This is a genomic window from Streptomyces longisporus (assembly GCF_039532765.1).
GTDB lineage: Bacteria > Actinomycetota > Actinomycetes > Streptomycetales > Streptomycetaceae > Streptomyces > Streptomyces longisporus.
Genome location: NZ_BAAASG010000027.1, coordinates 56,172 through 104,120 on the forward strand (window position 1 = coordinate 56,172; position 47,949 = coordinate 104,120).

The 47,949-nt window shown below is 70.2% G+C and carries 51 protein-coding genes and 1 pseudogene (1 of these 52 cut by a window edge); 23 read left to right on the plus strand and 29 right to left on the minus strand.

Features of this window, described 5'->3' with window-relative positions:
* Together ABD355_RS40680 and ABD355_RS40685 are read right to left on the minus strand one after the other, a co-directional pair.
* Positions 1-1,097: the 5' portion of a hypothetical protein gene (locus ABD355_RS40680; protein WP_344406242.1), read on the minus strand. The gene continues 268 nt to the left of window position 1, outside the view; 1,097 of the gene's 1,365 nt are visible here — the first part of the coding sequence; it begins with the start codon at positions 1,095-1,097; its stop codon lies beyond the left edge, outside the window.
* Positions 1,098-1,232: 135 nt separating this feature from the next.
* Positions 1,233-2,360, minus strand: a complete 1,128-nt coding sequence (locus ABD355_RS40685; protein WP_344406244.1) for an alpha/beta hydrolase — start codon at positions 2,358-2,360, stop codon at positions 1,233-1,235.
* Positions 2,361-2,584: 224 nt separating this feature from the next.
* Here ABD355_RS40685 and ABD355_RS40690 point away from each other — a divergent pair, with 224 nt between their 5' ends.
* The 6 genes from ABD355_RS40690 (at position 2,585) to ABD355_RS40715 (ending at position 7,673) form a co-directional block, all read left to right on the plus strand.
* Entirely contained in the window at positions 2,585-4,396 is a 1,812-nt protein-coding gene (locus ABD355_RS40690; RefSeq protein ID WP_344406245.1) for a phosphatidylglycerol lysyltransferase domain-containing protein, read from the plus strand.
* 129 nt (positions 4,397-4,525) lie between these two features.
* Entirely contained in the window at positions 4,526-5,404 is an 879-nt protein-coding gene (gene folP / locus ABD355_RS40695; protein WP_344406246.1) for a dihydropteroate synthase, read from the plus strand.
* Positions 5,401-5,904, plus strand: coding sequence for a nuclear transport factor 2 family protein (locus tag ABD355_RS40700; protein ID WP_344406247.1), 504 nt, complete (start codon positions 5,401-5,403; stop codon positions 5,902-5,904). Before folP ends, ABD355_RS40700 begins: the two co-directional genes overlap by 4 nt.
* A gap of 248 nt (positions 5,905-6,152) precedes the next feature.
* Positions 6,153-6,512 (plus strand): dihydroneopterin aldolase, encoded by a 360-nt coding sequence (gene folB / locus ABD355_RS40705; protein WP_030942601.1) that lies wholly within the window; start codon positions 6,153-6,155, stop codon positions 6,510-6,512.
* Positions 6,509-7,120: a 2-amino-4-hydroxy-6-hydroxymethyldihydropteridine diphosphokinase gene (folK, locus tag ABD355_RS40710; RefSeq protein WP_344406248.1), complete on the plus strand. Its 612-nt coding sequence runs from the start codon at positions 6,509-6,511 to the stop codon at positions 7,118-7,120. The genes folB and folK overlap by 4 nt, the downstream gene beginning before the upstream one ends.
* A 67-nt stretch (positions 7,121-7,187) precedes the next feature.
* A complete protein-coding gene (locus ABD355_RS40715) occupies positions 7,188-7,673 on the plus strand; it encodes a DUF3180 domain-containing protein (RefSeq protein ID WP_344406249.1) in 486 nt (161 codons plus the stop codon).
* A 699-nt stretch (positions 7,674-8,372) separates the two neighbouring features.
* Here the strand turns inward: ABD355_RS40715 and ABD355_RS40720 are convergent.
* The 7 genes from ABD355_RS40720 to dacB form a co-directional block, all read right to left on the minus strand.
* The gene (locus ABD355_RS40720) at positions 8,373-8,708 is read right to left on the minus strand and encodes a hypothetical protein (RefSeq protein ID WP_344406251.1); all 336 of its coding nucleotides are present in this window, start codon (positions 8,706-8,708) and stop codon (positions 8,373-8,375) included.
* Positions 8,709-8,745: 37 nt separating this feature from the next.
* Positions 8,746-9,351, minus strand: a complete 606-nt coding sequence (gene folE / locus ABD355_RS40725; RefSeq protein WP_344406252.1) for a GTP cyclohydrolase I FolE — start codon at positions 9,349-9,351, stop codon at positions 8,746-8,748.
* 142 nt (positions 9,352-9,493) lie between these two features.
* Entirely contained in the window at positions 9,494-11,533 is a 2,040-nt protein-coding gene (gene ftsH, locus ABD355_RS40730) for an ATP-dependent zinc metalloprotease FtsH (RefSeq protein WP_344406254.1), read from the minus strand.
* A gap of 183 nt (positions 11,534-11,716) precedes the next feature.
* Positions 11,717-12,277 (minus strand): hypoxanthine phosphoribosyltransferase, encoded by a 561-nt coding sequence (gene hpt, locus ABD355_RS40735; protein ID WP_030942590.1) that lies wholly within the window; start codon positions 12,275-12,277, stop codon positions 11,717-11,719.
* Positions 12,278-12,330: 53 nt separating this feature from the next.
* The gene (tilS, locus tag ABD355_RS40740; RefSeq protein WP_344406255.1) at positions 12,331-13,374 is read right to left on the minus strand and encodes a tRNA lysidine(34) synthetase TilS; all 1,044 of its coding nucleotides are present in this window, start codon (positions 13,372-13,374) and stop codon (positions 12,331-12,333) included.
* A 192-nt stretch (positions 13,375-13,566) separates the two neighbouring features.
* Positions 13,567-14,691, minus strand: coding sequence for a zinc-dependent metalloprotease (locus tag ABD355_RS40745; protein WP_344406256.1), 1,125 nt, complete (start codon positions 14,689-14,691; stop codon positions 13,567-13,569).
* Positions 14,692-14,769: 78 nt separating this feature from the next.
* Positions 14,770-16,389 carry a D-alanyl-D-alanine carboxypeptidase/D-alanyl-D-alanine endopeptidase gene (gene dacB, locus ABD355_RS40750; RefSeq protein ID WP_344406258.1) on the minus strand — a complete coding sequence of 540 codons (1,620 nt, stop codon included), beginning with the start codon at positions 16,387-16,389 and terminating at the stop codon, positions 14,770-14,772.
* A gap of 79 nt (positions 16,390-16,468) precedes the next feature.
* On the opposite strand from dacB, the gene ABD355_RS40755 reads away from it, so the two are divergent.
* Positions 16,469-16,960 carry an inorganic diphosphatase gene (locus ABD355_RS40755; protein ID WP_217556031.1) on the plus strand — a complete coding sequence of 164 codons (492 nt, stop codon included), beginning with the start codon at positions 16,469-16,471 and terminating at the stop codon, positions 16,958-16,960.
* A gap of 104 nt (positions 16,961-17,064) precedes the next feature.
* Positions 17,065-18,735: a threonine/serine exporter family protein gene (locus tag ABD355_RS40760; RefSeq protein WP_344406260.1), complete on the plus strand. Its 1,671-nt coding sequence runs from the start codon at positions 17,065-17,067 to the stop codon at positions 18,733-18,735.
* Positions 18,736-18,746: 11 nt separating this feature from the next.
* Here ABD355_RS40760 and ABD355_RS40765 read toward each other — a convergent pair whose 3' ends face one another.
* Both ABD355_RS40765 and ABD355_RS40770 read right to left on the minus strand, forming a co-directional pair.
* The gene (locus ABD355_RS40765) at positions 18,747-19,646 is read right to left on the minus strand and encodes a DedA family protein (protein ID WP_344406261.1); all 900 of its coding nucleotides are present in this window, start codon (positions 19,644-19,646) and stop codon (positions 18,747-18,749) included.
* 178 nt (positions 19,647-19,824) lie between these two features.
* On the minus strand, positions 19,825-20,607 hold the full coding sequence (locus ABD355_RS40770; RefSeq protein ID WP_344406262.1) for a MerR family transcriptional regulator: 783 nt from the start codon (positions 20,605-20,607) through the stop codon (positions 19,825-19,827).
* A gap of 278 nt (positions 20,608-20,885) precedes the next feature.
* Between ABD355_RS40770 and gad the strand changes: the two genes are divergently transcribed.
* Entirely contained in the window at positions 20,886-22,286 is a 1,401-nt protein-coding gene (gene gad, locus ABD355_RS40775) for a glutamate decarboxylase (RefSeq protein WP_344406264.1), read from the plus strand.
* A gap of 4 nt (positions 22,287-22,290) precedes the next feature.
* On the opposite strand, the gene ABD355_RS40780 is transcribed toward gad, so the two are convergent.
* The 4 genes from ABD355_RS40780 to ABD355_RS40795 form a co-directional block, all read right to left on the minus strand.
* A complete protein-coding gene (locus ABD355_RS40780) occupies positions 22,291-23,052 on the minus strand; it encodes an ABC transporter permease (protein ID WP_344406265.1) in 762 nt (253 codons plus the stop codon).
* The gene (locus ABD355_RS40785; RefSeq protein ID WP_344406266.1) at positions 23,049-24,017 is read right to left on the minus strand and encodes an ATP-binding cassette domain-containing protein; all 969 of its coding nucleotides are present in this window, start codon (positions 24,015-24,017) and stop codon (positions 23,049-23,051) included. Before ABD355_RS40785 ends, ABD355_RS40780 begins: the two co-directional genes overlap by 4 nt.
* Positions 24,018-24,089: 72 nt before the next feature.
* A complete protein-coding gene (locus ABD355_RS40790; protein ID WP_344406267.1) occupies positions 24,090-24,731 on the minus strand; it encodes a PadR family transcriptional regulator in 642 nt (213 codons plus the stop codon).
* A 24-nt stretch (positions 24,732-24,755) separates the two neighbouring features.
* Positions 24,756-25,295, minus strand: coding sequence for a DinB family protein (locus ABD355_RS40795; protein WP_344406268.1), 540 nt, complete (start codon positions 25,293-25,295; stop codon positions 24,756-24,758).
* A 269-nt stretch (positions 25,296-25,564) separates the two neighbouring features.
* Between ABD355_RS40795 and ABD355_RS40800 the strand changes: the two genes are divergently transcribed.
* Positions 25,565-26,047, plus strand: coding sequence for a hypothetical protein (locus ABD355_RS40800; protein ID WP_344406270.1), 483 nt, complete (start codon positions 25,565-25,567; stop codon positions 26,045-26,047).
* A gap of 42 nt (positions 26,048-26,089) precedes the next feature.
* Here the strand turns inward: ABD355_RS40800 and ABD355_RS40805 are convergent, their stop codons facing one another.
* Positions 26,090-27,550, minus strand: coding sequence for an aldehyde dehydrogenase family protein (locus tag ABD355_RS40805; RefSeq protein WP_344406271.1), 1,461 nt, complete (start codon positions 27,548-27,550; stop codon positions 26,090-26,092).
* A 112-nt stretch (positions 27,551-27,662) separates the two neighbouring features.
* Positions 27,663-28,487 (minus strand): helix-turn-helix domain-containing protein, encoded by an 825-nt coding sequence (locus ABD355_RS40810; RefSeq protein WP_344406298.1) that lies wholly within the window; start codon positions 28,485-28,487, stop codon positions 27,663-27,665.
* Positions 28,488-28,847: 360 nt separating this feature from the next.
* Between ABD355_RS40810 and ABD355_RS40815 the strand changes: the two genes are divergently transcribed.
* A complete protein-coding gene (locus tag ABD355_RS40815; RefSeq protein ID WP_344406272.1) occupies positions 28,848-29,342 on the plus strand; it encodes an ATP-binding protein in 495 nt (164 codons plus the stop codon).
* A gap of 93 nt (positions 29,343-29,435) precedes the next feature.
* On the opposite strand, the gene ABD355_RS40820 is transcribed toward ABD355_RS40815, so the two are convergent.
* The 5 genes from ABD355_RS40820 to rpmG form a co-directional block, all read right to left on the minus strand.
* Complete coding sequence (locus ABD355_RS40820) at positions 29,436-29,654, minus strand: DUF397 domain-containing protein (RefSeq protein WP_115913352.1); 219 nt, start codon at positions 29,652-29,654, stop codon at positions 29,436-29,438.
* 306 nt (positions 29,655-29,960) lie between these two features.
* The gene (gene rpsR / locus ABD355_RS40825; RefSeq protein WP_344406273.1) at positions 29,961-30,194 is read right to left on the minus strand and encodes a 30S ribosomal protein S18; all 234 of its coding nucleotides are present in this window, start codon (positions 30,192-30,194) and stop codon (positions 29,961-29,963) included.
* A 5-nt stretch (positions 30,195-30,199) separates the two neighbouring features.
* Entirely contained in the window at positions 30,200-31,327 is a 1,128-nt protein-coding gene (locus ABD355_RS40830) for a CobW family GTP-binding protein (protein WP_344406274.1), read from the minus strand.
* Positions 31,324-31,578: a type B 50S ribosomal protein L31 gene (locus tag ABD355_RS40835; RefSeq protein WP_344406275.1), complete on the minus strand. Its 255-nt coding sequence runs from the start codon at positions 31,576-31,578 to the stop codon at positions 31,324-31,326. Before ABD355_RS40835 ends, ABD355_RS40830 begins: the two co-directional genes overlap by 4 nt.
* Positions 31,579-31,587: 9 nt before the next feature.
* Positions 31,588-31,752, minus strand: coding sequence for a 50S ribosomal protein L33 (gene rpmG / locus ABD355_RS40840; RefSeq protein ID WP_015658813.1), 165 nt, complete (start codon positions 31,750-31,752; stop codon positions 31,588-31,590).
* Positions 31,753-31,826: 74 nt separating this feature from the next.
* On the opposite strand from rpmG, the gene rpmB reads away from it, so the two are divergent.
* The 4 genes from rpmB (at position 31,827) to ABD355_RS40860 (ending at position 33,714) form a co-directional block, all read left to right on the plus strand.
* Entirely contained in the window at positions 31,827-32,063 is a 237-nt protein-coding gene (gene rpmB, locus ABD355_RS40845) for a 50S ribosomal protein L28 (RefSeq protein WP_344406276.1), read from the plus strand.
* Positions 32,063-32,368, plus strand: coding sequence for a 30S ribosomal protein S14 (gene rpsN / locus ABD355_RS40850; protein ID WP_344406277.1), 306 nt, complete (start codon positions 32,063-32,065; stop codon positions 32,366-32,368). The genes rpmB and rpsN overlap by 1 nt, the downstream gene beginning before the upstream one ends.
* A gap of 174 nt (positions 32,369-32,542) precedes the next feature.
* Positions 32,543-33,085 carry a hypothetical protein gene (locus ABD355_RS40855; RefSeq protein ID WP_344406278.1) on the plus strand — a complete coding sequence of 181 codons (543 nt, stop codon included), beginning with the start codon at positions 32,543-32,545 and terminating at the stop codon, positions 33,083-33,085.
* A 104-nt stretch (positions 33,086-33,189) separates the two neighbouring features.
* Complete coding sequence (locus ABD355_RS40860) at positions 33,190-33,714, plus strand: DUF4232 domain-containing protein (protein ID WP_344406279.1); 525 nt, start codon at positions 33,190-33,192, stop codon at positions 33,712-33,714.
* A gap of 67 nt (positions 33,715-33,781) precedes the next feature.
* Here ABD355_RS40860 and ABD355_RS40865 read toward each other — a convergent pair whose 3' ends face one another.
* A complete protein-coding gene (locus ABD355_RS40865; protein WP_344406280.1) occupies positions 33,782-34,927 on the minus strand; it encodes a DUF2786 domain-containing protein in 1,146 nt (381 codons plus the stop codon).
* Positions 34,928-34,961: 34 nt separating this feature from the next.
* Positions 34,962-35,906 carry a S41 family peptidase gene (locus ABD355_RS40870; RefSeq protein WP_344406282.1) on the minus strand — a complete coding sequence of 315 codons (945 nt, stop codon included), beginning with the start codon at positions 35,904-35,906 and terminating at the stop codon, positions 34,962-34,964.
* A gap of 123 nt (positions 35,907-36,029) precedes the next feature.
* On the opposite strand from ABD355_RS40870, the gene ABD355_RS40875 reads away from it, so the two are divergent.
* Together ABD355_RS40875 and ABD355_RS40880 are read left to right on the plus strand one after the other, a co-directional pair.
* Positions 36,030-36,764: a Clp protease N-terminal domain-containing protein gene (locus ABD355_RS40875; protein ID WP_344406283.1), complete on the plus strand. Its 735-nt coding sequence runs from the start codon at positions 36,030-36,032 to the stop codon at positions 36,762-36,764.
* Between the two features lie 47 nt (positions 36,765-36,811).
* Positions 36,812-38,503 (plus strand): bifunctional 3'-5' exonuclease/DNA polymerase, encoded by a 1,692-nt coding sequence (locus ABD355_RS40880; RefSeq protein WP_344406285.1) that lies wholly within the window; start codon positions 36,812-36,814, stop codon positions 38,501-38,503.
* A gap of 64 nt (positions 38,504-38,567) precedes the next feature.
* On the opposite strand, the gene ABD355_RS40885 is transcribed toward ABD355_RS40880, so the two are convergent.
* The 4 genes from ABD355_RS40885 to ABD355_RS40900 all read right to left on the minus strand — a co-directional run bounded on the left by ABD355_RS40885 (position 38,568) and on the right by ABD355_RS40900 (position 43,656).
* Positions 38,568-41,594 (minus strand): AfsR/SARP family transcriptional regulator, encoded by a 3,027-nt coding sequence (locus ABD355_RS40885; protein WP_344406286.1) that lies wholly within the window; start codon positions 41,592-41,594, stop codon positions 38,568-38,570.
* Positions 41,595-41,949: 355 nt separating this feature from the next.
* Complete coding sequence (locus ABD355_RS40890) at positions 41,950-42,852, minus strand: glycosyltransferase family 2 protein (RefSeq protein ID WP_425585848.1); 903 nt, start codon at positions 42,850-42,852, stop codon at positions 41,950-41,952.
* Positions 42,853-42,940: 88 nt separating this feature from the next.
* Positions 42,941-43,378 (minus strand): DUF3052 domain-containing protein, encoded by a 438-nt coding sequence (locus tag ABD355_RS40895; protein ID WP_344406287.1) that lies wholly within the window; start codon positions 43,376-43,378, stop codon positions 42,941-42,943.
* A 59-nt stretch (positions 43,379-43,437) separates the two neighbouring features.
* A complete protein-coding gene (locus ABD355_RS40900; protein WP_344406288.1) occupies positions 43,438-43,656 on the minus strand; it encodes a hypothetical protein in 219 nt (72 codons plus the stop codon).
* A 167-nt stretch (positions 43,657-43,823) separates the two neighbouring features.
* Here ABD355_RS40900 and ABD355_RS40905 point away from each other — a divergent pair, with 167 nt between their 5' ends.
* The 5 genes and pseudogenes from ABD355_RS40905 (at position 43,824) to ABD355_RS40915 (ending at position 45,752) form a co-directional block, all read left to right on the plus strand.
* Positions 43,824-44,420: a hypothetical protein gene (locus ABD355_RS40905; RefSeq protein ID WP_344406290.1), complete on the plus strand. Its 597-nt coding sequence runs from the start codon at positions 43,824-43,826 to the stop codon at positions 44,418-44,420.
* A 61-nt stretch (positions 44,421-44,481) separates the two neighbouring features.
* Positions 44,482-44,757, plus strand: coding sequence for an SUKH-4 family immunity protein (locus tag ABD355_RS44805; protein ID WP_425585849.1), 276 nt, complete (start codon positions 44,482-44,484; stop codon positions 44,755-44,757).
* Positions 44,660-45,046, plus strand: a complete 387-nt coding sequence (locus ABD355_RS40910) for an SUKH-4 family immunity protein (protein ID WP_344406291.1) — start codon at positions 44,660-44,662, stop codon at positions 45,044-45,046. Before ABD355_RS44805 ends, ABD355_RS40910 begins: the two co-directional genes overlap by 98 nt.
* Before the next feature lie 99 nt (positions 45,047-45,145).
* Positions 45,146-45,388 (plus strand): annotated as a pseudogene (locus ABD355_RS44810) (SUKH-4 family immunity protein); the annotation flags it as partial.
* Between the two features lie 85 nt (positions 45,389-45,473).
* Entirely contained in the window at positions 45,474-45,752 is a 279-nt protein-coding gene (locus ABD355_RS40915) for a nucleic acid/nucleotide deaminase domain-containing protein (protein ID WP_344406293.1), read from the plus strand.
* A gap of 977 nt (positions 45,753-46,729) precedes the next feature.
* Here the strand turns inward: ABD355_RS40915 and ABD355_RS40920 are convergent.
* Entirely contained in the window at positions 46,730-47,296 is a 567-nt protein-coding gene (locus ABD355_RS40920; RefSeq protein ID WP_344406294.1) for a Rossmann-fold NAD(P)-binding domain-containing protein, read from the minus strand.
* Between the two features lie 267 nt (positions 47,297-47,563).
* On the opposite strand from ABD355_RS40920, the gene ABD355_RS40925 reads away from it, so the two are divergent.
* Positions 47,564-47,949 (plus strand): WXG100 family type VII secretion target (locus ABD355_RS40925; protein ID WP_344406295.1); only part of this gene is annotated, 386 nt, incomplete at its 3' end.

Consider the following 47,949-nt stretch of genomic DNA (forward strand, 5'->3'; position numbering starts at 1 on the left):
GCGGCCGGTACGACGGCCACCGCGGTCGGCGCGACGAAGTGACCGGCGGGCTGCTGCACGGGCTGAGCGGCCGGGATGTGCCTGGCCGGAGTGGTGGCGGCCGCGCGCTCGTGCTCGTCGACCGCCTGGGACTGCCCCTGCGACTCATCCTCCTGCGCCGCGGCCTCGGCCTCACCGGTGGCGGCGGGCTCGGCGGCGACGGCCTCGGTCGCGGCCGTCTGAGCCGCCGCGGAGTCCGAACCGGCCTTCACCGTCACCGGCTCGCCCTTCAGGGAGACGTCCTTCGAAGGCTCGTCACCCTTGGGGAAGCCGCCGCCCTTCGGGGAATCGTCGTCCTCGGGGTCGGTGCCGTCCTCGGTCTCGGCGCTCGCGGCCTCCTGCGCGTCCGCCGCACCGTCCGCGCCGCCGTCGTCCTTCGGAGAACCGTCACCGTCCTCGTCGAACTTCTTCAGTGCCGCCTTCGCCCGCAAGAACAGCTTGGAACCCTCCGGCGAGAAGATCGCCGGCGCCGCCGGTTCGCCGGCAGCGCCCTCGGAGGCGTCCGCCGAGGCAGCCACAGCCTCGGTTTCCTCCGCCACGGGCGCCGTCTTCGCAGGCTCCGTGCCGGCCGCCGGCACGGGCGGCAGCGCGCGGGCCGGGGCCCCCGTCTCTATCTCGAGCAGGCGGCGGCCCTCCAGAGCGCTCGCACGCTCGGTCTCGGCGGTGGCGTACCGCCGCAGCAGCGCCGCGTGTTCGTTGCGCAGTCCCGCCAGTTCGGCGCGCTTGGCCCGCAGCCGCTGCTCCAGCTTGGCGCGCAGCTCACGCGACTCCTCGAGGTCGGTCTCCAGCTCGGCGACCCGCTCCTCGTGCCGCCACTCGTCGCTCGCACGCGCGCGCGTGAGGTCCGCGACCTGCTTGCCGGCCTGGGTGTCCCAACGGCGCATGACGGCCGCACCGACGACCGCCGTCGCCGCGGCGCCCGCGGCTATGACACGGAGCACGGCCTGTTGTGAGAACACCCACGGCCCGAAGGCGCAGACGAGAGAGACGCCTGCGATCGCCGACGGTGGCAGCAGTCTGTGCAAGGGCGGGGAATGGCGGTGACGTCCACGTGGCATGGCCAGAAACTTACCGCGCGTAGGGGAGTGTTGGTGCCCCGCCCCGCAAAAACACAGCCATACCGAAACGTTCACAGGGCATCAGGAATAGGCCTTTGCCGAATTCAGCAAGATCATCACCTGTGGGAACCCTGGTCACCCCTCGCTCAGCCGTCCGCTGATCCACTGCAGAGTCGCGGGAATCTCCCGCCGCCAGGTGTTGAAGTTGTGGCCACCGCTGTCAAGGATGATCGACGAGATCCGCGTCCGGTTCGTGGCCTGCACAGCCGCTATGAACTTCTGCGTCGACTTGTAGTTGGATTCCCCGATCTTGCTGCTGGTGACGAGCAGTGAAGTGTCCGGACCGGGCAGGTGCTTGAGGCACCACCACAGGCTGGACCGATTGCGCAGCGCCTTGTCGCCGTGGAAGAGATCGCCCGTGGTGGGGTCGGTCGGCGCCTTGTAGTACGGCGACAGGCCCGCCGCCGCGGCATACACCCCGGGGTGGTGGATGGCGAGCTTCAGCGCACAGTAGCCACCCGTGGAATCGCCGATGATGCCCCAGCTGCCCGGCTTTTTACCCACCCTGTAGTGCGCGAGTACGGCATCGGGCAGGTCCTTGGCGAAGAACGTCTCCGTCTGCGGGCCGCCCGGGATGTCCACGCATTCCGTGTCCCTCGGCGGCGCCACCGTCGGCCGCAGCATCACCAGGATCATCGGCTGCATACGGCCGTTCTTCGCGAGGCCCTGTGCCGTACTCGGATAGTGCAGCTTGTCCACGAGCGCCTGGGCGGTGCCCGGATATCCGGTGAGGACGACCGCAGCGGGGAAGGTACGCGTGCGGTACTGCGGCTGGAAGTACTCCGGCGGCAGATACACATACGCGGGTGTGTCGATGTTCGTCGTACGGCCGACGATGTCGACCTTCTGGATCTGGCCGCCCTTCTGTGGCTCGGGACCGCCGACTCCATGCACGTGTGCCGTGTCGATCACCTGCAGCGGGCCGCCGGCGGCGCCGGACGCCGAGTGGTTCACGACCACCCCCTGGGCCTTCTCCTGGCCGAAGAGGTCCGCCCAGCTGGCGTAGAACCCGAAGGCCTGGTTCGCGGCGAGGCCCACCGACAGGAAGAGGGCGAGCTGGGTGCCGAACAGCAGCCCGACGCGTCCGCTCACGGCGCGCCAGTTGCGCCGTGCCAGTCGCGGCCACACCCACACCGTGCCCACGAACAGCAGTACGGCGAACATCACTGCCAGCAGCAGCACTTTGTTGCTCGTAAGACCCATGACCTGCTTCCTGCCTGCGGTTTCCACCCGGATCCCGCGCACCTTCGCGAGAGCTTGTCCGGAACTTTCCTCGGCCTTTGGACCGGCTTTGAGGAGAGATTGGAACCTCGCTCCCCGAGACACCGTCCTAGAGGGCGCAATGTCGCCGGATGCCCGAATCGGGCCCGGATCCAAGGTCTCTCGCAGAACTACGGGATGCGATGTCTGTCAGGACAGATGAGGAAATGTCGGGTGGGGTTCCCACCCCAGCACGCAGCGCGCGGCGCGTATTCCGTGGTCCGCGCCCCGAGGCGGTCCCCGTCCTCGTCGCCAGAGCATGCACCCTCGTGGGCGTTCTGGACATCGCCGCGGGCGTCTTCCCGCGCTTCAGGCACAGCCGTATGCACTCGATCGCCGAGGTGCTGCCCGGGTCGTTCGGCCCGTTCGCGGCCGCGCTCTCACTCAGCGCCGGCATTCTGCTGCTGCTGCTCGCACACGGTCTGAGGCGCGGCAAACGCCGGGCGTGGCGCGCCGCGGTGGCGCTGCTGCCGGCAGGCGCTGTGGCACAGTTCACATACCGCCACTCCCTCCTCGGCGTGATCATCTCGCTGGCGCTGCTCGCACCGCTGCTGCGCCACCGCGACCAGTTCGCGGCGCTGCCCGACCCGCGCAGCAGGTGGCGGGCCCTCGCCAACTTCGTCCTCATGGGCGCAGGATCCCTCGCCCTCGGACTGGTCATCGTCAGCGTCCACACGAACCGGATGATCGGCGACCCGAGCCTGGCCGACCGCATCACGCACGTCCTGTACGGCCTGTTCGGCTTCGAGGGCCCGGTCGACTACCAGGGCGACACCTCCTGGACCGTCGGCTTCTCACTGGGCGCCCTCGGCCTGCTGACGGCGGTCACGACGATCTACCTGGCCTTCCGGCCCGAGCACCCGGCCGCCCGCCTCACGGAGGAGGACGAGGCCCGTCTGCGCGTCCTGCTGGAGAAGCACGGCCGCCGCGACTCCCTCGGCCACTTCGCGCTGCGCCGCGACAAGGCGGTCGTCTTCTCGCCCAGCGGGAAGGCGGCGGTCACGTACCGGGTCGTGTCCGGCGTGATGCTCGCCAGTGGTGACCCCATCGGCGACGTCGAGGCCTGGCCGGGCGCCATCGAGCGGTTCATGGACGAGGCCAGGGCCCACTCCTGGACGCCTGCCGTCATGGGCTGCTCGGAGACGGGCGGTGAGGTGTGGACCCGCGAGACCGGACTCGACGCCCTGGAACTGGGCGACGAGGCGGTGGTGGACGTAGCGGATTTCTCCCTCGCCGGCCGAGCGATGCGCAACGTGCGTCAGATGGTCAAGCGCATCGAGCGCGCCGGTTACGAAACCCGGGTACGACGTGTACGTGACCTCGGCGAGGCCGAGCTGGAGCGGATCCGCAACGCCGCCGAGGACTGGCGCGGCACCGACACCGAGCGCGGGTTCTCCATGGCGCTGGGCCGCGTCGGCGACGCCGCCGACGGCGACTGCCTGATCGCCACCGCGCACAAGGCGGACGACCAGCCCGGTGAGTACGGCGACCTGAAGGCGATCCTGCACTTCGTCCCGTGGGGCCCCGACGGCGCCTCCCTGGACCTGATGCGCCGCGACCGTTCGGCCGACCCCGGCATGAACGAACTCCTCATCGTCGCGGCCCTCCAGGCGGCACCGAAATTCGGCATCACGCGCATGTCGCTCAACTTCGCGATGTTCCGCTCGGCACTCGCGCGTGGCGAGAAGATCGGCGCGGGCCCGGTGCTGCGCGCCTGGCGCGGCCTGCTGGTCTTCCTCTCCCGCTGGTTCCAGATCGAGTCCCTGTACAAGTTCAACGCGAAGTTCCAGCCGCGCTGGGAGCCCCGCTTCGTCGTCTACCGCGCATCGGCCGACCTGCCGCGCATCGGCTTCGCCGCCATGCAGGCGGAGGGCTTCGTCAACTTCGCCCTGCCGCTGCCGCGCTTCCTGCGCCGCCGCAGGACCGCCCCGCGCGTGTGCACGCACGCCGTCGCGGAGCGCGACGTACGCGCGGCATGACCGCCTGACCGACACACCGGACGCCGGACACTGTGCAGAACGGGCCCGGACGGAAACCCCCCTCCAACCGGAGGGCTTCCGTCCGGGCCGTGGCGTCTTGCGGCCGCGGCCGGGGCCTACGCTGAACGTATGAGCAAGCAGAGCGGACGCGGGCGCGTCGCGGGCCTTCCGGAGTGGGACCGCTGCGCGGTCATGGGAGTGGTGAACGTCACGCCCGATTCCTTCTCCGACGGCGGCCGCTTCTTCGACACGACGAACGCCGTCAAACACGGCCTGGACCTGGTCGCCGAGGGCGCGGACCTCGTCGACGTCGGCGGCGAGTCCACCCGGCCGGGCGCCACCCGCGTCGACGAGGCCGAGGAGCTCAAGCGGGTCATCCCCGTCGTCCGCGGCCTCGCCTCGGAGGGCGTCAGCGTCTCCGTCGACACCATGCGCGCCTCCGTCGCCGAACGGGCCCTCGCCGCCGGCGCCGCGCTCGTCAACGACGTCAGCGGCGGCCTCGCCGACCCCGCGATGATCCCGGTGGTGGCGGCGGCCGGCGCCCCCTTCGTCGTCATGCACTGGCGCGGCTTCCTGGAGGGCGACAACGTCAAGGGCGTGTACGGCGACGTCGTCACCGAAGTCGCCGGCGAACTGCACGCACGCGTGGAGGCCGTTCTGGCCGGCGGCATCGCCCCCGACCGCATCGTCGTCGACCCCGGTCTCGGCTTCTCCAAGGACGCCGAGCACGACCTGGTCCTGCTCGCCCACCTGGACCGGCTGCTCGGGCTCGGCCATCCCCTGCTCGTCGCCGCCTCCCGCAAGCGGTTCCTCGGCCGGGTCCTGGCCGGACCGGAGGGCGCACCCCCGCCCGCGCGCGAGCGTGACGCCGCCACGGCCGCCGTCTCCGCACTCGCGGCGCACGCCGGCGCATGGGCGGTGCGCGTGCACGAGGTGCGCGCGACGGCGGACGCCGTACGGGTCGCGCGCGCCGTGGAGGGCGCGCGCGCTGCCGAAGGAGCCCGGTGAGCGCCCCCCACACCGATGTCGAGCAGGTGGAAGCCGCCAACACCGCCTTCTACGAGGCCATGGAGCGCGGCGACTTCGAGGACCTGTCCGCGCTCTGGCTCGCGCCGTCCGACCTGGGGGTCGACGAGGAGTACCACGACCCGGCCGACACCGGTGTGATCTCGTGCGTGCACCCCGGCTGGCCCGCACTCACCGGCCGTGGCGAGGTCCTCAGGTCGTATGCGCTGATCATGGCGAACACCGACTACATCCAGTTCTTCCTCACCGATGTGCATGTCTCCGTGACCGGTGACACCGCCCTGGTGACCTGCACCGAGAACATCCTCAGCGGCGGCCCCGCCCCCAAGGGCAGCGAGGAACTCGGCCCGCTCGTCGGGCAGCTGGTGGTGGCCACGAACGTGTTCCGCCGCACCCCGGCAGGCTGGAAACTCTGGTCCCACCACGCCTCCCCGGTGATGACCGAAACCGACGAGGACGAGGACGAGGGCACACCCTCCTGAGTGGGTAGGCGCCCCCTTGAGGACCAAGAAGTGGTTGGAATCACGGACCTCTGGGTAGGGGCGGCTACCAGCCCATGAGCCGCCGGGTTCCCCAGGGGAAACACGCGATGAACCCTCCTGGTCCCGGCACGGGCCACGCCCCAGTGGCCCGGCCCTGTCAGTGCCCGCAGGTAGATTCGTTCGAGGCCGGTGTGCCGCCCGCACACGGCATCGACCGGCCGTCACCGACGATTGCAGGAGTGATTCGCGTGGATCGTGTCGCGCTGCGCGGCCTCAAGGCCCGCGGGCACCACGGGGTGTTCCCCAAGGAGCGCGAGGAGGGCCAGACCTTCATCGTGGACCTCGTCCTCGGTCTGGACACCCGTCCGGCCGCCGCCGACGACGACCTGGCGAAGACGGTGCACTACGGCATCGTGGCGGAGGAGGTCGTGGCCGTCGTCGAGGGCGAGCCGGTCGACCTCATCGAGACGCTCGCCGAGCGCATCGCCCAGGCCTGTCTGAAGCACGACGGGGTCCAGGAGGTCGAGGTCTGCGTCCACAAACCGGACGCCCCGATCACGGTCCCCTTCGACGACGTGACCGTCACCATCACCCGGAGCCGAGTATGACCGCGTCCTTCGCCACGGGTTCCAGCGACCCGACCGTACAGCCGGTACCCGCCTCCGTCGTGGCGCAGGTGGACGCCGCCGACACGACGCTCCACAACCCGAAACGGGCGGTGATCTCCCTCGGCGCGAACCTGGGCAACCGCCTGGAGACCCTCCAGGGCGCCATCGACGCCCTGGAGGACACCCCGGGCGTCCGCATCAAGGCCGTCTCCCCGGTGTACGAGACGGAGCCGTGGGGCGTCGAGCCCGGCAGCCAGCCCTCCTACTTCAACGCGGTCGTCGTCCTGAAGACCACCCTGCCGCCGTCCTCGCTGCTCGAGCGGGCGCACGCGGTCGAGGAGGCCTTCCACCGGGTACGGGACGAGCGCTGGGGCGCGCGCACCCTCGACGTCGACATCGTCGCGTACGCCGACGTCATCGACGACGACCCGCACCTCACGCTCCCCCACCCGCGCGCCCACGAGCGTGCCTTCGTCCTCGCCCCCTGGCACGACATGGAGCCGGAGGCACAGCTGCCCGGCCACGGCGCGGTCGCCGCTCTCCTCGACGCCGTCACCCGCGAGGGCGTCACCGCGCGCAAGGACCTGGAACTCCACCTGCCCGAGTAGTCGTTAAGGTCAGGACGACCACTGTCCGCGGGACGGTCCGCAGACCCGGGGGAGCTGAAGGGACACAGTGAGAGAGCTGCGCATCAGGGTGCTGGCCGGAGTTTTCGTCGTGGCCGGAATCCTGTCCTGGGCGGGCGCCCGCCTCTGGAACTCGATCGGGACCCTGCCCAGCGTCCCCCTCGCCGCCCCCGTCGTCCTCGCCCTGATCGCGGTGGTCCTGACGGCCACGGCGCTCTCCCTGCGCGGCCGTTTCAAGGCCCAGCGCGAGCGCCGCCCCGAGGCCAAGGGCGTCGACCCGCTGATGGCGGCGCGCGCGGTCGTCTTCGGTCAGGCCAGCGCCCTGGTCGCCGCCCTGGTCGCCGGCATGTACGGCGGCACGGGCGTCTTCCTCCTGGAGCTCCTCGACATCCCGGCCCGCCGCGACCAGGCCATCTACGCCGGCTTCTCGGTCGTGGCGGGTATCGCGGTGATAGTGGCGGCCATCTTCCTGGAGCGCGTGTGCAGACTCCCGGACGACGACGAGCACGACAACGGGGCGGCGTCGGCGGCCTGACCGTGCCTGGACGCCGTTACCAGGGCTGACGGGTGAGATGTCCGTTAACCAGGAAGCCGGGATAGGGGTCAAGGCAGTAGCTGTAGAGGGTGAAGGGCTTGTCCCTAGCGGTACGCTGCCGTACCTCGTGGACCTGGGCCCAGGTGGACTCCCTGAGCTGCAGCGGGTGTTCCTCTGGCTGGAAAGTGGCTCGCGAAGGCCAGCTGTCAGCTACGACCAGGCGCGAGGCCAGTCCACTGGTACGCGGTGTATCTCGCGCCGACCACCTGCGCCAGTTCTGAAAGAAACGGCACATTGGAGCTGACCAACAAGCGCGCAGGCCACGTCTTGGGGCGAAATCCGTCCCCGTCCATGTAGCCGTCCAGAAAGCCTTCGAACGTCTCCCTGTCATGCAGAACAACGCGAGGAAAACGCTGCCGCATGTGGTGGGCGTCCCCGCCCACGTGCTGCCTCAGCAGTCGGCCAGGTCCGACGAGACCACACGTACTCGGAAGCCAGGCGCCTCCCGCTGCAGGTAACCGGACGGCCGTGTCACTGCTTCCGGGCGAGCGGGCAATCCGGTTGCTGCTGTTAGACATGCCGCATAACGCGAGGCGAATCCCTCGTCGTTGACCACCAGCGACACGTAGTTTCTGCCGACCGTTCCGTCTGCGCAGTTGGCCCCAATCATGTAACCGAACTCATAGCCCGGCTTGATGGTCAACCGTCACGGCACAGCTTCCGCGCGGGTGTCCAAGCAAGAACGGTCCCCTCGGCATCCCTCGCATGAACCCATCCATCGGGCGTGCCCAGCATCTGATCCGGAGCCACGGTGAACGTCACGTGATCGGTCACGATGTCCACGACCTCTCCAACTTTGACGGTCACCACTTCCACGACCGTGGTCTGAACGCCGCTCTCCCCTTCCAACGTCCACAGGCGGCATCCGACCTGCACATCCCGCGCTTGCAAGCGCCCACCGACCACGTTTACCGTCTGCTTGCTGGGCAGCCCATACCCCATCGCGATCCCCCCTTGATCAACGATCAACTCCACTGATCAAGGACGGTATAGGGCACCACTGACAATCAGGTCAGCGTGCGAGTATCAGGCTCATTGCCTCGGCACGGGTCGTAGCATCCCGAAGCTGGCCACGTACCGCCGACGTCGTGGTCTTGGCACCCGGCTTGCGGATCCCGCGCACCGACATGCACATGTGCTCGGCCTCGATAACCACGATCACGCCCCGGGCCTCAAGGATCCGCATCAGGGAGTCGGCGATCTGCGTGGTGAGTCGTTCCTGCACCTGCAGACGGCGGGCAAACACCTCAACCAACCGTGCAAGCTTCGACAGACCCGTAATCTTGCCGCTTTCGGCCGGGATGTATCCCACATGAGCCACACCATGAAACGGCAGCATGTGATGTTCGCACAAACTTACGATTTCGATGTCCTTGACCAGGACCATCTCGTCGTGCCCCAGGTCGAACGTGGTCGTCAGGACATCCTCTGGCTCCTGCCTCTGCCCCGCCAAGAGTTCCCGATACGCCCGCGCCACCCGCGCCGGTGTCTCCCTGAGGCCCTCCCGGTCGGGGTCCTCGCCGACCGCGATCAGCAGTTCGCGTACGGCGTTCTCGGCGCGCTTCTCGTCGAACTCGCCGATCGAGCCCTCGCCGTTCAGCGTCACGGGGTCGGTCATGTGGTGCCTCGTTCCTGTGCGGGTCACGCGTGTGGGCCACGCGGCTCGTCTGCAATCTGGCTGAAATGCCGCACCCCCCAGGCTAGAACCTGGGGGGTGCGGCGTTCATTCCGGGCCGACGTGGCCGCCGGGAGAGCGGTGGTCAGCTCTCCGGACGGTCCTCCGGGGCCGTCTCGATCGCCGGGGCGGACTCCGTCGACGTCGACTTGGCGGTACTGATCGCCGGGGTCGCGCCGTTGGCGCCGTTCGTCAGTGCGAGCTCCTTCGGGGAGAGCACCGGCGGGCGGGTGGACGGCGTACGGCGGGAGGAGCCGGTCCAGGCGGGCCTGGCCGGGCGCTTGACGATGGCGGAGAAGATCTCGGCGATCTCCTCCTTGCCCAGCGTCTCCTTCTCCAGCAGCTTCAGGACGAGGTTGTCGAGGACGTCGCGGTTCTCGACAAGGATCTCCCAGGCCTCGTTGTGCGCGTTCTCGATGAGCTTCTTGACTTCCTCGTCCACCAGCGCGGCGACCTCTTCCGAGTAGTCGCGCTGGTGAGCCATCTCACGTCCGAGGAACGGCTCCGTGTTGTCGCCGCCGAACTTGATGGCGCCGAGCCGCTCGGTCATGCCGTACTGCGTGACCATCGCGCGGGCCGTGGCGGTGGCCTTCTCGATGTCGTTCGCAGCGCCCGTGGTCGGGTCGTGGAAGACGAGCTCCTCGGCCGCGCGGCCGCCCAGCATGTAGGCCAGCTGGTCCAGCATCTCGTTGCGGGTCGTGGAGTACTTGTCCTCGTCCGGCAGGACCATCGTGTAGCCGAGGGCACGGCCTCTCGACAGGATCGTGATCTTGTGGACCGGGTCGGAGTTCGGGGAGGCCGCCGCGACCAGGGCGTGACCGCCCTCGTGGTACGCGGTGATCTTCTTCTCCTTGTCCGACATGATCCGGGTCCGCTTCTGCGGGCCCGCCACCACGCGGTCGATCGCCTCGTCCAGCATGGAGTTGTCGATCAGCTTCTTGTCGCTGCGGGCGGTGAGCAGCGCGGCCTCGTTGAGCACATTGCTCAGGTCGGCGCCGGTGAAGCCCGGCGTACGGCGGGCGACGGCCGCGAGGTCGACGTCCGGAGCGACCGGCTTGCCCTTCTGGTGAACCTTGAGGATCTCCAGACGGCCCTGCAGGTCCGGCGGGTCGACCGCGATCTGCCGGTCGAAGCGGCCGGGACGCAGCAGCGCCGGGTCGAGGATGTCCGGGCGGTTCGTCGCAGCGATGAGAATCACACCGCCCTTGACGTCGAAGCCGTCCATCTCGACCAGCAGCTGGTTCAGCGTCTGCTCGCGCTCGTCGTGACCGCCGCCGAGGCCGGCGCCGCGGTGGCGGCCGACCGCGTCGATCTCGTCGACGAAGACGATCGCCGGGGCGTTCGCCTTGGCCTGTTCGAACAGGTCACGGACCCGGGAGGCACCGACACCGACGAACATCTCGACGAAGTCGGAACCGGAGATCGAGTAGAAGGGGACCCCCGCCTCGCCGGCGACGGCACGCGCGAGCAGCGTCTTGCCGGTACCGGGACGGCCGTAGAGCAGCACGCCCTTGGGGATCTTGGCGCCGACCGCCTGGAACTTCGCCGGCTCCTGCAGGAACTCCTTGATCTCGTGGAGCTCCTCGACGGCCTCGTCACAGCCCGCGACGTCCGAGAACGTCGTCTTCGGGGTGTCCTTGGTGATGAGCTTGGCCTTGGACTTGCCGAAGTTCATGACCCGGGAGCCGCCGCCCTGCATCTGATTCATCAGGAACAGGAAGACGACCACGATCAGGACGAAGGGAAGCAGGGAGAGCAGGATGCCCAGGAAGGGGTTCTGCTTGGACGGCGAAACGGTGTAGCCGTCCGGGATCTGCTTGTCCTGGTACTTGGTCTGCAGCGTGTTGGCGAGGTTCACGCCCTGGTCGCCGATGTAGCTCGCCTGGATCTTCGAGCTGCCCTCGACCTTTTCGCCGTTCTTGAGCTGGACCTTGATGGTCTGCTCGTCACCGGTGGTGAGTTTGGCCGACTCCACCTTGTTGTCGTTGATCGCTGCCACGACCTGGCCGGTGTCCACCGTCTTGTAGCCGCCGGACGAGCCGACGACCTGCATCAACACGACCACGGCAAGGACGGCCAGCACGATCCACATGACCGGCCCACGGAAGTATCGCTTCACGTCCATCCATACGGAGCGGTGTCGCCCCGTCCCTCCTGCCATAGTGAGTTTGATAAGACAGTTCTTCTGACGGTACCCCAGCATTGTCGCGCGAAGCCGCACGGGACGGCTGGCAAACCCGTCTGCATGCTCCAACGGCGCGAAACCCGCTGGGGTTCCCGATCGTCCTACAAAGACGGCCCTGCTGGCTCAGCCGCCGTAGACGTGGGGCGCGAGCGTACCGACGAACGGGAGGTTGCGGTACTTCTCGGCGTAGTCGAGGCCGTAGCCCACCACGAACTCGTTCGGGATGTCGAAGCCGACCCATTCGACGTCGATGGCGACCTTGGCGGCGTCCGGCTTGCGCAGCAGGGTGCACACCTTGAGCGACTCGGGCTCGCGGGAGCCGAGGTTGGACAGCAGCCAGGACAGGGTCAGGCCGGAGTCGATGATGTCCTCGACGATGAGGACGTGCTTGCCCTTGATGTCGGTGTCGAGGTCCTTGAGGATCCGCACCACACCGGAGGACTGGGTGCCCGCGCCGTACGACGACACGGCCATCCAGTCCATGGTGACGGGGGTGGACAGCGCCCGGGCGAGGTCGGCCATGACCATCACCGCGCCCTTGAGGACGCCGACGATGAGCAGGTCCTTGCCCGCGTACTCCGCGTCGATCTTCGCGGCCAGCTCCACCAGCTTCGCGTCGATCTCTTCCTTGGTGATGAGCACCTGCTTGAGGTCGGTGCCCATGTCTTTCGCGTCCACCCGCATCACTTTCGGTCGTCCCACCGGCCGCCCATCACCCCCCAAAGGGGGGCAAGGTTTCAGCCTTGCCGAATCACCAGTCTGCCACCCTGGCGCTGGGCGACGACTTTGCCCGGGAGATTGATGGCCCCCTGGCCCCGCCAGCCGGTGATCAGCCGGTCGACTTCCTCGATGTGGCGGGCGAACAGCGAACCGGCGGGAGCCCCGGCCTCGATGGCCGCGCGGCGCAGGACACGGCGGCGCACGGCGGGCGGCAGGGCGTAGAGCTTGGCGCACTCCAGGAGGCCCGCTGCGTCGCGTACGGAGGCCTCGGCCTGGCCGGCCCAGGCGTCGAGGGCGTCGGCGTCGTCGCGGGAGAGCTGGGCGGTGCGGGCGAGGGCCTCGACGACGCCCTTGCCGAGCGCCTTCTCGAGGGCGGGCAGGCCTTCGTGGCGCAGCCGGGAGCGGGTGTACGCGGGGTCCGCGTTGTGGGGGTCGTCCCAGACGGGGAGCGACTGGACCATGCAGGCCTTGCGGGCGGTCTGCCGGTCGAGCTGGAGGAAGGGGCGGCGGTAACGGCCGCCGGCCCCCGAGACCGCGGCCATTCCGGACAGGGAGCGGATGCCCGAGCCGCGGGCGAGGCCGAGCAGTACGGTCTCGGCCTGGTCGTCGCGGGTGTGGCCGAGCAGGATCGCGGTGGCGCCGTGGCGGACGGCTGCGGCATCGAGCGCGGCGTACCTGGCGTCGCGGGCGGCGGCTTCGGGGCCGCCTTCGCGGCCGACGGTCACGGCGACGCAATCCACCGGATCGAGGCCCAGTTCGCGCAGCCGCAGGGCGACTTCGTCGGCGCGCAGATCGGAGCCGGGCTGCAGCCCGTGGTCGACGGTGACGCCGCCGGCCCGGATGCCGAGTTTGGGGGCCTCGAAGGCGAGGGCGGAGGCGAGGGCCATGGAGTCGGCGCCGCCGGAGCATGCCACGAGCACGAGCGGCGAGGAGGGGCGCTCGTGCGGAGCCTGCGCCGAGGGCCCGGGAGCCTCGGAGGTGGCCCGATGGCCGTTGAGGATGTCGTGGAGGACGTGGCGGACCGCCAGGCGTATCGCCGCGACCGCAGGATGGGGACCCATGTCCGGTTCCCTTCATGAAGTTTTCGGGGGGTGAGCCCGGGGTCGGTCACTCAGAGTGTGTAGATGGTGACAGAACCGGGCCGTTCCCCGAGCATCGCACGCCTACCCATGGCTCACGGTCCCTCGGACGGGTGATTGGAGGGGCGTTCGCCTGCCGTCGGCCGGATTCGTTTCACGACCTTCCCACGGGGTTCACGACTCACTCTTGCGGTGCACCCGCGCGACCCAGTCCGCCGGTTTGGCGATCTCCGCCTTGGTGGGCAGGGTGTTGGGGGACGTCCACACTCGGTTGAAGCCGTCCATGCCGACCTGGTCCACGACGGCCCGCACGAAGCGTTCGCCGTCGCGGTACTGCCTGAGTTTGGCATCCAGACCCAGCAGCTTGCGCAGGGCCATGTCCAGCCGGGAGGCACCCTTCGCACGGCGCTGCTGGAACTTCTCGCGAATCTCGGAGACGGACGGCACGACGTCCGGACCCACCCCGTCCATCACGAAGTCGGCGTGGCCCTCCAGGAGCGACATCACGGCGGTGAGGCGGCCGAGGATCTCCCGCTGCGCCGGGGTCTGCACGATCTCTACGAAGGACCGCCCGCCGTCGTCCTCCTCGCCCTCGGGGCGCCCGCCGGCGAGCGACTGGGCGGCCTCGCGGATGCGTTCCAGCACGGTCATGGGGTCGACGTCGGTCTCCCCCAAGAAAGACTGGATTTCACCCTCGAGGTGGTCGCGCAGCCAGGGCACCGCGCTGAACTGGGTGCGGTGCGTCTCCTCGTGCAGACAGACCCAGAGGCGGAAGTCGTGGGGCTGTACGTCGAGTTCGCGCTCCACGTGCACGATGTTCGGGGCGACGAGCAGGAGCCGGCCGCCGTTGTTTTCGCCCGCGGGAAGGTCGCGGGTGGCCGGGGCGAAGGTCTCGTACTGGCCCAGCACTCGGGAGGCCAGGAACGACAGCAGCATGCCCAGCTCGACGCCGGTGACCTTGCCGCCGACCGCACCGAGGACCGCGCCACCGGGACTGTTGCCGCGCCGCTCCTGCATCTTCTCCAGCAGCGGCTTGAGGATCTCCCGGAAGCCTGCGACGTTCGCCCGGACCCAGCCGGGGCGGTCGACGACCAGGATCGGGGTGTCGTGGGTCTCCTCCGTGCCCATACGAGTGAAGCCCCGGACGTGTTCCTCCGAGGCCTTGGCATGCCGGCGCAGTTCCGCGACGACGGCCCGGGCCTCGTCGCGGCTCACGTCGGGGCCCGGCCGCACGAGCCGGGTCGCGGTCGCCACCGCGAGATTCCAGTCGACCATCTCGGCACCACCGATGCTCGTCATGCGTCAACGGTACGTGAGCGTTCCCACTTGGGGCAGGCCGCGGAGGCCGGCACCCGTGCCCACGGCGGTGCGGAACAGCTAGCTGCAGCCGCACGCCGCCAGTGCCGTGGCCGTGCGGTCCAGTGCGGACTGGGCCTGCGGGGCGTTGGTCGTGTTCGAGGCCAGGAAGGCGAACGCCAGCAGCCGGCCGTCCTGGTCCACGACGGTGCCGGCCAGGGTGTTCACGCCCGTCAGGGTGCCTGTCTTGGCTCGTACGACTCCTGCCGCGCCGCCCGTGTAGCGGCTGGTCAGGGTGCCGGTGAAGCCGGCCACCGGAAGGCCCGTCAGGACCGGGCGGAGTTCGGGGTGGGCAGGGTCGCCGGCCTTCACCAGCAGGGCGGTGAGCAGGTCGGCCGTGAGCCGGTCGTCCCGGTCGAGGCCGCTGCCGTCGTGGAACTGGGCGCCCTGGAGCGGCAGTTGGAGCTTCCTCAGTGCGCCGGCGATCGCGGACGCGCCGCCGTCGAAGCTCGCGGGCTGCCCCACCGCGGCGGCCGTCTGGCGGGCCAGGGCCTCCGCGATGTCGTTGTCGCTGTTGGTCAGCATGCGCTCGACCAGGGACGACAGCGGGGGCGAGGAGACGGCGGCGAGGTTCTCGGCGCGGGTCGTCGCCTTGGACGGGCCGGGCGAGGTGGTCCGGATGCCGTGTCCGGCGAGGAACGAGCCGAACGTGCGGGCCGCGTCCGCCGCCGGGTCCGTCACGCGTTCGACGGGGCCGCTGGTCGAGTCGTCCGTGCGGCCCTCGTCGGCCATCAGGGCGCTCACGGGGGCGAGGTTGACGTTGACGCCGATGGGGTGGAGTGCGGGCCCTGCGTACAGCGTGGTGTCGTACGAGAGCGTGACCTCGGTGATGCCGCGCTTCTTGAGGGCGGCGGCCGTCCGGTCGGCCAGGTCCCGCAGGCTCGCCCAGCCCTCGGCGTCCTGGTGCGCCGTCAGGGTCGGGTCGCCGCCGCCGACCAGGACGAGTTCCTTGGTGTCGGGTTCCAGGGCCGCGCGGGTGGTCAGGCGGTGGTCGGCGCCCAGCGTCGACAGCGCGGCGACCGCCGTGGCGATCTTCGTCACGGAGGCGGGGGTCATGGCGGTGTCGGCGCCGGTGCCGTAGAGGCGCCTGCCGGTGGCGACGTCGACGACCGCGGCGGTGTGCCGGGTGCCGAGCGCCGCGTCCTGCAGCAGGGGGTCGAGGACGCCGGAGAGGGCCGGGCCGGTCGGGGCCGACTTGACGGTGCTCATGGCGCCGCCCAGACCGGTCAGGACGGCGGCGGCGCTGGGGGCGGGGCGCGGGCCCCCGGCCGCCGAATCGGACGTATCGGGATTACGTCCGTGATCTGCGCCACCCGTACGGTCGAGGGCGGCTGCACGGTCCGCCTCGGCCGTACGCTGACCGGTGGAGTCCCAGGGGCCGGCGGCGGTCGCCACGGCGACGGCCAGCGTCACACCGACGGTGGCGGCGCCCGCGGTGTACTGCCAGGTCCTGACGGTCTTCGGCCAGCTGATGCGGGTGGGCCGTACCCGTGCGAGCTGCGGTTTCGTAGCCGCCGCGGCTCGTTCGAGCTTCGGGCGCACGGCCTGGGCGGCCCGTGCCAGACGCGGTCGTACGGCGTTCGCGGCCCGCACCACACGCGGCCTCGCGGCCCGCCACGGCCTCAGCTCTGGCACGAACACCAGCCCCTTTCGCGATCACACACCTGCGTGAGGGACACTTAACCACCAGAACTATGTGTTGATCATGGAGGAGCCACCGGTGGAGTTCGACGTCACGATCGAGATCCCGAAGGGTTCGCGGAACAAGTACGAGGTGGACCACGAGACCGGCCGGATCCGCCTGGACCGTCGACTCTTCACCTCGACCGCCTACCCGACCGACTACGGCTTCGTCGAGAACACCCTCGGCGAGGACGGCGACCCGCTGGACGCGCTGGTCATTCTTGACGAGCCGACCTTCCCGGGCTGCCTGATCAAGTGCCGTGCGATCGGCATGTTCCGGATGACGGACGAGGCCGGCGGCGACGACAAGCTGCTGTGCGTGCCGGCGACGGACCCGCGCGTCGAGCACCTGCGTGACATCCACCACGTGTCGGAGTTCGACCGCCTGGAGATCCAGCACTTCTTCGAGGTCTACAAGGACCTGGAGCCCGGCAAGTCCGTCGAGGGCGCCAACTGGGTGGGCCGTACGGACGCCGAGATCGAGATCGAGCGCTCCTACAAGCGGTTCAAGGAGTCGGGCGGCCACTGAGCCTTGAGTCGTCCAACGGGCCGTACGCGCACGCGTGCGGCCCGTTCGTGTTTCTGTGCGCATACTGGCGTAGCTGCACGCGTCGTACAGGGAGCGTTACTCACGTGACGGAGGCGGAGGACCGCAAGCCGCAGTCGGACGAGGCCAGGGGCACGTTCGATCCCGAGATCACCTCGGAGTTCGCCATTCCGGCGGGCTTCGCCGCCCCCAGAGTCGTCGTCGAGCCGGAGACCACGTCCGAGTTCGCCGTCCCCGACGGCCTGGACGTCCCGCAGCCGCCCGGCGCCGAGCCCGAGGGGTCGGCGTTCAGCACGCCGAGCACCTACAGCGCCCACCACGCCCCGGCCGCCTTCACACCGGCGACCGGCATACCCGTGGTCAGCCTCACCAAGGACGTGCCCTGGCAGGACCGGATGCGCACGATGCTGCGGATGCCGGTGGCCGAGCGGCCCGCTCCGGAGGCGGGGCCGAAGGCGGAGGAGGGCGGTCCGGCCGTCCCGCGCGTCCTCGACCTGACCCTGCGCATCGGCGAGCTGCTGCTGGCGGGCGGTGAGGGCGCGGAGGACGTGGAGGCGGCGATGTTCGCGGTCTGCCGGTCCTACGGCCTCGACCGCTGCGAGCCGAACGTCACCTTCACCCTGCTGTCGATCTCGTACCAGCCGTCCCTGGTCGACGACCCGGTGACGGCCTCGCGGACGGTGCGCCGCCGGGCCACCGACTACACACGGCTGGCGGCCGTGTTCCATCTGGTGGACGACCTCAGCGACCCGGAGACCACCATCTCGCTGGAGGAGGCCTACCGGCGGCTCGCCGAGATCCGCCGCAACCGGCACCCCTATCCGGGGTGGGTGCTGACCGGGGCGAGCGGACTGCTCGCCGGGGCGGCCTCCGTGCTGGTCGGCGGTGACTGGATCGTCTTCATCGCGGCCATGCTCGGCGCGATGCTCGGCGACCGGCTGGCCTGGTTGTGCGCGGGGCGCGGGCTGCCGGAGTTCTACCAGTTCACGGTCGCCGCGATGCCTCCGGCCGCCATCGGGATCGCGCTGACCGTGGCAGGCGTCGATGTGAAGGCGTCCGCGGTCATCACCGGTGGGCTGTTCGCGCTGCTGCCGGGCCGGGCGCTGGTGGCGGGCGTGCAGGACGGGCTGACCGGGTTCTACATCACCGCGTCGGCGCGGCTGCTCGAGGTCATGTATCTGTTCGTCGGCATCGTCGTGGGTGTGCTGGTGGTGCTGTATTTCGGGGTGAACCTGGGCGCCAAGCTCAACCCCGACGCGGCATTGAGCATCGCCGAACGGCCCGGATGGCAGATCGGGGCGTCGATGCTGCTTTCGCTGACCTTCGCCGTGTTGTTGCAGCAGGAGCGGTCGACCGTGCTGTGGGTGACGCTGAACGGGGGCGTCGCGTGGTGTGTGTACGGCGCGCTGCACTATCCCGGCCGGTTGTCGCCGGTTGCCTCCACGGCTGTCGCGGCCGGGCTGGTGGGGTTGTTCGGGCAGTTGTTGTCGCGGTACCGGTTCGCTTCGGCGTTGCCGTACACGACGGCGGCGATCGGGCCGCTGCTGCCGGGGTCCTCGACGTACTTCGGGTTGCTGTCGATCGCCCAGAACAACGTCGACAAGGGGCTGGTGTCGCTGGCCACGGCCGCGTCCCTGGCCATGGCCATTGCCATCGGGGTCAATCTGGGGTCGGAGATCTCGCGGCTGTTCCTGCGGGTTCCCGGCGGGGCTTCTGCGGCGGGGCGGCGGGCCGCGAAGCGGACGCGGGGGTTCTGAGCGCCTGACGCTCAGTAGCCCTGGTTGTAGGGGTACTGCTGGTTCTGCTGGTACTGCTGGTTCTGCTGATCGCCGTACTGGTCCTGCTGGTGGGGATCCTGCTGGTACGGGTACTGCTGGGCGTACTGCTGGTCCGGGTAGTACGGCTGCTGCTGTGGCTGCTGCTGGTACTGCTGGTGGTGGTAGCCCTGGTCGTCGGTCGGGGGGATGCGGCGGAGCTGGGTCGTCGCGTCGTCCATGACGGGGGCCGCCTGCTGGTGCTGGGCCGGAGCCGGCGCCTCGGGGGTCTTCTTCTCCTTGGAGCGGGCGCGCAGGAACTCGATGATGATCGGGATCACCGAGACGAGGACGATCAGGATGAGGATCGCTTCGATGTTCTTGTTGACGAAGTCGATCTTGCCCAGCCAGGAGCCGAGCAGGGTGACGCCGGCGCCCCAGAGGACGCCGCCGATGACGTTGAAGAGCACGAACGAGCGGTACTTCATGCCGCTGACGCCCGCGATGATCGGCGTGAACGTGCGCACGACGGGCACGAAACGGGCCAGGACCAGGGACTTCGGGCCGTACTTCTCGAAGAACTCGTGGGCCTTGACCACGTTCTCCTGCTTGAAGAGGCGGGAGTCGGGGCGGTTGAAGAGCGACGGGCCGACCTTCTTGCCGAACATGTAGCCCGCCTGGTCGCCCAGGACCGCGGCGAGGCAGATCAGGGCGATGGCGGCCCAGAGCGGGAAGTTCAGCTGATTGGTCGTGATCAGCAGGCCGGTGGTGAACAGCAGCGAGTCGCCCGGCAGGAAGAAGCCGATGAGCAGGCCCGATTCCGCGAAGACGATGAGGAGCAGGCCCCAGATGCCGAACGTGTCGAGAAGGTAGTTCGGATCCAGCCAGCTCGGGCCGAGGGCAAGCGTCGTCACGGTTCCGGGCTCCTGAAGGGGTGGAGGAAGGTACGGCGTCCTTGTGCGGGCGCCCAAAGCTATCAACGCCAGGTGTCCGCCCCAGGTTCCACCGGTGTCTCCAGGATGCACTGTGCGCGCACGGGCACAAAGCTGTGAGGTTCTCCCGGCCCGGGAGCGGTCCCCCGGGCCGGGAGGGCTACGCGGTGTGGCGGGACGCGTTCGCCTCGATGGCGTCCCTGAGGTGCTCCGCGAGGCCGGCGCCCATGGAGTCGTAGAACGCCTTGAACCGCTCGTCGGAGACGTACATCTGCCCGAAGCACCGGTGCATCTCGTACGGGACCTCGAAGTAGTGCCTGGTGATGTGCTGCCGGTGTTCCTCGGCCAGGTCCATGGCGGCCTCGCCGGTGGGCTGCTCCCCGGCGGCCACCAGGGCGGCGTACCGGCGGCCCCAGTCGTCGACCTCGGCCTGGATGCGCTTCCAGTCCTCCTTGGTGTAGGTGGCCGCGCGGCGCTGTGACTCGGCGTACGCCTCGGTGCCGCCCCAGCGCTGCTCCGCCTCTTCCGCGTACTGCTCGGGGTCCTTGTCCCCGAACACCTCGAACCGCTCCTCGGGGGTGAGATTGATGCCCATCTTGCGTGCCTCCATGGCGTGCTCCACGGCCGCCGCCATCTTCTGCAGCTTCTCGATCCGGGCGGTCAGCAACTCGTGCTGGCGGCGCAGGTGCGCGCGCGGGTCCGCGGCCGGGTCGTCGAGCAGCGCGGCGACCTCGTCGAGCGGGAAGCCGAGCTCCCGGTAGAACAGGATCTGCTGCAGCCGGTCGAGATCGGCCTCGCTGTAGCGCCGGTGGCCCGCGTGGCTGCGCTCGCTCGGGACGAGCAGGCCGATGTCGTCGTAGTGGTGCAGCGTGCGCACCGTGACGCCGGCGAAGCCCGCGACCTGCCCCACGGAGTAGCCGTCCTGTCCTGCCGAGTGGCTCACTTCGTCCGCTCCCTTCTCGGTACGCACTCCACCGTGAGCCCTCACGTCACGTGAGGTGCAAGCCGGATTCCTGGGCGGATCCCTCCGGATGTTGCGTCCGTTCTGCCCGCTTATGGTGGGCCTGTGGCGCGGGCGCCGGGTGCTGTTCGCCCTCTTACCGGCCGTTCACCCGGTGCCCGGTGTCACCGTAGGCGTCCTGGGCATTCCGCATGCGACCGCGCGGTGGTGGAACTCCGGTCCGCCGGCACCCGTTCCCGAGATGACACGAGGAGACGTCCATGCCGCTCCACAAAGGTTCCCGGAGGCCCGACGAGCGCCCGGTGTCGGTCAACCCCTTCTTCGGGGAGGCCAATCCGGTCGGCGGCATGACCGAGGCACCGCCCAAGCACCGGCTGCCGGACGCCCCGCTGCCGCCGATGACGGCGTACCAGCTGGTGCACGACGAGCTGATGCTGGACGGCAACTCACGGCTGAATCTCGCCACTTTCGTCACCACCTGGATGGAGCCGCAGGCCGGCGTCCTGATGGCGGAGTGCCGGGACAAGAACATGATCGACAAGGACGAGTACCCGCGCACCGCCGAGCTGGAGCGGCGCTGTGTGGCGATGCTCGCCGACCTGTGGAACGCGCCGGATCCGTCGGCGGCGGTGGGCTGTTCGACGACCGGTTCGAGCGAGGCGTGCATGCTCGCCGGGATGGCGCTCAAGCGGCGCTGGAGCAAGCGGAACCCTGCCCCGGGGGCCCGCCCCAACCTCGTCATGGGCGTCAACGTCCAGGTCTGCTGGGACAAGTTCTGCAACTTCTGGGAGGTGGAGGCGCGCCAGGTCCCCATGGAGGGTGACCGTTTCCACCTCGACCCGGAGGCCGCGGCCGCCCTCTGCGACGAGAACACCATCGGGGTCGTCGGCATCCTCGGCTCCACCTTCGACGGCTCGTACGAGCCCATCGCGGACCTGTGCGCGGCGCTCGACGCCCTCCAGGAGCGCACGGGTCTGGACATCCCGGTCCACGTGGACGGGGCGTCCGGCGGCATGGTCGCGCCCTTCCTCGACGAGGACCTGGTGTGGGACTTCCGCCTCCCGCGCGTGGCGTCCATCAACACCTCGGGGCACAAGTACGGGCTGGTCTACCCGGGCGTCGGCTGGGCGCTGTGGCGCGACAAGGAGGCGCTGCCCGAGGAGCTCGTCTTCCGCGTCAACTACCTGGGCGGCGACATGCCGACCTTCGCCCTCAACTTCTCCCGGCCCGGCGCGCAGGTGGTCGCGCAGTACTACACGTTCCTGCGGCTCGGCCGGGAGGGCTACCGGGCCGTGCAGCAGACCACCCGTGACGTGGCCATGGGCATCGCCGAGAGGGTGGCGGCGCTCGACGACTTCCGGCTCCTGACCAGGGGCGACGAGCTGCCGGTGTTCGCCTTCACCACCGCGCCGGGCGTGGCGGCGTACGACGTCTTCGACGTGTCCCGGCGGATGCGCGAGAGCGGCTGGCTGCTGCCCGCGTACACCTTCCCGCCGAACCGGGAGGACCTGTCCGTGCTGCGGGTGGTGTGCCGCAACGGGTTCTCCACCGACCTCGCCGACCTGTTCGTGGAGGACCTGACCCGCCTGCTGCCGGAGCTGCGCCGCCAGCCGCACCCCCTGACCAGGGACAAGGAGGCGGCCACCGGCTTCCACCACTAGCCCGCTAGCTGCTCAGGCGGGCGAACCTCCGCACCGCCGACGGAAAGAACACCGCGAGCAGTCCCAACGGCCATACGACGGCCGCCCACACGTGCCCCGGCTCCCCGCCGGGGCCGCCCAGCAGGTCCCGTACGGCCGTCGCGGTCTGGGACATCGGGTTCCACTCGACCACCGTGCCCAGCCAGTCGGGCATGGACTGCGGGGCGGCGAGGGCGTTGGACAGGAAGCCGACCGGCCAGACCAGGATCTGGACGGCCTGCACCAGCTCCGGCTTCCCGGCGACCATCGCCAGGTGGATGCCGATCCACAGCATGGCGAAGCGAAGCAGCAGCAACAGGCCGACGGCGCCCAGGAACTGCGCCGGGGACCCGTGCACACGCCAGCCGAGCGCGTACCCGACGCCGGTCAGGATCACCAGTCCCAGCGCCGACTGGAGCATGTCGGCCGCCGAACGGCCCACCAGGACCGCTCCGTTGGCCATCGGCAGCGAACGGAAGCGGTCGATCACGCCCTTCTCCAGGTCCCTGGTGACGGCGAGCATCGTGCCCTCCAGTCCGAAGGCCATGGTGAGCGCGAGCATGCCGGGCACCAGATAGTCACGGTACTGGCCGGTCACCCCCCGGCCGCCGCCGATCAGGTAGGCGAACATCAGCAGCAGCATCACCGGGAAGACCAGCCCGACGAGGAGACGGCCCGGCTGCCGTGCCCAGTGCGCGAGTGCGCGGCGGGTCATGGTCCAGGAGTCGGTCAGGGCGTAGGCGCTCACGCGGCCTCCTTCACTCGCTGGTCGCCGGTGAGGTGCAGGAACACCTCGTCCAGCGTCGGGCGGCGCAGGGCCACGTCCTCCGCCTCGATACCGGCCTCCTCCAGGGCGCGTACGACAGCGGAGAGCGCCGCCATGCGGTCGGTCACCGGGGCGCTGAGCATGCGCCGGTCGGGGTCGACCGAGATCTCGGCCTCGGGGACGGGCAACAGGGCTACCGCGGCGCCCAGTTGGCCGGCGTCGCGCAGGACGACGTCGATGCGGTCGCCGCCCGTCTCCGTCTTGAGCTGGTCCGCCGTGCCCTCCGCGATCACCCGGCCGGCGTCGACGACCGAGATGCGGTCGGCGAGCTGGTCGGCCTCCTCCAGGTACTGGGTGGTGAGCAGGACCGTCGTACCGCCGCCGACCAGGGAGCGGACCGCGGCCCACACCTCGGCGCGGCCGCGGGGGTCGAGGCCGGTCGTCGGCTCGTCCAGGAACAGCACCTCCGGGCCCCGGCCGTGCCGGTCACCGATCAGGGCGGCGGCCAGGTCGAGGCGGCGCCGCATACCGCCGCTGTAGGCGCGCACCGGCTTGCGGCCGGCGTCGGCGAGGCCGAAGCGCTCCAGCAGCTCGCCGGCCCGCACGCGCGCGTGGCGGGCGCCCAGGTGGTACAGGCGGCCGAACATCTCCAGGTTATGGCGGCCGCCCAGCTCCTCGTCGAGGGCCGCGTGCTGGCCGAGCAGGCCGATGCGCAGACGCACGGCCCGGGCCTCGGTCACGACGTCGTGCCCGGCCACCTCGATCCGGCCCGCGTCGGGCCGCAGCAAGGTGGACAGGATCCGGACCAGGGTCGTCTTGCCCGCGCCGTTCGGACCCAGGACTGCATGCACGGTGCCGCGGGCGACCGTGAGGCCGAGCCCGTCCAGTGCGTGTTTTCCGCCGTACTTCTTGCGTGCTCCGTCGACGGTGATCGCCGCGTCAGCCACTTCGGCTCCCTCGCTAGTCAAACTTGACTACCTTGGGAAGGTAACTCCTCGGGACGCATTGGTCAAACTTGATTAGCCGTCGTCCTCAGGGTGCCGCTCCCCGGTGGCGTACGGGTTCTCCTCGCCCTCGGCGAGGACGCCGACGAAAGGCGCGCCCTCCCCCGCGAACGTGTACGCCCCGCTCTCGATGCGCCCGATCAGCCCCTGGGTCCACTCGGCCTCGGCGTCGGCCGTGTGGACCCAGAGGTTCATGATCTCGCCGATGTGGCCGAGCTGTTCGGGGCCGTCCTCGGGGATGTAGTGCTCGGTGACGGCCCCCCGCCACTCCTCGATCCGTCGGATCCGCTCCTTGAGGAGCGCCACCGCCTCGGCGCGCGGCAGCTCGACGATGAAGCCGATGGACGCCGACTTGACGTCCATCTTCTGGTCGTACGAGGTCAGCGCCTCGCGCAGCAGCCGGAAGAATTCCTCGGTGCCCCAGTCGGTGATCTCGTACTCCGTGCGCGGCGGGCCGCCGGCCGTGGACGGTGCGATCTCGTGCGCGTGCAGCAGCCCTTGCTTCGCCATCTGTTTGAGCGCGTGGTAGATCGAGCCGGGCTTGGCGTTGGACCACTCGTGCGCGCCCCAGTACTCCAGGTCGTTGCGTACCTGGTAGCCGTGGGCCCGCCCGTGCTGGCGGACCGCGCCGAGCACGAGAAGACGGATCGCGGACATGCGGCCCAGCTTATTGTCAAGGGCTCAGCCCGCTTGCTCCAGGGCGACCAGTTCGAACGCCGTCTTCCCGTCGAGGGACTCCCGGATGATGTCGGCGTGGCCCGCGTGCCGGGCTGTCTCACGGATCAGGTGCAGACAGACCCAGCGCACCGAGACACGGCCCTCCGGCGGGAACCAGGGCTGGTCGGGGAGCGGGAAGGTGTCGTCGAGGCTCGGTACGGAGCGGATGTACGCCTCCGTCTCGGCGGCGACCTTCTCCCAGTGGGCGAGCTGGGACTCGACACTCTCGCCGTCGACGAGTTGGAAGGTCTCGTGCCAGTTGGTCTCGTCCCGCTCGACGGCCGGCGGCTCCTGCTTGGCGCGGGCGATCCATCCCTGCTCGACCTCGACGACATGCTTGAGCAGACCCGACAGGGACAGCTCGCTGGCACTCGGCCTGCTTGCGGCCTGCTCCTCGGTCAGCCCGAGCAGCGCGCGCCGGATGCCGCCCCGCTGCTCCTCGATGAACGAGAGCAGTGCCCCGCGCTCGTCGCCCCGCGCCTCCGCCGGTACGTGCATGACCATGACCGCCGCCTTTCGATGGATGGGGGCCTCGGGAGGCCTCCTGACACCGATGAAGTTACGCGGGCTTTAGGTCAGGTTCTGTCCTCGATCGAAGGGCGGCGCGAGGAAATTCCGCCGGGGGAGGATCATGACGGCAGGACGTCAGGGGAGGACGCGTGGGCAGGGGATCCAGGAAACGGCGGGCGCGCAGGAAGCGGGACGGCAAGCGGCCGGCCGCCCGACCGAGACCGCCGTTGAACCCCACACGGCCCGCCAGGAAGGCGTCGCCCGTGAAGACCGCGCCGGCCGTGACGGTCTTCGTCCTGCTCTTCGGTCTGGCGCCGCTGCTCGGGAGCGGCTACATGCTGGCGGGAGCGCTCGGCCTCGTGGGGCACCGGGGCGTCTTCACCGCTCTGGTCTGCCATATGACCGGCTCCGGCAAGAACCGCCACACCATCTGTGAGGGCGAACTGGTCGCCGCCCATCGGCCACAGCGGTACGCCTCCATCGACGCGGAGGTGCCGCTGCAGCGGGCGACCCGCGTCCAGGTGCTCCCCAGTGGCTCACTGGAGACCGTCGGGCCGGCCGCGGTCACCGGCTGGTCGACGCTGGGCCTCGGCGGCCTCACCGTCCTGACCGCCGGTGCGCACACCGCGCTGCGGGAACGCCTGGAGCCGCGGGCCCGCGGCCACGGGCGCCGACTGTGCCTCGCCCTGGCCTCGCTGACCGGGGCCGGATTCGTCGTCTACGTCGTCGTCCGGGTCGTCACGTGACGACGTACCGCCCCGACGGCCGGCGCCGGCCCCGGCGTGATGTCAGAACGGGAACCCGCTCCGCCCATGCTGCACCGAGATCCACTTCAGCGTGGTGAAGGACTCGATCGTCGTCTCGCCGTTGAGGCGCCCGAGGCCGGAGCTCTTCTCGCCGCCGAAGGGAACGAGGGGCTCGTCGTGGACGGTGCCGTCGTTCACATGGAACATGCCGGTGTCGATCTGCTTGGCGAAGGACACGCCCCGCTCGATGTCACCGGTGTGCACGGCGCCGCTCAGGCCGTACGGAGTGTCGTTGACGAGGCGTACGGCCTCCTCCTCGCCGTCGAAGGGGATGACGAAGGCGACCGGGCCGAAGACCTCCTGCCGCAGCAGGGCCGAGTCCGCGGGCACGCCGGTGAGCACGGAGGGCTCGACCAGGTTGTCGGTGGTCGTGCCGCGCAGCAGGGCGGTCGCGCCCTCGGCGATGGCCTGCTCGACGGTGGCCGAGAGGGTGTCCGCCTGCGAGGAGTTGATCACCGGGCCGATGACGGTCTGGGGGTCGCTCGGGTCACCGACCTTCAGGGTCCTGACCTTGGCGACGAACTTCTCGGTGAACTCCTCCGCGATCGAACGGTCCACCAGGATCCGGTTCGCGGCCATGCAGACCTGGCCCTGGTGGACATAGCGGCTGAAGACGGCCGCGTCGACCGCGTAGTCGATGTCGGCGTCGTCGAGGACGACGATCGCGCTGTTGCCGCCGAGTTCGAGGACCGAGCGCTTGAAGTGCGAGGCGCAGACGGTGGCCACATGGCGGCCCACCTTGTCGGAGCCGGTGAAGGAGATGACCTTGGGGATCGGGTGCTCGAGGAAGGCGTCGCCGATCTCCGCGATGTCCGTGATGACGACGTTGAGGAGGCTGCCCGGGAGACCCGCGTCCTCGAAGATCTTCGCGACCAGGGAGCCGCCGGTGATCGGGGTGTTCTGGTGCGGCTTCAGCACCACGCCGTTGCCGAGCGCGAGGGCCGGGGCGACCGACTTGATCGACAGCAGGAAGGGGAAGTTGAAGGGGCTGATGACGCCCACCACACCCACCGGCACGCGGTAGAGGCGGTTCTCCTTGCCGTCCACCGGCGACGGGAGGATCTTGCCCTCGGGGCGCAGCGCCCACTGGAGGGACTCGCGCAGGAACTCCTTGGCGAGATGGAGCTCGAAGCCGGCCTTCAGACGGGTGCCGCCGAGCTCGGCGATGATCACCTCGGTGATCTCCTGCTCGCGCTCCTCGATCACTCTGAGGGCCTTCTCCAGGACCGCCCGGCGCGCGTACGGGTTGGTCGCGGCCCACTGCTTCTGGGCGCGGGCCGCCGCCCGGTACGCCTCGTCGACCTCGTCGACCGTGGCTATGGTGATCGACGCCAGCTTCTCGCCGTTGTACGGGTTGAAGTCGATGATGTCCCAGGAGCCGGTACCCGGGCGCCATTCACCGTCGATGTACTGCTGGGCCAGGTCGGTGAAGTAGGACGACATGTGATCCCCAAATCACTAGCAGACACACGATCGATGTCACGGTCTGATCACGCGTCATCGTACTGGCGTCTCAAGTGAGTTGGGGACTCTGAGCGAACTTATGGGGAGAACCCTAGGAGAGCTGGAGGAGACCCCGTAGAAGATCGCGGCTTTCGTCCGGCCCGGGGCTGTCCTGCTGGAGTTCCTTGAGCGCCCTCTCGTACTGGACGACGTCCTCGTGCTTGTCCAGGTAGAGCGCGCTGGTGAGCTGCTCCAGATAGACGACGTCCGACAGGTCGGACTCGGAGAAGCTGAGAATGGTGAACGCACCGCTCTCGCCCGAGTGGCCACCGAAGCTGAACGGCATGATCTGCAGCCGTACGTTGGGGCGTTCGGAGATCTCGATCAGATGCTGGAGCTGGCCCCTCATCACCTCGCGGTCGCCGTACGGCCGGCGCAGCGCGGCCTCGTCCAGGACGATGTGGAAGTCGGGGCCGCCCGCGGAGACGAGGTGCTTCTGCCGCTCCATGCGCAGCGCCACCCGCTTGTCGATGTCGGCCTTGCTCGCGCCCTTCATCCCACGCCGTACGACTGCACGTGCATACGCCTCGGTCTGCAGCAGGCCGTGCACGAACTGCACCTCGTACGCCCGGATCAGGTGCGCCGCGCCCTCCAGGCCCACATAGGTGGGGAACCAGCTCGGCAGGACGTCCGAGTAACTGTGCCACCAGCCCGCGACGTTGGCCTCCCGGGCGAGGGAGAGCAGTGAGGTGCGCTCCTGCTCGTCCGTGATGCCGTACAGCGTCAACAGGTCTTCCACATCACGTGTCTTGAAGCTCACCCGGCCCAACTCCATCCGGCTGATCTTCGATTCGGAGGCGCGGATCGAGTAGCCCGCCGCCTCGCGCGTGATGCCGCGTGCCTCACGCAGTCGCCTGAGTTGCGAGCCGAGCAGCATGCGCCGCACCACCGATCCGGGCTCTCCCACGCTCACGTTCGCCAGCCTCCCCAACGCCTTCAGGGGCCGAAGTCTGCCACTAAATCACTCCGAGCAGTACTCGTCCGATTACAGAGAAGCAAAGAACCCAAAGATTCTGCACAGGTAGAGGGAAGGAGTTGGCAAGCAGTGGGAGAGAAGATGGCGGAAAAAATGGCCAACAAGCGGTACGGGAGGGTCCAATTCGGTCGCGTGCACGTGCATCTGCACCTTGCATCTGCACCGCGCATCCAAGACCATGGTCTCGCGCAACCGCTGCATCGCAACGCAACGACCGCGAATTCCTCGGGAGTGCCTCGCATGGGGACGAATGGATCGACCATGCTCGAGCCGTTACGGCAGGGCCTTCCGCCACTGGATCCCGCGGCCGTGTCCAACGCCGCCTCCTGTGCTCTGCCCGCCCGCTACGAAGCGGTGCGCGAGGCACGGCTGTTCACCCGCAGAACGCTCGACCAGTGGGACATAGGCGACCGCTTCGACGACGTCTGTCTGGTGGTTTCCGAGCTGGTCACCAACTCGCTGCGGCACGGCCTGCCGGCCGGCACCCTGTGCACCGCCGACCAGAGCCCGCCCGTGCGGCTGCATCTGATGCGCTGGACGGAGCGGCTGGTGTGCGCGGTGCGCGACCCGAGCCATGCCACCCCGGCGCCGCGCGAGGCGGACGACTTCTCGGCGGAGTCGGGCCGCGGCCTGTTCCTGGTCGACTCCTTCGCCGACAGCTGGGGCTGGCACCCCATGGCCGGCACGCTCGGCGGCAAGGTCGTCTGGGCGCTGTTCCAGCTGCCGCACCCGCCCCAGCCGCTGCCCGCCGAATAGCGCACCCCGGCGCCGTCCGACGCCGGGGTTCTACGCGCGTTACTGCACGTAAGTCACCAATTGCCCCGAGTTGTACCCGGGGTGGGCCGGGTGTCAGCCGGCTATCAGGTGATCGAACTCGCCGTCCTTGATGCCCAGGAGCATCGCCTCGATCTCCGCGCGCGTGTAGACGAGCGCCGGACCGTCGGGGAAGCGCGAGTTGCGCACGGCCACGTCCCCACCGGGCAACCGGGCGAACTCCACACAGGAGCCCTGCGAGTTGCTGTGCCGGCTCTTCTGCCAGGCCACACCGTTCAGCTCCGTGGCAGCCATGCCGTTGTACACGTCGTGGTCCACAGGTCGCTCCCGGTGGTGCGGTGGCTTTGGGGCCAGTGATGCAGTGGTCAACTGGTCCGGATCATAGCCGTGTTCACGTGCGCATGCATGAGCAGATGCACGTGCACGCGCAGTGGTTCTGTGGTTACGGCTGTGACGTACGGGGTGCTGCAACCGTTCCCGCGCATGCCCCGGACTCCGAACGGCATGCGCAGTGTCGAACCCTCGTGCACTGGAAGAGACGCGTACCGCGGCGTTGTTGTTCCAACCTCCAACCAATCAGCCGACCTGTGGCCGAAAGCCTCACCGGCCCGCGTACGGCAGGAGGCCCATCTCGCGGGCGTTCTTGATCGCGCGGGCGAGCAGCCGCTGCTGCTGGGCCGTGACCCGGGTGACACGGCGGCTGCGGATCTTGCCCCGGTCGGAAATGAACTTCCGCAGCAGGTCGGTGTCCTTGTAGTCGATGTACGTGACTCCGGCCGCGTCCAGGGGGTTCGGGCGGGACTTGGCGGGGGTGCGGTCGGGCTTGCGGGCCATGCGGGTCAGACCTCCAGGAGGGTGTCGAAGGCGGGCGGCAGCCGCTTCCAGGCGGCGCGCCCGGCGGCGTACTCGGCGTCGGTCAGCAGACAGGACTCCAGCAGGTGTGCGAGCCCGTCGCGGTCGAGGCCGGGCGAGGTGAAGACGAGGTGCTGGCAGCAGTCGCCGTGCTCGGGATGCCAGTCCAGCGCGGCGGCGGCCCGGCGCACGGGCGGGACCATGTCCCAGGCGGCGTCGGGAAGCGAGGCCAGCCAGGGCCCCGCGCTCTCCACGCACAGGGCCCCGCCCGCCGCGTCCCAGTGCAGCAGGGTGTCCGGCTTGTCGGCGAGCCAGAACCGGCCCCGGCTGCGGGCGGCGGCGCAGGTCAGATCCTCCAGGGCCGCGTACAGCCGCTCCGGGTGGAAGGGGCGGCTGCGGTGCCAGACGAGGGTGGAGACACCGTGCGCATCGGCCTCGGCGGGCAGGAGCGCGCAGGCCGGGTGCTGGGCGGCGGCCGCCGCCTCGACGTCGAAGCCCGCGAGGGCGGCCACGGCCAGGTCGCCGTGCCCGATGACGACCTGGCGGGCCGTCGGGTGGAGCTGGGCGAGCAGCTCGCGGTCCTCCTCGTCGGCCTCCTCGGAGTCGGTGACGGCGAGGACGGGGGCGTACTCCAGCTGGCGCGCGAACGTGTCGGCGACCGTCCGCTGGTCCGTGGCCGCCGCGGCGAGGCCCCCGTCGGCGAGGTCGTCGCCGTTGCCGAGACAGGGCAGGACGAGCGCCGGGTCCACGGCGGTGATCACGCCGGTGACCGTCAGGCCTCCCGCCACGACCACCTCGGCCATGGCCTTGGGCTCGACGGAGTCCCACAGCTCGACGACGGCGAGGCGGGTGTCCCCCGCGTCCGCGAGCCGGCGCAGCTCGGGGACCAGGTCCTCCCTCAGGGCACAGCACGCGCAGTCGTTGACCAGGGGCGCCTCACCGGCCGACACGAGACCGGTGGCGTCACGGATCGTCCGTACGACCGTGCCCGCCGCGGCCGTGGCGAGGTCGTGGTGGAGCACGACGCTGCCGGGGACCTCGGCCAGCAGCCGGGCGACGGCCGCCTTGCGGGCGTCGGCGTGCAGCCCGCCGACGATCACCACCGACAGGCTCACGCTCCGCCCCGCTTCCCGAACCGGCGCTCGAAGCGCTCCACACGGCCGGCGGTGTCCAGGACACGGGCGGTGCCGGTGTAGAAGGGGTGGCTGACGTTCGAGATCTCGACGTCCACGACGGGGTACGTGTGGCCGTCCTCCCACTCGATCGTCTTGTCGCTGCTCATCGTGGAGCGGGTGAGGAAGGCGTGGTTCGCGGCACGGTCCCGGAAGACGACGGGACCGTAGGCCGGGTGGATTTCCTTGCGCATGACGGTGGTTCAGCGCTCCTCTCGGAAGTCGACGTGGCGGCCGGCGACCGGGTCGTACTTGCGCAGGGTCATGCGATCGGGGTCGTTGCGGCGGTTCTTGCGGGTCACGTAGGTGAAGCCGGTCCCTGCCGTGGACCGGAGCTTGATGACCGGGCGGAGTTCGTTGCGAGCCATGGTGGTACCTTACTGAAAATGAATTCCATTAGCGACATCACTTCGGGGATCACTTCAGGAGAGGTACGTCACCCATGTCCGCGCACTGCATGCTGACCGGCGCCCGGCCGGGCTTCGGCAACCGCATCTCCCACTCCCACCGGCGGACCTCCCGCCGCTTCGACCCCAACATCCAGAGCAAGCGGTACTGGCTGCCGAGCGAGGGCCGGTACGTACGGCTGCGGCTGAGCGCGAAGGGGATCAAGACCGTCGACGCGATCGGCGTCGAGGCGGCCGTGGCGCGGATCCGTGCGCGGGGGGTGCGGGTCTGATGGCGAAGAAGAGCAAGATCGCGAAGAACGAGCAGCGGCAGGCGATCGTCGCGCGGTACGCCGAGCGGCGCGCCGAGCTGAAGGAGATCATCCGGCGGCCTTCGTCGACCGAGGCGGAACGGCTCGCCGCCCAGCGTGAGTTGCGGCGCCAGCCGCGCGACGCCGGCGCGACCCGCGTACGCAACCGGGACCAGGTGGACGGGCGGCCGCGGGGGTACTTCCGGGCGTTCGGGCTGTCCCGGGTGTCGTTGCGGGGACAGGCGCATGCCGGGTATCTGCCGGGGGTGCGCAAGTCGTCCTGGTGAGGGCGGGCGGCCGCGGTCGGGTCCGGTGGGGGCGGGTGGGTCCGGTGAATCTCACAGCCGCTCCTCATGGGCCGGACGGCCGTCCCTGGTAGCTTGCTGCGGGCGCTCGGGCCTGCGGCCCGGCCCACCGGCTACGGCTTGCCCCTGCTCGTTGCTACTGCTTGGGAGCTACCAGTGACTTCGGCGACCTTCACGCGTCCTGCCCGCACCGTGTCGCGCCGGCAGCTGCGGATCGCGGCCGCCGCCGCGGGGCTGGCGGGTGCGCTCGTGCTCACCGCGTGCAGCAGCGGCGGTGGCTCCAAGGACGACTCCTCGTCCAGCCCCTCCGCCTCCGCCTCCGCCTCCGCCTCCACCTCCACGGCAGGCACGGGCGGCGGCACCGGCGGGACGACGAGCGCGTCCGACAGCATGCAGGGCAGCTGGCTCGCCACGACCGGCGGCAAGGCCGTCGCCCTGGTGATCACCGGCAAGCAGGCCGGGCTCTTCTCGACCGGCGGCTCCGTGTGCAGCGGGACCGCGGGCAAGGAGGCCGGGATGCAGATGATCCACCTCACCTGCACCAAGGGCGGCAAGGAGCGGGCGACGGGGATGGTCGACTCCGTGTCCAGGAGCTCGCTGAAGATCACCTGGTCGGGCACCGTGGGCAAGGAGACGTACACCAAGGCGGAGGGCGGGACCCTGCCGTCGGGGCTGCCGACGGCGAACCTCGGCCAGTAGTCCGGCAGGGCGGGCAACCGCCGCGGGCGATCGTGCGTGATGATCCATGCACGCGATCAACGGCATCGCGCCGCCGAGCACCAGCAGAGCACCAGAGGATCCACATGCGCGCCACCCCCATCACCGTCGCCGCTCTCGCCGCGGCGCTCCTTCTGACCGCCTGTGACAGCAGCGGCGGCGACAGCGGCTCCAGCAACAAGAACAAGGCCGGCGACGCCTGCACGCTCGACGCCGTCGGGGTGCAGGTCGCGGCGAGCGCCGCCCCGTCGGCCGGGGATTCCGGCAATGTCACCGTCACGCTCACCAACCGCGGCTCCAAGTGCACCCTGAACGGCTTCCCGGCCGTCGATCTCCAGGGCGGCAAGGCGTCGGGGGCCGTCCCCGCGGACAAGGCCGCGAAGGCGCAGAAGCTGACGCTTGCCAAGGGCGCGACGGCTTCCTTCACGATCACGTACGTGCGGGGTGCGGCGGGGGGAGCCAAGAGCCTGCCGGTGAAGACGGCGAAGTTCACGCTGCCCGGTTCCAGCGCCGGTCACAGCTTCAAGTGGACGTACGGCGAGGTCGCCGTCAAGGGTGCTGCGGGTGCGGCGAACGCTTCGGTGAGTCCGTTCCAGCAGGCTGGGGACTGACGCTCCGGGGCCGTCGTGGCTTCTCGCGCCCACGCGGCGGAGCCGCACATCGACACAGCCCCCGCCCCTATCGGGGCGCCACCTGGGCCCGGTCGGCAGCTTGGGCTCCCTCCGTCCAGCCCGCCTCGTCGTTCACCCCTCTGAGGCGGGTGGTGGTGGTCTCGGGGAACATGCGGTCCGTGTGGGTCGTGACTGCGACCTCGCGGGACGCCAGTACCGGGAGCAGGTCGTCGGTCACTTGCGTCTCGGCGGCCGTCGCGAGGCGGGTGCCTATGCGGTGGGCGTAGGCCGCGAGGAAGGACTGCCGGAAGGTCCTGGTGCGTTTGCGGCCGCCCGCCCGCTGGGCGCTCTCCGCCTTCGTCATCGCCATCGTGGCCTGGACGAGGAGCGAGGTGTAGAGGAGCTCGACGGCTTCCAGGTCGGCTTCGAAGCCGACGACGGTGGAGAATCCCAACGGCTCGTTCCACACGGCCCGGCAGTGGTTCGCGGTGGCGACCGCGTCCAGCAGCACCGCCTTGGCCTGCTCGTACGGTGCCTCGACGCCGATACGGCAGGCCCCGGGGGCGTCCGGGGAGGGCGCCCGGGCCGCGAGCAGCGCCTCGTCGATGCTGTGCCGGGCCATCAGCTCCTGCGCCTTGGCGGACAGCGCCTCCGCCTCCTCCGGGAACCCGGTCGCCTCCGCCTTGGCGAGCAGCGCGCGGATGCGGGTGAGCATGCGGGACTCGGATGCCGGGCCGGCTCCGCGGGCGGAATCGGGCCGCCGCGTGGGCTCGTCGAGGGGTTCGAGGGACGGCAGGCGCAGCAGCAGGCGGTACAGCTCCAGGACGGTGGTCGCGTGCGAGAAGCGGTCGGTGCGGGGCGGGGTGCCGGTGGCCTCGGCGGTTTCGGCCGCTGCGGCGGGGAGCTCGGCCAGCTGCGCGGTCCAGCGGGGGCCGCGCGGGCCGTCGTACGGCGCCTGCGCCCGGATCAGCGCCGAAGCCAGACGTACGTGCGTGTCGTCCAGCTCACGTCGTACGATCCGGACGACGTCGGCGGGCTGCCAGCCGCGCCGCCAGGCCGTCGCGACGAACTCCCGGCCTCGGCGGGCGAGTTCGTCGTCCGCCGCCGGGTCCGCGGCCAGCAGGGAGGCGCCCGTGTCGAGGGCGGTGTCGGTCTCGGCGTACAGGGCGGCCTTGAAGGCGCGTTCGACGGTGCTGGACGGAGTGCTGGTCACTCGTCGATCGTGCCACGCGGCACTGACAGCCGGGTCAGCCGCCGATGAGGGTCAGCGCGCGGTCGAGGGCGTCCGGGGCCGGGCACGGGACGTCGGGGAGGACGCCGGTGCCTTCCCAGTTGGTGCCGGAGACCGGGTTGACGGCACGGGCGACCGGGATGGTGGCCTCCAGGTTCGGGTGGACCGTCCAGCCCTCCCGCGGGTGGGCGCCGCCGCGGGTGCTCTCCCCCACGACGGTCGCGCGGCCCAGCTGCTGGAGGTCGTAGGCCAGTTCCTCGGCGGCCGAGAAGGTGCCGGGACCGGTGAGGACGTGGACCGGCTTGGTGCCGCCGAAACGGGCACCGGGGACGTGCGGCAGCGTCCAGGACTGGTCGTGGCGGTCGCCCACGCGCGCGTACATGGTGTTGAGGTGGGTGCGCTCGTCCAGGAGGTAGCTGCAGACGAAGGCGACTGTGTCCGGGTCGCCGCCGCCGTTGCCCCGCAGGTCCAGGACGAGCGCTTCGGCCCGGGCGACCAGGGTGAGCGCGGCGGCGAGCGGCTCGGCCGACCAGGACAGCGGGAAGAGGAAGGGGGCCAGTTCGAGCAGGGCGGTGCCGCCCGTCAGCAGCTCGACCCGGGGCACACCGCCCAGGGAGGCGTCGAACTCGCGGCGCATCGCGGCTTCCGCCGCCTCGCCCTGGCCTTGCGGCACCTGCTCGAGGTGGTACAGGAGACGCAGGTGCGGATCGCCGTTGACGGACTGCAGATCCGCGGTGACCAGTTCGCTCAGCTCCTCGGCGCTCTCCACGTCGTACGCCCCCTCCGCCAGGCGCCGACGCAGCAGCAGGGCCAGTTGCTCGGCGGCCTCCGGGAAGACGTAGTGCTCGGTGAGGAGCCGGGCCGTCTCGTCGACGAGCGCGGGAACGTCGGTGACGGGGACGGGAGTCGGGGCGGCGGCAGGGGCCGTGGAGGAGCTCGTCGTCAGCGTGGTCGTGGTCATGACAGACGAGTCAATCACCGCCCGCATGTGCCCCACACGGCGTTTCCCGGACCCGTCCCACCCGCCACCCTCAAGTGTCAACCCGGGGTTGACACCGCCTCCGTGTCAACCTACGGTTGACACATGTCGACGAACCCGAACTTCACGCCATCCGTGCGTCTCGACGAACTCATCGCGGCCATCAAGAAGGTCCACGCCGAACCCCTGGAGCAGCTCCAGGACGCGGTGATCGCGGCCGACCACCTCGGTGAGGTGGCGGACCATCTGATCGGTCACTTCGTGGACCAGGCGCGCCGCTCGGGCGCCTCCTGGACCGACATCGGCAAGAGCATGGGGGTCACCCGGCAGGCGGCGCAGAAGCGCTTCGTGCCCAAGGAGTCCACCGACCTGGACCCGAACCAGGGCTTCGGCCGCTACACCCCGCGCGCCCGCAACGTGGTGATGGCCGCCCACAGCGAGGCGATCGCGGCCCACAACACCGAGGGCCGCCCCGAGCACCTGATCCTCGGACTGCTGGCGGAGCCGGACGGCCTCGCGGCCAAGGCGATCACCGCTCAGGGCGTCCTCCTCGACACCGTGCGCCAGGCGGCGACCGCCGCCCTCCCGCCCGCGGCGGAGGAGGTCCCGGAGCTCGTGCCCTACGGCTCCGACGCCAAGAAGGTCCTGGAACTCACCTTCCGCGAGGCCCTGCGCCTCGGCCACAACTACATCGGCACCGAGCACATCCTGCTGGCCCTGCTGGAGTTCGAGAACGGCGAAGGGGTGCTGGCCGGCCTCGGCCTCGACAAGGCGACGGTGGAGGCCGAGCTCGCCAAGGCCCTCGCGCAGTACCTGCAGGTCCCCGGCGAGGAGAGCTGACCTCCTGCCGGGAGGCCACTGTCAGACCCCCTGCCACACTCGCAACCATGACCGACCGCTGGGCGCTCGCCCCGGCCGAGGACGGTGGCGTGGAGCTCGCCCCCCTCGGCCCGGACGGGCTGCTCGCCGGGCCGGTCCGTTGGGAGCCCGACCTCGCGACGGCCGTGCGGGGGCGGCCGGAGGTCGTGCGGTGGGTGTGGCGTTCCACGGCCGAGGTGTATCCGCGTCTGCTCGCCACGGGGGTGCGAGTGGAGCGGTGCTACGACATCGAGGACGCCGAGACCCTCCTGCTGGGCCACGAGGGGCGGTACGGCGAGCCGCGCTCGGCGGCCGCCGCTCTGGCCCGGCTCCGCGGCGGCCCCGTACCGCCCGACCCGCCCCTGCGCTCCGCCGAACCGGGTGCGCAGTCCCCGCTCTTCGAACCGCAGACCGTCCATGTGCCGCTGCCCGACCTCGTCGAGGTGTACGCCGAGCAGCAACGCCGGCACGACGCCACCGCGCACCCCGACCGGATGCGGCTGCTGACCGCCGCCGAGTCGGCGGGGATGCTGGTGGCCGCCGAGATGAACCGCGCCGGGCTGCCCTGGAGCGCCGAGGTGCACCGCCGGGTGCTGCACGAACTGCTCGGCGAGCGGTACGCGGGTGGTGGCGAGCCCCGCCGCCTCGCCGAGCTCGCGGACGAGGTGTCCGCCGCCTTCGGGCGCCGCGTCCGGCCCGATCTGCCCGCGGATGTCATCAAGGCGTTCGCGCAGGCCGGGATCAAGGTGAAGTCGACCCGGCGCTGGGAGATCGAGTCCGTCGACCACCCGGCGGTGAAGCCGCTGGTCGAGTACAAGAAGCTGTACCGCATCTGGGTCGCCCACGGCTGGTCCTGGCTGCAGGACTGGGTGCGGGACGGGCGGTTCAGGCCCGAGTTCCTCGCGGGCGGGACCGTCACCGGCAGATGGGTCACCAACGGCGGCGGCGCCCTGCAGATCCCCAAGGTCATCCGGCGCGCGGTGGTCGCCGACCCCGGCTGGCGACTGGTCGTCGCGGACGCCGACCAGATGGAACCGCGGGTGCTGGCCGCCATCTCCCGCGACCCGGGGCTGATGGAGGTGGCCGGGCGGGAGACCGACCTCTACCAGTCGGTCTCCGACCGGGCCTTCTCCGGCGACCGCGCCCAGGCCAAGCTCGCCGTCCTCGGGGCGGTCTACGGCCAGACCTCCGGAGACGGCCTGAAGAACCTCGCCGCCCTCAGACGCCGCTTCCCCAAGGCGGTCGCATACGTGGACGACGCGGCGCGCGCGGGTGAAGAGGGGCGGCTCGTGCGGACCTGGCTGGGGCGGACCTGCCCACCGGCCGCCGGGGCGGGCGAGGACGCGGCGGAGGAGGCGGGGATCCCGCAGGAAGAACCGGCCGAAGCCCCCGCCGGGGCCGAGTGGGTGCCGGGGTACGCCTCCACCAACACCCGCGCCCGCGGCCGCTTCGCCCGCAACTTCGTCGTCCAGGGGAGCGCCGCCGACTGGGCGCTGCTGGTGCTTGCCGCGCTGCGGCAGAGCTGTGCGGGCATGGCGGCCGAGCTGGTCTTCTTCCAGCACGACGAGGTGATCGTGCACTGTCCCGAGCGGGAGGCGGAAGCGGTGGTGGCGGCGATCCGGGAGGCGGCGGAGCTGGCGGGACGGCTGACGTTCGGGGAGACGCCCGTGCGGTTCCCGTTCACCACGGCGGTGGTGGAGTGCTATGCGGATGCGAAGTGAGCGGTGCCGGAGTGTGGGGGGAGGGGGTTTCGCCGGCCCGCGCCTGCGGGGTGCCGCCCGCAGGCTAGGGACCCTCGTCGAGCAGTTCCCTCAGTTCGGCCACCACTGCCTTCTCGTCCGTGCCGTCCAGGGCGTCAAGTGCCGCGTGCCACTGTTCGTACGCCTGCTCGGTGCTCCCCCGCTCGCGCAGCAGAAGCCCGTGCTGGTGGCGGGCGAGTCCGCTCGTGTAGCGGTCGGCGCGGGCGTCCGCGCGATGGAGGAGTTCGGCGCACTCGGCGGCGGCCCGTTCCGTGCGGCCGAGCAGCCGCAGGGCGCGCACCAGCCCGAGCCGGGTCTGGGACTCACCGTGCCAGTCGCCGTGGCCGCCGAGGATGCGCAGGCTCTCCTCGAAGTGGGGTACGGCGGCGGCCGGTTCCCCGAGGGTGAGGTGGGCATAGCCGATGTTGCAGTGCGCGGAGTGCTGCACGATCACGGCACCGATCTCGTCGCCGATGGCGAGCGACAGCCGGTGCTGCTCGATCGCGGCCCGCGGGTCGGTGTGCTCGTACAGATTGCCGAGGTGGCTGTGGGTCACGGCCTCGCCGTGCGGGTCGTTCAACTGCCGTGAGTACTCCAGGCTCTGGCGCAGGGCCCGGCCCGACTCCTCGTAGCGGCCGAGCCCTTCGAGCAGCAGGCCGCGGTTGTTGAGGCAGCGGCGCATCCAGGAGACGTGGCCGAGCCTTCGCCAGATCGTCAGGGCCCGGTCGTTGAGGTCGAGGGCCTCGCTCTGCCGTCCGGTCAGGAAGTGCTGCCCGGCGAGGTCGCCCAGCGCGTACGCCTCGGCGGCCTCGTCACCGAGTCGCCGGGCCACGCGCAGGGCGGCCCGGCCGAGCACCTCCATCTCGGCGACCCGGCCACTGCGCAGCACGTACGGGAAGAAGAGGCGGATCAGTGTCGAGATACGGGCTGCCCTGAGCGTCTGTACGTCGGAGTCGGCACCGGTGTCCTCGGCGTACCGCTCGACCAGTGTGACGATGTTCACCAGCTCCGTGTCCCCCCAGGCGAAGGCCTGACCAGCGGATTCGAAGGCGGGGAGGGCGGCGACATGTGCCGCGTGGTCCGACGGCTGGGCCGCGGTCGGGCGGCGGCGGTCGTCCTGGTCGAGGCCGGGTTCGACGATCGCGGTGAGGACGCGCTCGGCGACGGCGGCGTACCAGGGCAGGGCGGCATCCACGTCGCCGGCGCCCCCGGCCAGTTCGCGGGCGAAGTCGCGGACCAGGTCGTGCGGGGCGTAGCGGCCGTATGCCGTCTCCTCCAGGAGGGCCACGTCGACGAGCCGGTCCAGTGCGGCCTCGGCGCGGCGCTCGTCGGTGCCGACCAGGTGGGCGAGGAGCGGGGCGCCGTACGCGGGCAGGTCGAGCGCGCCGATCCCGCGCAGCACGAGGGCGGCGTCCCGGTCGGCCTCCCGCTCCGAGGCGGCGAGCGCGTCATGGGCGACGGCCAGGGAGCGGCGCACGCTCAGGTCGTCGTACTCCAGGTGATGCAATCTGCTTTCGGTGGCGGCGAGCTGACCGGCCAGGACCTCGGGGGTGAGCGCTCGGCGGGCGGCGAGGCGGGCGGCGACGATGCGCAGCGCGAGCGGGAGGCGGCCGGTGAGTTCGACGAGGGGATGGGCCGCGTCCAGGGCGTCGCGGCCGGAGACCGCTCGCAGCAGCTCGGCGCTCTCCTCACCGCTCAGGGGGGTGAGCGGGAAGCGGCGGGCGCCGTCGAGGGCGGTCAGCGGCGAACGGCTGGTGACGATCACGGCGCAGCCGGCGCCGGCCGGCAGCAGCGGCCGTACCTGAGCGGCGTGCGCGGCGTCGTCGAGGAGCAGGAGGGTGCGGGTCGGGGCGAGCAGGGAGCGCAGCAACGCGGCGGCCGCGTCCGGGTGTTCGGGGATGAGGCGGGGCTCGGTGCCCAGGTCGCGCAGCAGAGCGGCGAGAGCCTGGGTGGGCGGGAGGGGGGTCATACCGGGGGTGGCGCCGTGCAGGTTGATGTACAGCTGACCGTCGGGGAAACGTTCCCTCAGGGTGTGGGCGACCTGCAGCGCGAGGGCGCTCTTGCCCACGCCTGCCATGCCGCTGATGACGGCCACGGCAGGGGTCCGGCCCGGCTCAAGGGTGCTGCGGAGGTCGTCGAGGGCGAGGGCGCGGCCCGTGAAGTGGGCCGGTGGAGGCGGTAGTTGGGCAGGCCGGGGCGGCTGCGGGAGGGCCGGTGCGGGGTCGTCCGTGCCGCCGGACGCGGTGTCGTCCTCGCGCGGGGCGCCGGGGAACCCGGTGGTGGCGAGCACCTCCACGTGCGCCTCCTGCACGGCCGGGCCGGGTTCCACGCCCAGTTCCTCCACCAGGCGGGCGCGCAGATCCCGGTGGACGGCCAGGGCCTCGGCCTGGCGGCCGGTGCGGTGCAGGACGAGCATCAGCTGACGGTGGTACGCCTCCCGGAGCGGATACTCGGCGGCCAGTGCGGCCAACTCCGGAACCAGACCGTCCAGTCGCGCACCGTCGACGGCGAGCTCGGCGTCGTAACGCCACTCCAGAAGCAGCAGCCGCGCCTCCTTCAGGCGCTGGACGAAGGCGTATCCGCCCAGCTCGGCGGGGAGCCCGTTCAGCGGGGTGCCGCGCCACAGGGCGAGCGCGGACGTGCACTCGCGCACGACCCGCTCCCAGTTGCGGGCGGCGAACGCGCCGCGCGCCGTTGCGACATGGCGCTCGAAGACATGCACGTCCAGTTCGCCCTGCTCGACGCGCAGCACATAGCCGGGCGGCACCGCCCGCAGCCGCTCAGGGTCGTCGAGCAGCCTTCGCAGCCGGGCCACATGGTTGTGCAGCGAGGCCTGCGCGGACGCGGGCGGCGCCCCGCCCCACAGCGCGTCCTTGAGCGACTCGACGGAGACGACACGGCCGGCTTCGAGGAGCAGGGCGGCGAGCAGGGTGCGCACCTTGGGGCTGCCGACGGCCTTGACGTCGACCTCGCCGGAGGCCTCCGTGGCGTCACCCGAGTCGCCCGCCTCGCCGTGGACGTCGTAGAGAACCGGCGGCCCCAGCAGTCCGAACCGCAGCTGGCCCCGCCTCACGCCCCCCACTGCCTTCCCGCGTCCCTGGCGGATTCCCGCCCTCGTCACGGCGGTTTCCCGCCACCTGTGCCACGGCGGTCGCCGCCGGAATCCGTACGGCTGCGGCCGTCCGGCGCTGCCGGCCGACGGCTTCGCGCCAGTCGACCGAGGCCGGAACGGAGAACCGTTGGCCACATGTTAGCGATCCGTTGGTGCCACCTGATGTGATCACTTCATCGGATCTGGCCCGGGGGTGCGCGCGTAGAACGCGCAACTCGGGGGAGTGACGCCGCCGTGGCCGGATCCGTGGGACGTCAGAGGGTCCCGGTCGGCGGAGGTGAACGCCCGGGACCCTCGTCCCCTCCGCCGTCTCCCGTCAGATGACGGGCGGCCGTCCCTGCCGCGCCAGCCGCCACACGGTCCGCCACCGCATGGGCCGCCGCTCGCCGGCCGGTTCCCTGAAGCCCTCCACGAACCCGCCGAACCAGGCGCGCAGCCCCGCCCCCGACCGGGTCCGTACGAGGGTGAGCAGCATCCAGATCACCAGGTGTACGGGGATGAGCGGCAACGGCAGCCGACGGCGGACGAGCCAGACCCGGTTCCGTGCGTTCACCCGGTAGTAGATGGCGTGCCGGGCCGGGGAGGTCTTCGGGTGCTGGAGCAGCAGTTCGGGCGCGTACAGGATCCGCCAGCCGGCGTCGGCGGCCCGCCAGGCCAGGTCGGTCTCCTCGTGGGCGAAGAAGAACTCGGCGGGCCAGTCCCCGATCTCGTCGAGCATGGCGGTCCTCAAACCGTGGCCGCCGCCGAGGAACCCGGTGACGTAACCGCCCCGCATCGGGTCGGAGGCGCCGACCCGGGGCACGTGCCGCTGCTGGGTCTCGCCGTGCTCGTCGGCGATGCGGAAGCCGACGATGCCGAGCTCGGGGTCGGCGGCGAACAGGTCCCGTACCCGCCGCAGCACATCGGCGTCGACGAGCAGCCCGTCGTCGTCCAGTTCCACGACGACGTCGATGTCCCCGAACTCCCGCAGCCGGGCCAGCGCCTGGTTGCGGCCGCCCGGGCAGCCGAGGTTCTCGTCGAGTTCCAGGAGGGTGACCTCACCGGGAAGCGCCAGCCGCTCGGCGAAGTCCGGCAGCGGGCAGCCGTTGCCGACGATCACGATCCGCGCGGGCGCCAGGTCCTGCTTGGCCACGGACTCCAGCAGGGCGTCGACCTCGGCGGGCCTGTTTCCCATGGTCACCACGGCGACCGCGATCCGCAGTGCTCCCAGGTCCTGCATGCCCTTCACCCCATCACGGCCGCCGGCAATCCCGGCCGCGATGCTAGCCGTTCACGGTAAGGACTTTCCGAGTACGCCGATTCTTGGGTCAGGCGTGGCGGGCGGTACGACGGTACTCCCTGCGCCGTACGAACTTCAGCCCCGACCAGTCCTCCCCCAGCGCGGCGACCTTCACGTCAACCACGCCGAGCGGGAGGCAGAGGTCCCGCAGATCGTTCTCGGCGATGTCGCTGACGTGCCCGGCGGCCTTGCGGGGCCAGGCGATCCACAGCATGGCGTGGTCGGCGAGAGCGGCCGCCAGGGCGGGGGCCTCGGCGGCCAGGGCGGCGTGGGTCCGGTAGAAGGCGAGGGTGATGTCGGCACCGCGGGGACCGTCCGCCGTGAACTCCACCCCGTCGGGCAGCCCGGGGATGTCGAACGGGTCCGGAGCGTGCAGAAGTGCCACCCGGTGCCCCGCCTTGATGCCGATCTTCCTGGCGAGCGGGGTACCGGAGTACCCACCGCCCGCAGCACCGGACCCGCTCATCGCCCGCCTCCATGGTTGCCTGCCGCCTCGGTCGGCCTCCATCGTGCCGGAGGGCGCCGTCAGCCCGCCCGTGCCGCGGCCTGGGTCGTGACCAGTTCCCGGTACGGGGCGCAGCGGGCCATGAGCTCGGGGTGGGTGGCCATGTCGACGAGGGTGCCGTCGCCGAGCATCACCACGTGGTCGGCGTGCCGCACCGTGGACAGACGGTGGGCGACACGAGGGCGATCTGCCGGCCGATCCCCATCACGCGGCCGATCGCCGTTCTCCATGCTGATCATGCCGCTCCAGGTCAGCGTGAACCGCTGACCAGTCACATGGACGCGTTGGTGATCCTGCCGTGCCGTGGCGATCAACCGAGCAGCTGCCGAGAACGAAGGATGAGGCGAAGAAATCTTAAGAAGGTCGCCGACAACACCGTCGCGGCCGACACGAAACACGCTGAGGAATGCCCAGGATTCACCGCCGTGAGCCGAGCGGGGACGAGCTTCGGGAGCAACTGGGAGACAAGCCCGTCTACCTCCTGGGCGACAAGGGGAAGATCCAACGCCTCACCGCGAAGGGCCCAGCAGATTTGACCGACGCGGACCGGGATCTGCTGGGCGTGCCGCTGAAACAGAACGGGGCGAACAAGGACACCGTTCCCCGTCGGCCCAGAAATCCGAACAACCCCTATGCCTGGTGGGAGAGCACCAATGAGGAGAAGGCCGCGCGAGCCAGGAAGCACTCGGCCGAGGTTCCGTTCCATGAGGACGACCTGTCACGGGCGACCGCGCCGGCACGGCACGAGCAGGGAAGCCACGGAAACTACACGCCCCACAAACAGACCGGTGAGCCGGTCTTCTCCAGTAACAACTACGCAGCCATGCGGGTCCGATACGATCACGAAGGGGGCGAGCGGGAATTCATTCCGGTCGGCCGGAGCAACAATCCGATCCACTCCGAGAAGGTGCTCGGTGCAGTAACAGCAGCGACAGCTCGGCCTGATGCAGAAATGGATGCCCCATGTCAACGTCACACACAGCTAAATAATCACGAGCATTAGCTACCGTGAATGCCACGATATGGTCGCCCGATGAGCGTCGAGACCGAAAGTACGGAATTCTATGAGCCCTTTGATCGACCGGACTCGGATGGAGTCGGTCTTCAGCGCCGACGATCTGGTCGCTCCGGACGACGGTGTGCTGGCTGCCATCGCGCATGAGCCGACCCGGGTCTTCCTGCGCGAGGTCGGTCTCCCGGACCAGGTGGGCTGGTTCGAGATGGACCAGTTCCTTCTCGACGGTGACCTGCGGTGCGGCGTGGCAGGCCGTCGCGGAGAAGTACCCGTACTGCCCGTTCGACATGTCGGCCTGGCTGACGCTCGGAGGGATCGCCCTTGACGACGTCATCGTGGACACCGCCACCGGCATTGTGTACTGCATCCCCGAGGATGGCGCTCCGCACCTGCTCAACAGCAGCGTCGACGCCCTGGCCTACTTCCTGCACGCGCTGGAGGAGAAACGGCCGGCGTACGACGCCGAGGCCAGCACCGACGAGGGGGTCGACCCCGAGGGCGCCGCGGACAGTCTTTTGCATCGGATGCGCCAAGCGGACCCCGTCGCCATGGAGAATCCCGAATCATCCTGGTTCACGGTTCTGCGGCATGTGCGCAACCTCCTACGGGACTAGCACCGCGCGCGGACCGATTCGCGGGCCGGCACACGGGTACCGACCCTGCCCGAAGCCGCCGTGTTGGCGCGGATCGACGGGCTGGTCCTGCCACTTCGGGTGAATCCGCACTTGGAGGGAACCGTCCGGAGCATCCTCATCGGATACGACGAGCCCGAGCGGTTCGTGAACTCCACCCCTGAGGCGTTCGCCGACGGCCTGCTGCAGCTTGACACCCTCCTGGAAGCCATAGCCGCCGCCGAAGACCCCGGGGAGGCCGCCACCGCCTTTCACGCCACGGAACGGGCGCTGCGGACCGCCGACCCGCAGGCCTTCGCCGATACGGAGAACTGGTGGCCCCTGGTACTGGAAGACATCCGCACCACCAGCAGCGTCGAGGCCTACGCGACATTCGAGTTCGTCACCCCTGGACGGCGACAGGCACCGGGTGACCGAGTCGGGGTCCATCTGCGTGCATCCCGAGGAGCGGACCTGGTCAGCGATGTACGCGGTCGGCATCGAACCCGAACAGGTCACCCGCATCCACACCGAGTTGCGAGCGTGCTTCATACCGGGCCCCTACTGCGCGCTGTGGCTGCAGCTGATGTTCCCGGACGCCTCACTGACCCACAACATCGCCTACGGTGACAGCGCCGCCGAACGAGCCGACGGAATCCGGCGACTGCAGGAGGCCGCCGCCCAGGACACCGGACCGGCCCGGCCATGACGGCATCCGACACCGCGGCCGGGCTCCCCCTGGACGCCCCGGCAGCCCGCGTCGCCCGGTCCGACCGGCGAGTCCACCTCTGGCACCTGCTCAGCGGACGGATGGCCGAGCTGCCGAACCCGCACCACGGCCAAGCCCTGGCGGTCACCGGTGACGGCCACCTGGTGACCGCCGGGCGAAACGGCGTGCACAGCACACGGCTTGGACTCGCCGCACTATGGGCTTCACCCTCGGCAGACCACCCAGCCGGCCCGCAGAGCCGAGCCGGCTGAGGGGCGGCTCCAGGACGCTGCGCCCGGCCACAGGCGAACGCGCGGCTGGTGTAAGCCTCTTGGCCCCCTGAGTGGGGATCGATGCGGGTGATCCGTCCTGCCCCAGGTCGGCAAGAAGGCCACGCGGAAGAAGCGGGAGAAGCGGGAGAAGTAGGCCCCAGGCCACCCCGCTCACGCATCGCTCACGCAAGCCATTCCATGGCCCCTGGCCGTGTGACGCGTCACGCACCGAGCAACACAAAAGTCCAGGTCACGGGCTATGTGACCTGGGCTTTTTCAGAGCCGCCTTCGGGATTCGAACCCGAGACCTACGCATTACGAGGACGACAGGGGGCGTGCCGGGCTGTGCTGCGCGGTCGCATCAGATCCCGCTTTCGCAGATCAGAGCACATGTCGTGGTCCCGCTGTTCGTACCCCGTGCTGCACCGTCCACAGGCGTCCGCGCCCCCCTGTCGGCTGATGAAGTGCCGCATCTGCGCAGACAACCGCCCTTGCCACCATGCCAGCACAGCTTGTCGAGAGCGAACAGCCGAAACGGCTCGGGGCAGGGAAGCAGTCCGGTCGGCTTCGTTCGGTGGATCGCGGCAGGAATTCCGCCGAAGGGCCTGGATGTCGGCGTACGAATTCCTCTGGCTCGCGGTGAGCTGGGACCAGGGGTAGTCGACCGTCACGGAGACCGGCGTGGAACCGTTGTACGTGACCTGATCACGGCTGAAACCGGCGAAACGGTCGCTGTCGGACTGATCGGCCACGCTCAGACCGGTGGAGCCGATGCCCGGGACGGCCCGTGAGGTCGGAGGTGATGACGTCGGTCACCTGGTATTTGTTGAACCAGTCCAGCGACGCCTCGGTGGCGCCGTTGACATGCCAGTAGACCGGGTAGCAGCTCATCGTGTCGTTGTCCTCGGACGACGGCATGCTCGAGCCCCGTACGCACTCCGGGTTGGGCAGCGTCACGGTGGTGACGGCGCCGGTCTCGAAGGTGATGGTCTGGATGCGGGGCCGGTTGAGCGGCAGGACGTTGTCGGTGGAGGAGTCGACGCGGTCCGGCCGCATCTGGTAGGTGAACGTCACCGGATCCAGGGAGACGGCGGTGCCGTTCTTGCCCGTGTGCCGGATGCTCGCGCGGGCCCCGGCTGCAAGCTCACCGATGCCGACCGCGACCTGGGCACCGGCCTCTGCCTGTGCAAGTTCTGCACCCAAGCCGTCCTCCGCGAGCTGTTCGCCGTGGACGGAGGAGCGGTCGGCGTCGAGTGCTCGACCAGTCGGCACGGACCAGGCCGTCCTTGAGGGGTCCCGCCGGGCTGCCTCACGAGGGTGCGACCGGTGTATCGGCCGCGACAGGGTCCTGGGCTCGCCACCGGAATGTGCCCGCTGCCCAGCCAGGCAACTGAGGCTGGAGCCATGGCAGTTGTGCCGGATCACCCCGCCCGGTTCCGGGGCCACTGAAGGTACCGGGACGAATCGTTTGCGCTCCCATTGCCGAGCCATTCCTATGATCGCCGAGTAGGTATGTGTTGTGAGCGTGACGGGGGCGCTGTGGCGATCGAACTGCCGGGTGAAGTGGTGTCGTTCCTTCAGTTCATCGGGGTGAACTGGCCGAACGTCAATGAGGACAAGGTCCGTGAACTTGCCTCGCATGTGCGGGAGTTCGCCGAGAGCGTGGACAACACCCATCAGGACTCCACCGCGACGATCAAGCGGCTGGGTGATCACTACCAGGGAGCCTCCTACGAGGCGCTGCTGGCGAAGTGGGCGCAGCTGTCGAACGGTCATATGAGCGAGCTGATCCAGGCCTGCCACACCGTGGCCACCGCGCTGGACGTGGCGGCCGACGTCATCGTGGGGATGAAGGTCGAGGCGATCGCCGAACTGGCCGTGCTGGCAGCGACGTTCATCGCCGATCAAGCGGCGGCGGTGGCGAC

Excerpts from the sequence above, each read along its gene's own strand:
- ABD355_RS40685 (WP_344406244.1), bottom strand. The coding sequence starts at position 2,360 with ATGGGTCTTACGAGCAACAAAGTGCTGCTGCTGGCAGTGATGTTCGCC.
- ABD355_RS40690 (WP_344406245.1), top strand. The coding sequence starts at position 2,585 with ATGTCGGGTGGGGTTCCCACCCCAGCACGCAGCGCGCGGCGCGTATTC.
- folP (WP_344406246.1), top strand. The coding sequence starts at position 4,526 with ATGAGCAAGCAGAGCGGACGCGGGCGCGTCGCGGGCCTTCCGGAGTGG.
- folK (WP_344406248.1), top strand. The coding sequence starts at position 6,509 with ATGACCGCGTCCTTCGCCACGGGTTCCAGCGACCCGACCGTACAGCCG.
- folE (WP_344406252.1), bottom strand. The coding sequence starts at position 9,351 with ATGACCGACCCCGTGACGCTGAACGGCGAGGGCTCGATCGGCGAGTTC.
- ftsH (WP_344406254.1), bottom strand. The coding sequence starts at position 11,533 with ATGGACGTGAAGCGATACTTCCGTGGGCCGGTCATGTGGATCGTGCTG.
- hpt (WP_030942590.1), bottom strand. The coding sequence starts at position 12,277 with ATGCGGGTGGACGCGAAAGACATGGGCACCGACCTCAAGCAGGTGCTC.
- tilS (WP_344406255.1), bottom strand. The coding sequence starts at position 13,374 with ATGGGTCCCCATCCTGCGGTCGCGGCGATACGCCTGGCGGTCCGCCAC.
- ABD355_RS40745 (WP_344406256.1), bottom strand. The coding sequence starts at position 14,691 with ATGACGAGCATCGGTGGTGCCGAGATGGTCGACTGGAATCTCGCGGTG.
- gad (WP_344406264.1), top strand. The coding sequence starts at position 20,886 with ATGCCGCTCCACAAAGGTTCCCGGAGGCCCGACGAGCGCCCGGTGTCG.
- ABD355_RS40790 (WP_344406267.1), bottom strand. The coding sequence starts at position 24,731 with ATGTCCGCGATCCGTCTTCTCGTGCTCGGCGCGGTCCGCCAGCACGGG.
- ABD355_RS40795 (WP_344406268.1), bottom strand. The coding sequence starts at position 25,295 with ATGGTCATGCACGTACCGGCGGAGGCGCGGGGCGACGAGCGCGGGGCA.
- ABD355_RS40805 (WP_344406271.1), bottom strand. The coding sequence starts at position 27,550 with ATGTCGTCCTACTTCACCGACCTGGCCCAGCAGTACATCGACGGTGAA.
- ABD355_RS40810 (WP_344406298.1), bottom strand. The coding sequence starts at position 28,487 with ATGCTGCTCGGCTCGCAACTCAGGCGACTGCGTGAGGCACGCGGCATC.
- ABD355_RS40815 (WP_344406272.1), top strand. The coding sequence starts at position 28,848 with ATGCTCGAGCCGTTACGGCAGGGCCTTCCGCCACTGGATCCCGCGGCC.
- ABD355_RS40820 (WP_115913352.1), bottom strand. The coding sequence starts at position 29,654 with ATGGCTGCCACGGAGCTGAACGGTGTGGCCTGGCAGAAGAGCCGGCAC.
- rpsR (WP_344406273.1), bottom strand. The coding sequence starts at position 30,194 with ATGGCCCGCAAGCCCGACCGCACCCCCGCCAAGTCCCGCCCGAACCCC.
- ABD355_RS40835 (WP_344406275.1), bottom strand. The coding sequence starts at position 31,578 with ATGCGCAAGGAAATCCACCCGGCCTACGGTCCCGTCGTCTTCCGGGAC.
- rpmG (WP_015658813.1), bottom strand. The coding sequence starts at position 31,752 with ATGGCTCGCAACGAACTCCGCCCGGTCATCAAGCTCCGGTCCACGGCA.
- rpmB (WP_344406276.1), top strand. The coding sequence starts at position 31,827 with ATGTCCGCGCACTGCATGCTGACCGGCGCCCGGCCGGGCTTCGGCAAC.
- rpsN (WP_344406277.1), top strand. The coding sequence starts at position 32,063 with ATGGCGAAGAAGAGCAAGATCGCGAAGAACGAGCAGCGGCAGGCGATC.
- ABD355_RS40860 (WP_344406279.1), top strand. The coding sequence starts at position 33,190 with ATGCGCGCCACCCCCATCACCGTCGCCGCTCTCGCCGCGGCGCTCCTT.
- ABD355_RS40870 (WP_344406282.1), bottom strand. The coding sequence starts at position 35,906 with ATGACCACGACCACGCTGACGACGAGCTCCTCCACGGCCCCTGCCGCC.
- ABD355_RS40875 (WP_344406283.1), top strand. The coding sequence starts at position 36,030 with ATGTCGACGAACCCGAACTTCACGCCATCCGTGCGTCTCGACGAACTC.
- ABD355_RS40880 (WP_344406285.1), top strand. The coding sequence starts at position 36,812 with ATGACCGACCGCTGGGCGCTCGCCCCGGCCGAGGACGGTGGCGTGGAG.
- ABD355_RS40890 (WP_425585848.1), bottom strand. The coding sequence starts at position 42,852 with ATGCAGGACCTGGGAGCACTGCGGATCGCGGTCGCCGTGGTGACCATG.
- ABD355_RS40895 (WP_344406287.1), bottom strand. The coding sequence starts at position 43,378 with ATGAGCGGGTCCGGTGCTGCGGGCGGTGGGTACTCCGGTACCCCGCTC.
- ABD355_RS40900 (WP_344406288.1), bottom strand. The coding sequence starts at position 43,656 with ATGATCAGCATGGAGAACGGCGATCGGCCGCGTGATGGGGATCGGCCG.
- ABD355_RS40905 (WP_344406290.1), top strand. The coding sequence starts at position 43,824 with ATGCCCAGGATTCACCGCCGTGAGCCGAGCGGGGACGAGCTTCGGGAG.
- ABD355_RS44805 (WP_425585849.1), top strand. The coding sequence starts at position 44,482 with ATGAGCCCTTTGATCGACCGGACTCGGATGGAGTCGGTCTTCAGCGCC.